At 37.1% G+C, this 57,671-nt stretch carries 61 protein-coding genes and 3 pseudogenes (2 of these 64 only partly in view); 40 read left to right on the top strand and 24 right to left on the bottom strand.

Annotated features, from left to right (window positions below; genetic code table 11):
* The 8 genes and pseudogenes from LZ575_RS08720 to LZ575_RS08695 form a co-directional block, all read right to left on the bottom strand.
* Positions 1–294: the beginning of a hypothetical protein gene (locus LZ575_RS08720; protein WP_409187194.1), read on the bottom strand. It extends 294 nt beyond the left edge of the window; 294 of the gene's 588 nt are visible here — the first part of the coding sequence; its start codon is at positions 292–294; the stop codon falls past the left edge of the window.
* Positions 266–823: a SusE domain-containing protein gene (locus tag LZ575_RS08715; RefSeq protein ID WP_235330305.1), complete on the bottom strand. Its 558-nt coding sequence runs from the start codon at positions 821–823 to the stop codon at positions 266–268. The genes LZ575_RS08720 and LZ575_RS08715 overlap by 29 nt, the downstream gene beginning before the upstream one ends.
* Positions 824–841: 18 nt before the next feature.
* Positions 842–2,467, bottom strand: a pseudogene (locus tag LZ575_RS08710) (RagB/SusD family nutrient uptake outer membrane protein).
* 9 nt (positions 2,468–2,476) lie between these two features.
* Positions 2,477–3,097 (bottom strand): hypothetical protein, encoded by a 621-nt coding sequence (locus LZ575_RS23505; protein WP_311196041.1) that lies wholly within the window; start codon positions 3,095–3,097, stop codon positions 2,477–2,479.
* On the bottom strand, positions 3,081–3,512 hold the full coding sequence (locus LZ575_RS23500; RefSeq protein WP_311196099.1) for a TonB-dependent receptor domain-containing protein: 432 nt from the start codon (positions 3,510–3,512) through the stop codon (positions 3,081–3,083). The genes LZ575_RS23505 and LZ575_RS23500 overlap by 17 nt, the downstream gene beginning before the upstream one ends.
* A 143-nt stretch (positions 3,513–3,655) precedes the next feature.
* Positions 3,656–5,407: a SusC/RagA family TonB-linked outer membrane protein gene (locus tag LZ575_RS23490; RefSeq protein ID WP_311196040.1), complete on the bottom strand. Its 1,752-nt coding sequence runs from the start codon at positions 5,405–5,407 to the stop codon at positions 3,656–3,658.
* Positions 5,408–5,731: 324 nt separating this feature from the next.
* Complete coding sequence (locus LZ575_RS08700; protein WP_235330304.1) at positions 5,732–7,459, bottom strand: DUF6377 domain-containing protein; 1,728 nt, start codon at positions 7,457–7,459, stop codon at positions 5,732–5,734.
* A gap of 1,038 nt (positions 7,460–8,497) precedes the next feature.
* Positions 8,498–10,365, bottom strand: a pseudogene (locus LZ575_RS08695) (ABC-F family ATP-binding cassette domain-containing protein).
* Between the two features lie 934 nt (positions 10,366–11,299).
* Here LZ575_RS08695 and LZ575_RS08690 point away from each other — a divergent pair.
* The 6 genes from LZ575_RS08690 (at position 11,300) to LZ575_RS08665 (ending at position 15,983) form a co-directional block, all read left to right on the top strand.
* Positions 11,300–12,094, top strand: coding sequence for a polysaccharide biosynthesis/export family protein (locus tag LZ575_RS08690; protein WP_235330303.1), 795 nt, complete (start codon positions 11,300–11,302; stop codon positions 12,092–12,094).
* Position 12,095: 1 nt separating this feature from the next.
* Positions 12,096–13,328, top strand: coding sequence for a hypothetical protein (locus tag LZ575_RS08685; RefSeq protein WP_235330302.1), 1,233 nt, complete (start codon positions 12,096–12,098; stop codon positions 13,326–13,328).
* A gap of 17 nt (positions 13,329–13,345) precedes the next feature.
* On the top strand, positions 13,346–13,540 hold the full coding sequence (locus tag LZ575_RS08680) for a hypothetical protein (protein ID WP_235330301.1): 195 nt from the start codon (positions 13,346–13,348) through the stop codon (positions 13,538–13,540).
* A 101-nt stretch (positions 13,541–13,641) separates the two neighbouring features.
* Positions 13,642–14,571, top strand: coding sequence for a CpsD/CapB family tyrosine-protein kinase (locus tag LZ575_RS08675; RefSeq protein ID WP_235330300.1), 930 nt, complete (start codon positions 13,642–13,644; stop codon positions 14,569–14,571).
* A gap of 95 nt (positions 14,572–14,666) precedes the next feature.
* Positions 14,667–14,909: a four helix bundle protein gene (locus LZ575_RS23485; protein WP_311196039.1), complete on the top strand. Its 243-nt coding sequence runs from the start codon at positions 14,667–14,669 to the stop codon at positions 14,907–14,909.
* A gap of 267 nt (positions 14,910–15,176) precedes the next feature.
* On the top strand, positions 15,177–15,983 hold the full coding sequence (locus LZ575_RS08665) for a patatin-like phospholipase family protein (protein ID WP_311196098.1): 807 nt from the start codon (positions 15,177–15,179) through the stop codon (positions 15,981–15,983).
* A 630-nt stretch (positions 15,984–16,613) separates the two neighbouring features.
* Here LZ575_RS08665 and LZ575_RS08660 read toward each other — a convergent pair.
* The 14 genes and pseudogenes from LZ575_RS08660 to LZ575_RS08605 form a co-directional block, all read right to left on the bottom strand.
* A complete protein-coding gene (locus LZ575_RS08660; protein WP_235330299.1) occupies positions 16,614–17,564 on the bottom strand; it encodes an asparagine synthetase B in 951 nt (316 codons plus the stop codon).
* A complete protein-coding gene (locus LZ575_RS08655; protein WP_235330298.1) occupies positions 17,537–18,337 on the bottom strand; it encodes an asparagine synthetase B in 801 nt (266 codons plus the stop codon). The genes LZ575_RS08660 and LZ575_RS08655 overlap by 28 nt, the downstream gene beginning before the upstream one ends.
* A 55-nt stretch (positions 18,338–18,392) precedes the next feature.
* On the bottom strand, positions 18,393–19,115 hold the full coding sequence (locus LZ575_RS08650; RefSeq protein WP_235330297.1) for a cytidylyltransferase domain-containing protein: 723 nt from the start codon (positions 19,113–19,115) through the stop codon (positions 18,393–18,395).
* Between the two features lie 530 nt (positions 19,116–19,645).
* Positions 19,646–20,041 (bottom strand): endonuclease domain-containing protein, encoded by a 396-nt coding sequence (locus LZ575_RS08645; RefSeq protein WP_235330296.1) that lies wholly within the window; start codon positions 20,039–20,041, stop codon positions 19,646–19,648.
* A gap of 251 nt (positions 20,042–20,292) precedes the next feature.
* A pseudogene (gene neuC, locus LZ575_RS08640) lies at positions 20,293–21,453 on the bottom strand (UDP-N-acetylglucosamine 2-epimerase).
* Positions 21,454–21,890: 437 nt separating this feature from the next.
* A complete protein-coding gene (locus LZ575_RS23480; RefSeq protein WP_311196097.1) occupies positions 21,891–22,262 on the bottom strand; it encodes an N-acetylneuraminate synthase family protein in 372 nt (123 codons plus the stop codon).
* A complete protein-coding gene (locus LZ575_RS23475; RefSeq protein ID WP_311196037.1) occupies positions 22,187–22,513 on the bottom strand; it encodes an N-acetylneuraminate synthase family protein in 327 nt (108 codons plus the stop codon). Before LZ575_RS23475 ends, LZ575_RS23480 begins: the two co-directional genes overlap by 76 nt.
* A complete protein-coding gene (locus LZ575_RS23470; protein ID WP_311196036.1) occupies positions 22,497–22,889 on the bottom strand; it encodes an N-acetylneuraminate synthase family protein in 393 nt (130 codons plus the stop codon). The genes LZ575_RS23475 and LZ575_RS23470 overlap by 17 nt, the downstream gene beginning before the upstream one ends.
* Positions 22,890–23,085: 196 nt before the next feature.
* Positions 23,086–23,889, bottom strand: a complete 804-nt coding sequence (locus LZ575_RS08630; protein ID WP_235330295.1) for a formyltransferase family protein — start codon at positions 23,887–23,889, stop codon at positions 23,086–23,088.
* Entirely contained in the window at positions 23,855–24,844 is a 990-nt protein-coding gene (locus LZ575_RS08625; protein ID WP_235330294.1) for a polysaccharide deacetylase family protein, read from the bottom strand. The genes LZ575_RS08630 and LZ575_RS08625 overlap by 35 nt, the downstream gene beginning before the upstream one ends.
* A 155-nt stretch (positions 24,845–24,999) precedes the next feature.
* Positions 25,000–25,461 (bottom strand): glycosyltransferase family 4 protein, encoded by a 462-nt coding sequence (locus tag LZ575_RS08620; protein WP_235330293.1) that lies wholly within the window; start codon positions 25,459–25,461, stop codon positions 25,000–25,002.
* Positions 25,445–26,161 (bottom strand): glycosyltransferase family 4 protein, encoded by a 717-nt coding sequence (locus LZ575_RS08615; protein WP_235330292.1) that lies wholly within the window; start codon positions 26,159–26,161, stop codon positions 25,445–25,447. The genes LZ575_RS08620 and LZ575_RS08615 overlap by 17 nt, the downstream gene beginning before the upstream one ends.
* The gene (locus tag LZ575_RS08610) at positions 26,152–26,838 is read right to left on the bottom strand and encodes a hypothetical protein (protein ID WP_235330291.1); all 687 of its coding nucleotides are present in this window, start codon (positions 26,836–26,838) and stop codon (positions 26,152–26,154) included. The genes LZ575_RS08615 and LZ575_RS08610 overlap by 10 nt, the downstream gene beginning before the upstream one ends.
* Before the next feature lie 41 nt (positions 26,839–26,879).
* On the bottom strand, positions 26,880–27,557 hold the full coding sequence (locus tag LZ575_RS08605; RefSeq protein ID WP_235330290.1) for a hypothetical protein: 678 nt from the start codon (positions 27,555–27,557) through the stop codon (positions 26,880–26,882).
* A gap of 69 nt (positions 27,558–27,626) precedes the next feature.
* Between LZ575_RS08605 and LZ575_RS08600 the strand changes: the two genes are divergently transcribed.
* The 18 genes from LZ575_RS08600 (at position 27,627) to LZ575_RS08515 (ending at position 43,309) form a co-directional block, all read left to right on the top strand.
* Positions 27,627–28,562, top strand: a complete 936-nt coding sequence (locus tag LZ575_RS08600) for a polysaccharide pyruvyl transferase family protein (protein ID WP_235330289.1) — start codon at positions 27,627–27,629, stop codon at positions 28,560–28,562.
* A 252-nt stretch (positions 28,563–28,814) separates the two neighbouring features.
* Positions 28,815–29,549, top strand: a complete 735-nt coding sequence (locus LZ575_RS08595) for a class I SAM-dependent methyltransferase (RefSeq protein ID WP_235330288.1) — start codon at positions 28,815–28,817, stop codon at positions 29,547–29,549.
* A 10-nt stretch (positions 29,550–29,559) separates the two neighbouring features.
* Positions 29,560–30,363 carry an FkbM family methyltransferase gene (locus LZ575_RS08590; protein WP_235330287.1) on the top strand — a complete coding sequence of 268 codons (804 nt, stop codon included), beginning with the start codon at positions 29,560–29,562 and terminating at the stop codon, positions 30,361–30,363.
* A gap of 56 nt (positions 30,364–30,419) precedes the next feature.
* Complete coding sequence (locus LZ575_RS08585) at positions 30,420–31,334, top strand: class I SAM-dependent methyltransferase (RefSeq protein ID WP_235330286.1); 915 nt, start codon at positions 30,420–30,422, stop codon at positions 31,332–31,334.
* A 128-nt stretch (positions 31,335–31,462) separates the two neighbouring features.
* Complete coding sequence (locus tag LZ575_RS08580) at positions 31,463–32,305, top strand: ABC transporter permease (protein WP_235330285.1); 843 nt, start codon at positions 31,463–31,465, stop codon at positions 32,303–32,305.
* Between the two features lies 1 nt (position 32,306).
* Positions 32,307–33,545: an ABC transporter ATP-binding protein gene (locus tag LZ575_RS08575; RefSeq protein WP_235330284.1), complete on the top strand. Its 1,239-nt coding sequence runs from the start codon at positions 32,307–32,309 to the stop codon at positions 33,543–33,545.
* Positions 33,546–33,572: 27 nt separating this feature from the next.
* Complete coding sequence (locus tag LZ575_RS08570) at positions 33,573–34,709, top strand: FkbM family methyltransferase (protein WP_235330283.1); 1,137 nt, start codon at positions 33,573–33,575, stop codon at positions 34,707–34,709.
* Positions 34,706–35,770, top strand: a complete 1,065-nt coding sequence (locus LZ575_RS08565; RefSeq protein ID WP_235330282.1) for a DegT/DnrJ/EryC1/StrS aminotransferase family protein — start codon at positions 34,706–34,708, stop codon at positions 35,768–35,770. The genes LZ575_RS08570 and LZ575_RS08565 overlap by 4 nt, the downstream gene beginning before the upstream one ends.
* A 16-nt stretch (positions 35,771–35,786) precedes the next feature.
* Positions 35,787–36,740, top strand: a complete 954-nt coding sequence (locus LZ575_RS08560; protein ID WP_235330281.1) for a DapH/DapD/GlmU-related protein — start codon at positions 35,787–35,789, stop codon at positions 36,738–36,740.
* The gene (locus LZ575_RS08555) at positions 36,730–37,272 is read left to right on the top strand and encodes a DapH/DapD/GlmU-related protein (RefSeq protein ID WP_235330280.1); all 543 of its coding nucleotides are present in this window, start codon (positions 36,730–36,732) and stop codon (positions 37,270–37,272) included. The genes LZ575_RS08560 and LZ575_RS08555 overlap by 11 nt, the downstream gene beginning before the upstream one ends.
* Positions 37,272–38,279: a glycosyltransferase gene (locus tag LZ575_RS08550; RefSeq protein ID WP_235330279.1), complete on the top strand. Its 1,008-nt coding sequence runs from the start codon at positions 37,272–37,274 to the stop codon at positions 38,277–38,279. Before LZ575_RS08555 ends, LZ575_RS08550 begins: the two co-directional genes overlap by 1 nt.
* 281 nt (positions 38,280–38,560) lie before the next feature.
* Positions 38,561–39,433, top strand: coding sequence for a sulfotransferase (locus LZ575_RS08545; protein ID WP_235330278.1), 873 nt, complete (start codon positions 38,561–38,563; stop codon positions 39,431–39,433).
* Entirely contained in the window at positions 39,423–39,899 is a 477-nt protein-coding gene (locus LZ575_RS08540; RefSeq protein ID WP_235330277.1) for a glycosyltransferase, read from the top strand. Before LZ575_RS08545 ends, LZ575_RS08540 begins: the two co-directional genes overlap by 11 nt.
* On the top strand, positions 39,884–40,345 hold the full coding sequence (locus LZ575_RS08535; RefSeq protein WP_235330276.1) for a hypothetical protein: 462 nt from the start codon (positions 39,884–39,886) through the stop codon (positions 40,343–40,345). The genes LZ575_RS08540 and LZ575_RS08535 overlap by 16 nt, the downstream gene beginning before the upstream one ends.
* Before the next feature lie 411 nt (positions 40,346–40,756).
* Complete coding sequence (locus LZ575_RS08530; RefSeq protein WP_235330275.1) at positions 40,757–41,497, top strand: glycosyltransferase family 4 protein; 741 nt, start codon at positions 40,757–40,759, stop codon at positions 41,495–41,497.
* Complete coding sequence (locus LZ575_RS08525) at positions 41,490–42,374, top strand: glycosyltransferase (RefSeq protein ID WP_235330274.1); 885 nt, start codon at positions 41,490–41,492, stop codon at positions 42,372–42,374. Before LZ575_RS08530 ends, LZ575_RS08525 begins: the two co-directional genes overlap by 8 nt.
* A gap of 24 nt (positions 42,375–42,398) precedes the next feature.
* On the top strand, positions 42,399–42,611 hold the full coding sequence (locus tag LZ575_RS08520; protein ID WP_235330273.1) for a glycosyltransferase family A protein: 213 nt from the start codon (positions 42,399–42,401) through the stop codon (positions 42,609–42,611).
* Positions 42,612–42,694: 83 nt separating this feature from the next.
* Positions 42,695–43,309, top strand: coding sequence for a hypothetical protein (locus LZ575_RS08515; protein ID WP_235330272.1), 615 nt, complete (start codon positions 42,695–42,697; stop codon positions 43,307–43,309).
* Between the two features lie 25 nt (positions 43,310–43,334).
* On the opposite strand, the gene LZ575_RS08510 is transcribed toward LZ575_RS08515, so the two are convergent.
* Positions 43,335–44,285, bottom strand: coding sequence for a beta-1,6-N-acetylglucosaminyltransferase (locus LZ575_RS08510; protein WP_235330271.1), 951 nt, complete (start codon positions 44,283–44,285; stop codon positions 43,335–43,337).
* Between the two features lie 358 nt (positions 44,286–44,643).
* On the opposite strand from LZ575_RS08510, the gene LZ575_RS08505 reads away from it, so the two are divergent.
* The 7 genes from LZ575_RS08505 (at position 44,644) to LZ575_RS08475 (ending at position 51,172) form a co-directional block, all read left to right on the top strand.
* Positions 44,644–45,531 carry a glycosyltransferase gene (locus tag LZ575_RS08505; RefSeq protein ID WP_235330270.1) on the top strand — a complete coding sequence of 296 codons (888 nt, stop codon included), beginning with the start codon at positions 44,644–44,646 and terminating at the stop codon, positions 45,529–45,531.
* Between the two features lie 130 nt (positions 45,532–45,661).
* A complete protein-coding gene (locus tag LZ575_RS08500) occupies positions 45,662–46,609 on the top strand; it encodes a glycosyltransferase family 2 protein (RefSeq protein WP_235330269.1) in 948 nt (315 codons plus the stop codon).
* A gap of 41 nt (positions 46,610–46,650) precedes the next feature.
* Positions 46,651–47,709, top strand: coding sequence for a non-hydrolyzing UDP-N-acetylglucosamine 2-epimerase (wecB, locus tag LZ575_RS08495; protein WP_235330268.1), 1,059 nt, complete (start codon positions 46,651–46,653; stop codon positions 47,707–47,709).
* Positions 47,706–48,938 carry a UDP-glycosyltransferase gene (locus tag LZ575_RS08490; RefSeq protein WP_235330267.1) on the top strand — a complete coding sequence of 411 codons (1,233 nt, stop codon included), beginning with the start codon at positions 47,706–47,708 and terminating at the stop codon, positions 48,936–48,938. Before wecB ends, LZ575_RS08490 begins: the two co-directional genes overlap by 4 nt.
* The gene (locus LZ575_RS08485) at positions 48,935–50,080 is read left to right on the top strand and encodes a glycosyltransferase (RefSeq protein ID WP_235330266.1); all 1,146 of its coding nucleotides are present in this window, start codon (positions 48,935–48,937) and stop codon (positions 50,078–50,080) included. The genes LZ575_RS08490 and LZ575_RS08485 overlap by 4 nt, the downstream gene beginning before the upstream one ends.
* Positions 50,077–50,649 carry a glycosyltransferase family 2 protein gene (locus LZ575_RS08480; RefSeq protein WP_235330265.1) on the top strand — a complete coding sequence of 191 codons (573 nt, stop codon included), beginning with the start codon at positions 50,077–50,079 and terminating at the stop codon, positions 50,647–50,649. The genes LZ575_RS08485 and LZ575_RS08480 overlap by 4 nt, the downstream gene beginning before the upstream one ends.
* Positions 50,642–51,172 carry a hypothetical protein gene (locus tag LZ575_RS08475; protein ID WP_235330264.1) on the top strand — a complete coding sequence of 177 codons (531 nt, stop codon included), beginning with the start codon at positions 50,642–50,644 and terminating at the stop codon, positions 51,170–51,172. The genes LZ575_RS08480 and LZ575_RS08475 overlap by 8 nt, the downstream gene beginning before the upstream one ends.
* 109 nt (positions 51,173–51,281) lie before the next feature.
* Here LZ575_RS08475 and LZ575_RS08470 read toward each other — a convergent pair whose 3' ends face one another.
* Positions 51,282–52,769, bottom strand: coding sequence for a glycosyltransferase family 39 protein (locus LZ575_RS08470; protein WP_235330263.1), 1,488 nt, complete (start codon positions 52,767–52,769; stop codon positions 51,282–51,284).
* 216 nt (positions 52,770–52,985) lie between these two features.
* Between LZ575_RS08470 and LZ575_RS08465 the strand changes: the two genes are divergently transcribed.
* From LZ575_RS08465 to LZ575_RS23465, 9 genes are all read left to right on the top strand, one after another.
* Complete coding sequence (locus LZ575_RS08465; RefSeq protein WP_235330262.1) at positions 52,986–54,002, top strand: glycosyltransferase; 1,017 nt, start codon at positions 52,986–52,988, stop codon at positions 54,000–54,002.
* A complete protein-coding gene (locus tag LZ575_RS08460; RefSeq protein WP_235330261.1) occupies positions 53,999–55,036 on the top strand; it encodes a glycosyltransferase family 2 protein in 1,038 nt (345 codons plus the stop codon). Before LZ575_RS08465 ends, LZ575_RS08460 begins: the two co-directional genes overlap by 4 nt.
* The gene (locus LZ575_RS08455) at positions 54,988–55,332 is read left to right on the top strand and encodes a glycosyltransferase family 2 protein (RefSeq protein ID WP_235330260.1); all 345 of its coding nucleotides are present in this window, start codon (positions 54,988–54,990) and stop codon (positions 55,330–55,332) included. Before LZ575_RS08460 ends, LZ575_RS08455 begins: the two co-directional genes overlap by 49 nt.
* A gap of 239 nt (positions 55,333–55,571) precedes the next feature.
* Positions 55,572–55,982, top strand: a complete 411-nt coding sequence (locus LZ575_RS08450) for a hypothetical protein (RefSeq protein WP_235330259.1) — start codon at positions 55,572–55,574, stop codon at positions 55,980–55,982.
* Positions 55,960–56,139 carry a hypothetical protein gene (locus LZ575_RS08445; protein WP_235330258.1) on the top strand — a complete coding sequence of 60 codons (180 nt, stop codon included), beginning with the start codon at positions 55,960–55,962 and terminating at the stop codon, positions 56,137–56,139. Before LZ575_RS08450 ends, LZ575_RS08445 begins: the two co-directional genes overlap by 23 nt.
* A gap of 13 nt (positions 56,140–56,152) precedes the next feature.
* A complete protein-coding gene (locus tag LZ575_RS08440) occupies positions 56,153–56,581 on the top strand; it encodes a hypothetical protein (RefSeq protein ID WP_235330257.1) in 429 nt (142 codons plus the stop codon).
* A 115-nt stretch (positions 56,582–56,696) separates the two neighbouring features.
* Complete coding sequence (locus LZ575_RS08435) at positions 56,697–57,275, top strand: glycosyltransferase family 49 protein (protein WP_235330256.1); 579 nt, start codon at positions 56,697–56,699, stop codon at positions 57,273–57,275.
* On the top strand, positions 57,247–57,438 hold the full coding sequence (locus LZ575_RS08430; RefSeq protein WP_235330255.1) for a hypothetical protein: 192 nt from the start codon (positions 57,247–57,249) through the stop codon (positions 57,436–57,438). Before LZ575_RS08435 ends, LZ575_RS08430 begins: the two co-directional genes overlap by 29 nt.
* Positions 57,428–57,671, top strand: partial view of a glycosyltransferase family 2 protein gene (locus LZ575_RS23465; protein WP_311196035.1) — the 5' portion only. 236 nt of this gene lie beyond the right edge of the window; 244 of the gene's 480 nt are visible here — the first part of the coding sequence; the start codon lies at positions 57,428–57,430; its stop codon lies beyond the right edge, outside the window. Before LZ575_RS08430 ends, LZ575_RS23465 begins: the two co-directional genes overlap by 11 nt.

Below are 57,671 nucleotides of genomic sequence, written 5' to 3'. Positions count from 1 at the left end.
ACTTGCGTCGATTTCTGTGAAAGTATAGGTCATTTCATCAACATTTACTGTAAGCTTGTAAAAACCTGCTGTAGTTACATTAATTCCATCAGGATCTCCACCAAGAATAGTACTGTTGGTAAAATTCCCATCTTTAATACCCCACTGTGGCTGCCATTCTCCCAGGATCTCAAGAAGTTTAATAGCCCCTACATTAAATTTGCCTTCATAGTAATAAAGGTTTTCATTTTCCGCATCCCTGAATAAAGGAGTATTATTGTTAATATTACTCCAGCTTAAAAGCAGTTGCATCACCTACCAGGTAGAGGTTCATTTTAGGTGCTTCTGCTCCGCCATCATCTTCAGGCAACATTACGTTTATACTCATAACATCAGAAAATTGTTCCACACTGTTAGCAGCGTCGCTACCTGCGTATGCTCTTACTCTAAAATACAGAGTTCCGGTATTGGGAGCTTCGGTTTCGGGATCATTGTCCAGCCCGGCTTCTTCAGCAAGATCCAGCATTTGGTTCACGGTAACGGCGGCATTGGTAGCAGTGCCTTCTGCTAAAACAGACATGTAGCTGAAAGATTCACTTGATGATCCCTGTAGTTCATAAGTCACAGGAGTTTGTACTCCCATATCTACTTCATTCCAAACAAAACGTTCAGCTAAATTATTACCGTTAGAAGCGGTAAGAGTGTAGGCTCCTGTAGCAGCATTGCTAAACATGATGCCATGGGGATCTTCTTTTGCGGTAAAAGTAAATTCATCGTCCTGCGTACAGGCACTAAAATTAATTATGGCCAGTAATGCTATTCCTATTTTCGCTAATTTTTTCATTGCTTTAAGTCGTTTATATTAATAACCGGGATTTTGAGTCAGGTTGGGGTTAATGGAAATTATGTTGGAGGGAAGAGGAAATAATCTTCTAAAAGGATCTACTGCTGTCCCTGTTCTTGAACCTCCTTTGAAAGGCCACAGGTAATCCCCGGTAACAAAGTCTGTAAACCTTATAAGGTCTGTTCTTCTTTGGCCTTCCCAGTACAATTCCCTTGCTCTTTCATCTATAACAAATTGTAGATCCAGATCGGCATTTATTATATTTCCTGAAGTATCTCCAAAAGCTCTTTCCCTTAACTCATTGATATATCCTGTGGCTGTACCTAAATCCCCACCGGAACCACCACGAAGAACAGCTTCAGCGTAAGTAAGGTAAATTTCAGCCATACGAATAAGAGGAAGATCGGCATCTACGAATTCACCACCCTGATCACTTCCCGGTTCTCCGTTAGAATCAATATTTGTAAATTTTGTTACGGCATAACCATCGGTAAATGTATTTGCGATCGTGTTGATCTCAAGATTTTGACCTGCAGTATAAAACATTGCCCTGGCATCTGCCCAGGCTACTGGATCACCATTTTCATCTTCCTCTGTTACCGCATAATCAAATTTATTAACCAGGGCTTTGGTAGTGCGAAGACCTCCCCAGCCCCCTGTTGACTCCAAAATCTGAAGCGGTCATAGAACCCCCAATGGCAGCGTGAACAAGGAAAGAAGTCCCTCCAAAAGTTCTGGATTGGTTCCCGTCAAAGTTCAGTGCAAATATGAATTCCTTCTGCGCCCCGTTCATATCATTATCGGCAAGAAAGAGTTCATCGTAGGCTGATCCATTACCGTTAGCATCTGTAGTGTTAATAGAGTAGGAGGAGTTTATGGCTCGTGACGCATAAGTTACTGCATCTGAATAGCGTGCTTCACTAGATCCAAATTTCAGCATTAAGGTATAATTTGGATAGTAAGGCCCAGGCGGCAACACGATCTACTCTTCCATATTCACTTGCTCCGCTTTCAGCTAATACCTCCTGGATCTCAAGGAGTTCAGATTCTACAAAATTGAAAACTTCTGTTCTACTGCTCTGCTCCGGTAATTCCGTAGAAACCATAGTGACCAGGGGAACATTTCCGTAGAAATCAATTAGATTATAATAAGCAAATGCTCTTAAAAATCTTGCTTCAGCAATATAAGCTGTCACTCGTGGGTCATCATTTAAAGCTTCGGCATTGGAAATAAAGGAATTGGCAAAAGAAACCTCCTGGGCAAGACGGTAATACATAGCTACTGTAAAATCATTACTCGCTCCCCAGCTCATCCCGTGTAAATTAGGTAATCCCGGGTCACCCCAGCCCACCACGGCATTATCTGTAGTAAGTTCATTCAAGCTGAACAACAGCCTGGTATACTGAGAAGTTCCCTCATCTATACCTGGTGATATCTGCATCTCCTGTAGGTCCTGTTTGTCCTGTAAGCGCCAAACTTGCATAAAGCTTAGCCAGGGCTCCTTTAGCTTCATCGGCATTTGCGAAAACATTCGTTTCAGTAAAGCTATCCGGGTCTATAGGAAATTGATCCAAATCATCATGACACGACACCAATATGAGGGCTAGGATGAAAATTAATTTTTTGATACTATTCATTTTCATAATACTTTTTTAAAAGTTGTAATTAACACCAAAAGCAAAGGACCTTGGTCTAGGATAGAAATTGTTATCCAAACCTCCACTTATCTCAGGATCAAGCCCTGTAAAATCTGTAACTGTAAGAACATTTTGAACATTGGTAAATAACCTCAAATTTGATTCTTTGTAGATGTTATTGATGGTATATCCCAGGGTAATGTTATCTATCTTAAAGAAAGAAGCATCCTGGATATAGTAATCACTTAAAAGATTGGTTTCAGTCAAAGCTTCAAAGCCTGTATTGTAAAAATCACCGTGTAAATTTGTAAGAATAGAATTCTCAGAAGCTCTTGCTAAGTAGGTTTTTGCTGAAGCCATATTGTTGTAGGCATAGTTTCCTAAATTTGCCCTGCTCACTACAGAAAAATCCCAGTTTTTATAATTTAGATTGGTGTTTAGCCCCATAATAATATCAGCGTATGGGTCTTTATATAAATACCTGTCACTGTCATTGATCTGGTCATTCCCGTCACGGTCTACATAAGCACCTTCAATCAGTCTTCCTTCTTCATTGTAAACCTGCTTGTATACCCAAAAGCTGAACGGAGAATATCCTTCTCTATGTAACTGAATATTGTTACTTAGTTCCTCCATTAATGCCTCCCACTTCTACCTGGTCAGGTAAATTGGTGATCTCATTTTCATTGAAAGAAACATTATATCCTATGCTCCAGGTAAAATCATCTGTTTGCACGGGTATGACATTTAGTTCAAATTCAATTCCACGGTTTTCCATATCTCCAATATTTTTATCGATACCATTGGAGAAATTGGTGAAAGGATCTACAGTTACAAAACTTATAAGATCTTCGGTTTGCTTAAGATAAGCATTGACAGATCCTGATATCCTGCTGTTAAAGAAGGCATAATCCAGACCTACATTGTAAGTCTTACCAACTTCCCATCTTAAATTCTCATTATATTCCTCAGGACGGTAGGTTTGGTAGAAAGTATTTCCAAACTGGTAGTTGGCGTTAGACTTGGCTTCCGGTGTAGCTGGTAAGGAAATTATAATCTCCCAAACCGTTCACATTTCCAATCTCTCCATACCCTACCCGTAATTTTAACTGATCCAATACATTAGAATCAACCAGAAAAGATTCATTATTAATATTCCATGCGATGGCAAAGGAGGGGAAATAGCCCCAGCGATCACTGGGATTTAATTTTGAAGAAGCATCTGCCCGAAGGGTTGCAGTGGCAAGATACTAGGTCTTTATAATTGTAATTCACCCTTCCAAAGTAGGAGAGGAGAGTACTGCGCCATTTATCTATAAATTCAAAATCATTTCCTTCTTCTTCGGCTTCGCTGTCATAACTAAAATTGTCATTATCAAACATTTGATAGGAGTAACCCAAAACTGCATTTACTGAATGAATTTGAGCATCGTTATCATAAGTTAAGTAAGCATCAAACAATTTATTGTCAGCATTATTTATGAAGTTACTATAAGCCCCATTCCAGTCCAGTTGAGAAGAAGGCATTTGTGCAGAAGTAAAAACCCTTCCATGACTGTTGGCTATGTCATACCCAACATTTACGGTGGCAGTAAGCTCCGGAAAAAAGAAGAGATCGTAATCTACTTTTGCATTCCCTATGAACCTTCTAACTTCGGCGGTATCGTCTCTCAGGTTTATTAAAGCAAGAGGGTTGGTAGGCGCAAGGCTGTTTTGAACATTATCAGAATTCAACCAGGTAAAATAACCTCCAAAAGGAGAGTTGGCATCAAATATTCCCTGGGTAGGGTCAAAATCTACTGCAGATCCAATAGCATCACGGTTTGCAAAGGTGTTTTCAGTATACATTCCTCTCCCGTTAAGTTCCACCCTTAGACTTCCGTCAAGAAAGTTAGGCCTGAGGTTAATAGAAGCTGTGGTTCTGGAGAAATTATCTCCCCGTAGAATCCCGTCCCTGTTGGTGTAACCAATAGAAGCTCTCATTGGCATAAAATCACCTATTCGGCCTGTAGTGCTTAAATTATGTTCATAGCCAACAGCTTCAGTATAAATTTCCTCCTGCCAGTTAGTATTGCTTTCTCCCAAACGGGCGATTGCTTCCGCACTTCCCACTTCGTTAATGAGGGTCCTAAATTGATCAGCACTTAAGACATCCACAAATTCTGTAGGACGGGAAATTATGGTTGAACCCGAATAGTCAAACCTAAAATCATTTCCTTTTCCCTGTTTGGTAGTTATAAGTATTACTCCGTTTGCAGCTCTCGAGCCGTAGATAGCAGTAGAAGAAGCATCTTTTAAAACGGTCATGCTCTCTATATCATTAGGATTGATAAAATCCAGCGCATTACGTGAACCTCCAACCGAATTATTGTCCAGCGGAATACCGTCTACAACTAATAAGGGAGAGCTGTTTAAGGATAAAGATCCCTGCCCCCTTATAACAATATTCTGGCCTTCCCCCGGCGCACCTCCACCTGAAGTAACAGAAACCCCGGCTATTTTACCGTAATAAGTTCGCTTAACTGTGGCCAATGGGCCTTTATTAAACTCTTCCGAAGTAACACTTTCTACCGCACCCGTAGCATCCCTGCTACTCACGGTACCATACCCTATTACCACTACCTCATCAAGAGCGGCAAGATTTTCCTCCATCTCAACATTAATAGTGCTTTGCCCTGTAAAAGGGATTTCCTGGGTGGTAAAACCCACAAAAGAAAAGCTAAGAATATCTCCTTCTTCCAGATTGCCTATGGTATAATTCCCATCAAAATCTGAAGTTGTACCATTCGTTTTTCCCTGTACCAGTATATTCACCCCGGGAATAGGCATTCCATTTGAACTTTCTGTGATCACCCCACTCACGCTCTGGGCAAAAAAGCTCAACGGCAGCATAAAAAACACCAGCCATGTGCTTTTAAATAATCTTCTCATACTTTCTTTGTTCATTAAGTAATTATTGATAATAAAATTTCTATTCTGTCTGCCTGATTCAATCGTTTTCGTTCCCATGCGTATCAGGTTCTCGCAATACGTTTTCAGGAAGATTTTTTCTCTTATTAAAAGGCAAACCCACCTTCAAAAAAGAGAAAATAGTATCTCTTTTCTTTAGTGAATACAAAGATGGGAAGATAAACAGGTCAAAAGTGGGTGAGGAAAATGGTATATAGAAAATATAGCGGTAATAAAAACTATAAATAACAATAAATCAAGTTGTTAAACTTAATTCAGGTGCTACTTTTATATAGAAAAAAAGATGTTTAAATGGAGCTTCTAATGCTTAAGGAGAGTATTTTCGAGAAGCATTTGATCAAAATCCTTCTTATTTAGCAAAGATTTTTTTCTGATTTTGGTCTTATAGGCATAAATAGAATTAACCGAGTATCCCAAAATTTGCGCTATAATTTCGTTGTGAGTTATTCCCAAACGAATTAATGCAAAAATTCTAAGTTCCTTGTTGAGGATTTGTCCTTCTTTTAATTCAATTTGCTCTCCCTCTTTTAGAAGAGAATTAAACTCCTCAATGAAATTTGGAAAGAGTTTAATAAATGCTTCATCAAAACTTTGAAGTAATTTTTCTTTTTCTCCTTTTAAATCATAAGAGTTGACAAAATATTTTAAGCCGTCAATATTATTCTTCTTAAGTTCTTTCTGGATCCGGATTTTAAAATCACGGAATTTTTCAAAGATATCGGCATCCTGTGAGAAGAAAAATCCTATATATTCTTCTTTGATCTTGTTAGCTTCCAGGAGTTTGTTGTTGAGGGAATTCAGCTGTTCATTTTTAGAATTGATTTCCTCATTCACGAGGATGATCTGCTGATTTTTAACCTGAAGATCATTGTGGGCGCTCAGGATCTCCCGGCGTGCCCTTTTTAGTCTTCTAAGCTGCAGGTAAGTAATAATTGCCAGGACCACCACAAACAGGAGAAGAATGGAAAGCAGGATATTTTGCTCATAAAGCCGCTTTCTTTGAGTTTCAACCTGTTCTACGACCTGTTCTTCAATTAAAGGCAAAATGGCACCCACTCTTATCTTACGTTGTTGGGCCCCGTAATCCTCAGCATCCTGTCCTGCTTTTTTAATAAAGGCTGAAGCAAGTTTAACCTCTCCTTCCTTAAAAAGGAGTTCTGCCAAACGAATTATTGCAAGGTTTTCTTTTGCTGAAGATTTTATGTCGGCAATTGAAGCTCTGGAAAGATGGTAAATCGCTTTATCTGAATTTCCCATTTTTGTATATACATCTCCAATAACTGAATGTGTCACGGCTCTAAGTCTTAAATCCTCTGTAGTTTCCATGAGCGGAAGCAAATCTTTCAGTGCCTCATCCAGTTCATTCGCTCTATAATTCATATACCCCTTCAACATAGTATGATCCCAGGAGCCAGGTGGGACCAGGGTAAGAGCTTTTTGATGAAGTTCCTCTACCATCTCTTCGTACCTGCTGGAGAAAAAATAGATACTGCTATACTCTGCCATATCAGTATAACACCTCCCCAGGAGGCTGTAGTAAACAAATTGCAGTTCTGTGGAAATCTCCTGGGGATCAATAATTTCAAAATACTCCATAGCTTCCCGAAACATCCCTGCAGAAACACAAAGATTTGCGAGATCCAGAGTGGTCTCAGCCATGAGAGCAGTACTGCCCATTTCCTCAGCAATCTCCCTGCTTAGTAAGGCATATTTAAATGCAGAATCCTGCTTAAAGATCCTGTACTCATCAAATAACTCGCTGTTAAGAACATAAAGATTCTCCAGGCTTTGATCGGTATTGCTACGAAGAGTCGCTTTCAGGTTTCTGATGCGCTCCGTTTTCAAAGCATCGTATTCTGCACTTTGCTCAATAGCCTCTAACAATTCATGCAAAGCCTCCTTCTCCTGTCCAATGGCAGGAGTGGAAAAGAAAAATATAAGACACAAAGCAACTGCGGAAAGTTCAGTTTTAACAGCTTTCTTCAGGTAAGGGAGTGTTCTAAACAGAACCTTTTTTGTAAAATCCATCTTAAAACGAATTTAGGAAGAATAATTTACCTGTTGTTCGTTTTCTCTCTTTTACCTCCGCGTTATTGATGTGCCTGCTCAGCGACCTTCCATCCGGTTTTTTTTTTCGTTTTACCCCAACCCTAAAGGGAGCCGGAAAAAGTGATCAATAGAAATTTAGTTGAACGGCAATTAAAATGCTCCTCTCCTTTTTTCAAGGAGGGGTGGCCGCCCTGGGCGGACGGGGTGGTTTCTTGGGTTTGAGAAAGTTGTTCTTTACGCAAAAGATTTCGGATTGCAGAGAATTTGTCATCCGCTCTGCAACCCTTCCGTCTTCATTGTCTTTCGCCAATGAAGCCACCTTCCCTTGAAACAAGGGAAGGAGCTTTTTGGTCCTTTCACAAGCTCCCCTCCTTTTTTCAAGGAGGGGTGGCCGCCCTGGGCGGACGGGGTGGTTTCCTGGGAATTGTGAAAGTTGTTCTTACGCAAAAGATTTCAGGTAGCAGAGGATTTGTCATCCGCTCTGCAACCCTTCCGTCTTCATTGTCTTTCGCCAATGAAGCCACCTTCCCTTCAAACAAGGGAAGGAGCTTTTTACGGATCTTATAATTTCAAAAGTTCTGAATCAATTCCTCCCTTTAGGGTCGGGGAAAAGAATTGATTCACGATGAGGAGGCTTAGAACTCTTTTTCCGTTTTACCCCAACCCTAAAGGGTGCCGGAAAAAGTGATCAGTAGAAATTTAGTTGAACGGCAATTAAAATGCTCCCCTCCTTTTTTTAAGGAGGGGTGGCCGCCCTCGGCGGACGGGGTGGTTTCTTGGGTTTGAGAAAGTTGTTCTTTACGCAAAAGATTTATGTAACAGAAAATTTGTCATCCGCTCTGCAACCCTTCCGTCTTCATTGTCTTTCGCCAATGAAGCCACCTTCCCTTAAAACAAGGGAAGGAGCTTTTTTTTTCACATCACAAGCACGCTGTGGCGTATTATACTAATTTTCTAACTTCTAACTTCTAACTTCTAACTTCTACCTTCTACCTTCTAACTTTGTACTTCCATTCCCTACATTTTCTCCCCCAACTCAAAATACCTTTCCGTCTTAGTCTCAATTTCATCCATTACTTTCTGAAGTTCCAGGGAGGTTTTGTCTATTTCCTCGCCACTTAATTCCTCCAGGAATTTTGACTGGATCTTCTCTTTTTGCTTTTCGAGATTGGCAATTTCTTTCTCCAGCTTTCCGAATTCCTTTTTCTCATTGTAGGAAAGTCCGGGAGAGGAAGAAGGTGCGGAATTTTGTTGTTTCTGGACAGGAGCAGATTCTTTTGGCCTGGCTGTTTCTTCCGGTGCCTGACTCGCTTCGTAATCGCGGTAGTCGGTGTAATTTCCGGGGAAATCTTCTATCTCGGCATTTCCTTTAAAGACGAACAGGTGGTCTACAATCTTATCCATAAAATACCTGTCGTGAGAAACCACTACAAGACATCCGGGGAAGTCGAGGAGGAAATCTTCGAGGACATTTAGAGTTACGATATCTAAATCGTTTGTGGGCTCATCCAGGATCAGGAAGTTTGGATTTTGGATGAGGATAGTACACAAATACAAACGTTTTTTCTCACCTCCGCTGAGTTTCTCAACAAAATCGTACTGCTTCTTGCGGTCAAATAAAAACCTTTCCAATAATTGCTGTGCAGAGATCTGCCACCTTTTGCCAGCGGAATAAAATCTCCGAATTCCCGAATCACGTCAATTACTTTCTGCCCCGGTTTTACATTAATTCCTGCCTGGGTATAGTAGCCGAACTTTATAGTGTCACCAATAGTTACTTTACCCGCATCAGGTTTAATTTTTCCGGTGAGGATATTTAGAAAAGTTGATTTTCCGGTTCCGTTTTTTCCAATGATCCCGATGCGTTCACCTTTCTGAAAGTTATATTCGAAGCCATTGAGAAGCTGTTTATCCTCATAGCTTTTGGAAACCTTGTGCAGCTCCACGATCTTGCTGCCCAGGCGCTCCATACTTATTTCCAGCTGCACCTTATGATCATTTCGGCGCTTTGAGGCGCGATCCTTTATTTCGTGAAAATCGTCAATCCGGGATTTAGATTTGGTGGTACGGGCTTTCGGCTGCTTAGCGCATCCATTCCAGTTCTTTTTTGAAAAGCTGTTTGGCCTTGTCGGTATTGGTTTGCTCCTGTGCGATGCGCGCATCCTTTTTATCGAGGTAATAGGAGTAATTTCCTTTGTAGGTATATAATTGCCCATCCTCCAGCTCCACAATCTCATTACACACCCGCTCCAGGAAATACTTAATCGTGGGTAACCATGAAGATGGTGAAGTTTTCCTTTTTAAAATATCCCTCCAGCCATTCGATCATATCCAGATCCAGGTGGTTGGTAGGCTCATCCATAATAATAAAATCCGGCTTGTGAAGCAGCATATTGGCAAGGGCAAGACGCTTTTTCTGCCCTCCGGAAAGTTCGCCGACTTTCTTATCCAGCTGGTCCAGCTTCAGCATAAACAGGATCTGCTTATACTGAGTCTCGAAATCCCAGGCCTGGTGCATCTCCATTTCTTCAAAAGCCTTCTGGTAAGCATCGGCATCATCGGGATTCTCCAAAGCTTTCTCGTACCGGGCAATAACCTTCAGGATTTCATTATCGGCAGCGAAAATTGTCTGCTCAACCGTTAGGTTAGGATCCAGGTCCGGTTCCTGGGCAAGAAAAGCGCTCTGAATATCTTTCCGGTAAACCACTCTTCCCTCATCGGGAGCATCGGTATCTAGCGAGGATGTGCAGGAGGGTAGTTTTTCCGGTGCCATTCTTGGCCACGAAGCCTACCTTCTGGCCCTCATTTATTCCGAAGGAGAGATTAGAGAACAATTCATGCTCCCCGAAAGATTTGCGTATATTTTCAACCGATAAATAGTTCACAGTAAAATTTTTTGCAAAAGTAGCTAATTTAGAGGGGAATTGGGAAGGATGTTTTTGGGAGAGTTAGGAAACGGGCATTAAGAAACAGGAATCAAGAATCAAGAGTCAAGACGTAAGACAAAAGAAAATAGAAAATAGAAAAGAGACAAGAAACAAGAGAGAATAAAATGACGACTTTGAGATTCTTCACTTCGTTCAGAATGACAAAAACACTCGCAAAATAGATCACGGTTATTTGTCATTCTGAAGAAGCCGCTACAAGCGGATTTAGAAAGAATCTCTTCAGGAGAAGGATCATACAAGGGAACTATCCAAGCATTCGTAAGACAGAACACAATTATTTGTCATTCTGAAGAAGCCGCTACAAGCGGATTCAGAAAGAATCTCTTGCGGAGAAGGATCATACAAAGGAACTCTTCCCAGCATTCACAAGACAGAACACGGTTATTTGTCATTTTGAAGAAACCGCTTCAGGCGGATTCAGAAGAATCTCTCGCGGAGGAGCTAACTAAACCCGTCAAGCTGAAATTATTTCAGCTTCTAATGTGAGGCTGTGCAAACCTGAGATCTCCCGCAGATCTCGCAGATTTACGCAGAAACGTAGCTTCAACTGAACACTCCAACAATGGTAAAAAAATCATTAGTGCATTAGTGACTAACCTATTCTTCTGTATGACAACCATAGATATTCACTCTTTTGAGCAGCACAAAAACGAAAAGCAGCACAAGAATAATTTTATAATTAGCTTTCTTCACTTATATTTGTTTCTTAACATTACATTAAGATGGCTATGTGTTTGCGGCTGAAGAAGATAAAAATTTTAACCGCAGAAAAAGAAAAGCACAATAAGCCGACTTATTTGAGGTTAAAATACTTTGGGGAGACTGCTGTAACATTTTCTATCTTCCTGAACAAATTTGATGGAGCCCCCATATGAATAAAAATCTACTGTTGTTCTTACTGGTAATTGCTTTATGTTTTACCTCCTGTATTTCTGCAAAAAAAACCACTTACCTGCAACCAATTGAAACTGCTGTAGACAGTGTTTTGTCGATACAGAGGCTTAAAAAACCGTACAGGATTCAGGTAAACGATCTTTTAAGCATCAGGGTAAAAGCTTTGGACCAGGAACTGGTGGGAATGTTTAATCCTATTGGAGAAACAAACGCAAATGCCACCGGAGAACAGGCAATGTATTATGATGGTTTTACAGTTGACCTGCACGGGAATATTCGGGTACCAACGCTTGGAGAAATAAATGTTTTAGGATATACAGTAGAAGAAGTTCAGGAAAAAATAGAACAGGAACTTCTGGATAATTACTTTAAAGAACAGGCCAACATATTTGTAACCGTTAAGCTGGCAGGAATAAGATATACTACTTTAGGGGAAATAGGAACAGGGAGTCAGGTGGTTTACAAAGAGCAGGTTACTATAATGGAAGCAGTGGCAAATGCAGGTGGAATAACAGAATTTGGAGATATGACAGATGTTAGGATTATAAGGCAGTATCCCGGTGGGGCAGAGAAGATCCACAGTATTGACCTTACGAGCATAACGGCCACGAAAAGTCCTTATTATTACATTCAGCCAAATGATCTTATTCTTGTTAATGCTCTTCCGCAGAAGTCCTGGGGATTGGGAACAACAGGAATTGAAAATTTCAGGACAGCAGCCAGCATTCTAACTGTTTTGTCGTCTATTATTTTATTAAGTACGCGATTGTAGTATGGCACATGAAGATGATCATATTAGTGATGTAGGTTCTACTTTTGACTTTAAAGGATTTGTTTTAAAGGTAATTAGCTACTGGCCCCTTATTTTGGTATCAGTCGGAGTAAGCCTTGCTGTTGCCTATTATAACAATATCCGAAAGTTACTTATTTATCAAATGGGAAATTCCATTTCCATTAAAGATGACCAGAATCCCTTTTTTACTTCTAATACCAGTTTAACGTTTAACTGGGGTGGAACTTCAGATAAAGTTAATACGGCAATTACAATTTTACGTTCCCGCTCCCATAACGAGGAAGTGGTAGAGGAACTTCAGTATTATATTAGCTATCAGCAGGAGGGCGAATATCAAAGAGTGAATGCTTATGGCTTTACTCCTTTTCAGGTTTTTGCAGATACAAGTGCTGCCCAGGCTATAGATCTTCCTATAACTATTACATTTAAAGATGAGGAGACTTTCAATTTAAAAGCCGATGTTCTTTCTGTTATAAATACTCAAAATTATTCTACCAAAGAAAAAGGTAGTATAAGTGTGGAACCACAGGAATTCAGCAGGGATTTCAAAGTTGGACAAAATATTACACTTCCGTTTTTCAGCGGATTTATAGCCCGAACTAATCAGGCCCTGCAGCCAGGGAAACCTTTTTACATCACGTTTCAGAATTTTGACGGCATAGTAAGTCGGTGGAAAGGAGTGTCAGTTAATCCGGAGAATCAGAATTCTTCTGTCCTTAATCTCAGTCTTACCGGGGATAATAAAGCTCAGCTGGTTGACTATTTGAATGGAACAGTGAGAGTGTTAAGTCAAAACATGCTCGAGAGAAAGAATCTTTTTGCTACTAATACTATCAGGTTCATTGACAGTAGCCTTGCTGTGAAGTCCCGGGAATTGCAATTGGTGGAAGATGAGCTTAATTTGTTCCGGAACAAGAATTCCACTCTGGATATTTCTGCGGAAAGTGCTGAAATATCAAATAAACTTTCTACACTGGATTTAAGGAAGGAGGACCTTCGCAGACAGATAGCTTATTATAACACTCTCGAAGATTATCTCACTACAAGGAATGATTACAGTAGTGTTCCTGCACCTTCTGTTGCGGGAATAGCAGAAGGAAGTATTGTAAGCGGAGTAGGTCGCATTCTTTCTTTAGCTGAAGAACGTAGCAAATACCAGTATTCTTTAAAAGAAAATTCTCCGGTCTTTGCTGATATAGACCTAAGCAGATAAATTCTGTTAAAAGCGTGTTGCTTGAGAATATTAATTCTACAAAAAGTCTGCAGCAGTCTGAACTAAATGATATCAACCGACAAATTGCAGTTGCCGAATCTGAAATACGAAAACTTCCCCAGGAAGAACAGGATCTGCTTAAAATTCAGAGGGAGTATAGCATCAGCGAAAAAACTTACAATCTTTTTCTTGAAAAAAGGAGCGAGGCTTAGTTTAATCAAGGCAGCCAATGTAAGTGACGTAATGGTTATAGATACAGCAAAGGATACTTAGCGGCGGACAAATTGGACCCAACACTCAGCTTAATTATGTAATGGCATTAATGGTGGGAGGGGTTATTCCCCTCACGTTTGTTTTTCTTTTGGTGTTTCTTAATACCAACGTTCATAATGCAAATGAAATTAGCAGGTTATCCCCAATTCCAATTCTGGGTCTTATAGGAAAAAGTAAATCTTCCGGTAACCTGGTGGTTTTCGATAAACAGAAATCGGCTATTGCTGAAAGTTTCCGGGGTTTGCGGAGTAGCCTGCAATTTATGTACAGGAAACAGGGGGTTACCGGATCTAAAACCGTGTTAATTACTTCTTCCGTTTCAGGAGAAGGAAAGACTTTTTGTGCGATGAACCTGGCCACTGTTTTCGCCCTGAGTGAAAAGAAAACGGTACTGGTGGGACTCGATTTAAGAAAGCCGAAGATCTTTGATGACTTTGAGCTTAAAAATGAAGCAGGTGTTGTGAACTACCTTATTGGCAATAATTCTGTAGATGAAATTATTCAGGCTTCCAGGATTCCCCATTTGGACGTAATTACTGCCGGGCCCATTCCTCCCAATCCTTCGGAACTCTTAATGACAGATCAAATGGAGGTGCTAATGGAGGAACTGAGGCAAAGATATGACTATATCGTGCTCGATACTCCGCCTATTGGTATTGTTGCCGATGCGATGAACCTCGTTAAATATGCCGATGCTACACTATACCTCATCCGCCAGGATTATACCAAACGCGGAATGCTGGAAAGCATCAACGAAAAGTACAACAAAGGAGAGATAAAAAATATCAGTTTTGTTCTTAACTACTTTGTCCATCGCGCAAAATACGGTTACGGTTATGGCTACGGCTATGGTTATGGCTACGGTTACGGCTATGCCTACAACAGGTACACGAAAGGATATAACGATGAGATAGGTCCTGTGGTTAAGTTTAAGAAGTGGTGGAGGAAGGCGATGAGGAATTTTGAGTAGGATAGTTAGTAGTGGTTAGAGGGTAGTCGTTAGTTAGTGGTCAGTGGTCAGTGGTCGGAGGGCAGGGGGATAAAAATTTAAAAAAGAAAATATCTATGTTTGAAGATGTTCATTTTAGCTTTGAGGATCTAAAGGTGTATCAGAAAGCTCTTGACTTTGTAGATTATGTTTATAGTCTTACTGCAAAATTTCCCAGGGAGGAATTATATGGATTAACTTCTCAGTTCAATCGGGCGGCTGTTTCCATTGCTTTAAATACTGCAGAAGGCTCAGGAGATTCCGATGTACAATTCAACAGATATTTACAGCTAGCAGATGATTCCTTCGGGAGTGTGTAACCTGTTCTACAATTGCTTCAAGACGGTCTTATATAAGTGCGGAAGAAAATCAAAAGGCAAGGATAATGCTTCTTGAGATGTTTAAAATGATCAAGAGCCTACAAAGATATTTGAAATCCAAAAAAGGCAAATAATAAATATCTTCTGCCCACTGTCCACTGTCCTCTGCCCACTGTCCTCTGTCTGTCCTCTGCCCACTCAAAACTTTATACTTTCCTTGCCACCTCTCATCATCCAATCATTTAAATTTGTATAAAATCTTAGTACATCAAACTATTAACCAACCTTTTTAAAAAACAACCTCCCCATAAGATCGGGATTGCTCTTAGTGGAGGTAGTGCCAGAGGCTATGCTCATATTGGAATTTTAAAAGCCCTTTCTGAACATGGAATAGAGCCGGAGATCATTTCCGGGACTAGTATGGGAGCTTTGATAGGGGTGTTGTATGCAGCAGGGCATTCGCCTAAGGATATTGAAAAAATATTTATTGATGAACTAGTAAAGAAGGTGATGACCTTTTCCTGGCAAAGGACCGGACTGCTGAAGATGGAAAAGCTGCCGGGCGTGCTTAAAAAGTATCTTCCTGAAGATGATTACTCCTGCCTTAAAAAACCTTTTTATCTCGGTATCACCAACCTTAATTCCGGTAAAAGTGAATTTCTTAGTAAAGGAAAACTATACAGTTCTTTAATAGCTACTTCCTCTGTTCCCGGAGTATTTACACCTATTGTTATAGATGGTACCAGCTATGTGGACGGTGGATTACTATGCAATCTTCCGGCATCGGCTATTAGGGAAAAATGCAAAATTCTTATAGGAGCACATGTCAATTTTCCGGGTGAGAAGAAAATTCTTTCCGGTACCAGGGAAATTCTGGAGCGGGTAGTAAATCTGGGAATTACTCAGAATACCCAACCTGAAAAAGAATTATGTGATTTCTTAATAGACCCTCCGGAAATGCGGAATTTCTCACTGTTGGATTTTGGTAAGATTGAAGAGATTATAGAAGTGGGATATAGCCATACTAACAGGATGATCGAAGTGGGAGAATTGTCAGGGGTTTTTAGACGGTAGTCTATAGTGGTTAGAGGAGTGGGCAGGGGTTAGGAAAGAGTAGTTAGTCTTTAGTCGTTAGTCGTTAGAGGGGTGGTCAGTGGACAGTGGGCAGAAAAGAGTCGTTAGTCTTTAGTCGTTAGAGGGGTGGTCAGAGGTCAGAAAAGAGTCGTTAGTCTTTAGTCGTTAGAGGGGTGGTGAGTGGGCAGAGGACAGAAAATAGTGATTAGTCTTAGTCGTTAGAGGGGTGGTCAGTGGGCAGAGGACAGAAATAGTAATTAGTCTTTAGTCGTTAGAGGAGTGGTGAGTGGGCAGAGGACAGAAAATAGTGGTTAGTCTTTAGTCGTTAGAGGGGTGGTCAGTGGGCAGAGGACAGAAATAGTAATTAGTCTTTAGTCGTTAGAGGAGTGGTTAGTGGTCAGAGGTCAAAAAAGAGTAGTTAGTCTTTAGTCGGTAGGGGTGAGATAAGCCGTTTTTGCCGGGTCCGGTGGTTTTAATTTTAGCGCAGCAAAGATTGCCAAGCTGGGACTTTTTACTTTCCAGGCACTAACTCCATTTCACTGTCCACTGTCCACTGCCCTCTGTCCACTCTCCACTCTCTTGCTACCTAAAACGAGTAACTATCTATGTTGGATCAAATTGCTGAAAAAATTAATCATTTCCTCCAAAAATTATTGAAGCATTTACCCACTGCCAGATATGGAAACTTGTTTCGTTATCTCCGGCTTTAAAAGCTTTCCATTCCTTCTCCACTTCTGCAAAATCAAACCAATCTGCTATAGGGGATGTTTTTAGTTTCTCCAGTTGAACTTCAGTAAAAGCTGATAACTCATTCCCGAGCCATTCCCGCTGCGGGGTTTGGAGGGGGCGCTTGGGAGCGTAGGAAATGTTTTCAGGAACCAAAGGTTTTAATAGTTCCCTCAGCATATATTTGCCAACACCGTTCCGGATCTTAAATTCAGGCGGCATAGCAAAGGCAAATTCCACCAGCTTGTGGTCCAGAAAAGGTTCCCGCAGTTCCACTCCAAATGCCATGGAAATGCGGTCATTAAATCTCAAAGCCCGGGGAATTTTAGTATAAAAAAGGTCCCGGTACTGCATATTCTGTAACCTGTTATCAAAAGCTTGAGGATATGCCGGTTTTACTGCAAGGGCTGCAAATTTTTTATTCAGAACCTTTATGCGGAATGGATTTTTATTCCCGGATCCCTGGATAGTTTTTTCTGAACCTCCATCCTGAAGATAATAATCGTAACCTGCCCACTGCTCATCCATTCCCTGTCCGTCCAATAGCACCTTTACACCATCTTTGCGTGCCTGTTCAAATATTTGGGAATAGGCGAGGGTCGGAATTCCCCCGAATGGTTCATCCTGTGAATTGCTCAGTTGAAATGCCTTGCTTTGTACCTCTTCCCCGGAAAGTTTTACTTTAACCAAAGGATTTTCGGTGGTAGCGATCATCTGCTCTACCCATGGCAGTTCATCATATCGCTCGTCTCCTGTATAGAAAGTGTAGGCATTGATATTTCTTTTGTCCTCAAAATGATTTACCAGTGCCAGGAGGAGGGAACTGTCTACCCCGCCACTAATATTAAATCCCACCTAAGCACATCTGCCCGGAAACGCAGCAAAATACTTTCCTGCAAAAGTTCATAATATTTTTCTTTTGCTTCCGAAAAACTGTAGTCTGTAGGGATTTTTGCAACTTCCACTTCAAAATTATACCATTTTTCTATAGATAATTTCCCGTTGGAGAAATTCAAAAAATGGCCGCCAGGCAACTGCTGAATATTATTGAAAAAGGTTTCTTCCGGCATTCCATAAGAGCCGTAGCTGAAATAAGAAGCCCAAACTTCTTCCCTGGGTTCTCTTCTGCCGGGAAGGTGCTGAAGTGATTTTATTTCACTGCTGAAATACAGGGAATCTCCCTCCACAGAGTAAAAAAATGGTTTTACTCCAAATCTATCCCTCGCAGCAAAAAGTTCTTTTTTTTCAGAATTCCAGATAGCAAAAGCAAACATTCCCCTAAACTTCTGCAAACAGTCTTTTCCCCAGCGTAAATAAGAGGCGAGAAGGACTTCAGTATCTGAGGAGGTATGAAACTGGTAAAAATTTTTCAGTTCTTCCCTTAACTCTTTGTAGTTGTATATTTCTCCGTTAAAGGTTAAATAGAATTTGCCGGAATTATCTGTAAAAGGTTCATTAGCATCAGCAGAAAGATCTATGATAGAAAGACGGTTATGACCTATGGCCGCAAATCCCGCATCAACGAAAGCATAGGTGTGATCAGGACCCCGATGAGCCTGTTTTTCGAGCATCACCTGGAGCTCCACCTCCTTTGCATTTTTTCCTATAATTCCTGCTATTCCGCACATCTTCTAAAAATCTGTATATTGGATTATGTATAAATTTATATGGTGTTGAAAGCCCCTAATTTTTTCCGCCCAGACTATCCTCTTTCCACTTTCCACTTTCCACTAATTTTTCTGCTTCCTCCCAATCTTCAGGAGTGTCAATATTCACAAATGAACTTCCAGTAGTGTCAATAAACCCGATGTTGTTTCCGTAAAGAGAATTTTGCTCCAGTAGCACTGCGGTTTTGGTAATATATATAGCCCCGTCACGGTGGTAAGCCTTCGGCAGGTCCTGGCGGCGGGAAATAATTTCTGTTTCTCCCGTGGCAATTTTTAGGTTTCCATCTTTTTCTTCAAAGATCCAGTGCGGATTAAATTCCGCAGGAACTTCTCTTACCGAAATCACAGAATCATAATTTCCCTGTATAAATTTTTCAATAGCGGTATCAATAAATCCGGAGGAGCGGAGTGGAGTAGTGGGTTGAAGTAAACAAACAGCATCATATTCCTCCCCCTTTTCTTTCAAAAATTTCACAGCGTGCTGTATCACCTCCAGACTTTTGGTACCATCTCCCGCTAATTCCTGCGGCCTTACAAACGGCACTTCTAAGCCAAATTCTTTTCCTATGGAAATAATTCCGGAATTATCACTGCTCAGGATCACCCGGCTCAGAAACCTTGAAGCCGTAGCCGAATCTGCGGTATAAGCAAGCAAAGGCTTTCCTCCCAGTAATTTTATATTCTTTCCGGGAATACCTTTACTACCGCCCCGGGCGGGAATGATTCCTAGTACTTTCATTTAAATTTTCAGTATCAAATATAATATATGGACTTACTCCAATTCTCTACGCCATTCTTTCCCCGCTTTGCCCCTCCCTAAAGGGTGGCGGGAAAAGTATGTCAATATTAATTTAATTTTTCTGAATCAATTCCCTCCCTTTAGGGCCGGGGTAAGGAATTGATTTACCTTAATTTTCTAAGCGATTTTTTCCCGCTTTGCCCCTCCCTAAAGGGTGGCGGGAAAAGTATGCCAATATTAATTTAATTTTTTCTGAATCATTTCCCTCCCTTTAGGGCCGGGGTAAGGAATTGATTTACCTTAATTCTCTAAGCGATTCTTTTCCTGCTCTGCCCCTCCCTAAAGGGTGGCGGGAAAAGTATGTCAATATTAATTTAATTTTTCTGAAACAATTCCCTCCCTTTAGGGCCGGGGTAAGGAATTGATTTACCTTAATTCTATAAGCGATTCTTTTCCTGCTTTGCCCCTCCCTAAAGGGTGGTGGGAAAAGTATTTTAGTTCTTTATACTACTTAAAAATAATTCCTATAATTACAATGGGAAGGAATTTAATTCTTTTTCTATTTTTTTGAGGACTTGATTGGTTTTGTTAACAACATCATCATTTGTAAATCGAATAATGTTTAAATCTTGAAATTTTAATAACATAGTTCTTTCTTTATCTCTATTGATTTGCTCCTCTGCATTGTGATAAGCACCGTCAATTTCAATTACCAGTTTTTTTTGGTGGCAATAAAAATCGACAATGAAAAGGTGAATAGGATGCTGTCGTCTAAATTTAAAACCCCATTGATTGTCTTTTAATTTACTCCAAAGAATTAATTCAGCTTCAGTCATATTGCTCCTCAACTTTTCTGCCTTTTTAAAATTCTCAGCAGGTGCCCCTTTGAACATACTGTTATCATGATATGGGTCATCTTTTTTCATTTTGGATTAAGAATAAACATTTTTGGATAACTTTCTCTAAGAGCACTACTTTTTAATCGATTATCTGAATCAATTCCCTCCCTTTAGGGCTGGGGTAAGGAATTGATTTACCTTAATTCTCTAAGCGATTCTTTTCCTGCTTTTTCCCTCCCTAAAGGGTGGCGGGAAAAGTATGTCAATATTAATTTAATTTTTCTGAATCAATTCTCTCCCTTTAGGGCCGGGGTAAGGAATTGATTGAGTAGGATAGGTTAATAAGAGATCGTTTTACTATAAGTCAATTCCGATGTAGCCAGAATTTCAGCAATCTTAACTCCTGCATCTCCATTACCATAAATAGTGGATTTTTTAAATTTCTCAGCTTCAATAGCATTTCGTATCGCTTCTTCTATAGCTGATTGTTCGTAACCTACATCTGTAACGTTGTCTGCACGGTTCCTTCTGTGTTGCTTAGTTCCCGATGTTTACCACTTAGTAAACCCAGGTATGCACATTCTCTTAACCCCGCACTGGAATTTCCTATCAATGCTTTGGAGCTTTTTAATAACTTAAGGAAATCCATAGGTTGCATATTCTTAAAAAAGTGAATATTCTGTGGTTGTTCCAATTCCCGGAAAGACCTTATTCCGTTTGAAGTTCCGTCAGAGCTTGCGTCTACATTGGGCCAAAACCAGAAGGTTGGATAATTAATGGCTTTAACAGCTTTCAGGGTTTCAAGGATGTGTTTTTTAGATTCCTTATATTCTGTCGTGACAGGGTGTTGCATCACTACAATATATCCTTTCTCCCAATCAAGGGCAGCACCAACACCACCATATTTCTCCAGCGGATTAAAATCCAGGTAAGGATATTCGTCGATTTGTTTTGCAAGGTCAATGGAAGGGCAACCGGTATTAATCACCTGTTTGGGATTTTCTCCCAATTTGATCACCCGTTCCCTTGCATCTTCACTGCATACGAAATGAAGGTCGGCAAGTTTGGTATTTGCATGTCGGACTTTCTCATCTATACTCCCCGTAACTTCCCCGCCCTGGATATGTACCAGCGGAATATTTTGATAAGCAGCAGCGATGGAAGTGGCTATTGTTTCATACCTGTCGGCAATGGTAATTACTGCATCGGGTTTCAGGTTGTAAAATACATTGGTAAGTTCCATGACTCCAAGTCCTGTAGTTTTGGCCATAGTAGTGGGATTCTCACCCTCTAGTACCATGAATACTTTTGCCGAAATTGGGAAGCCATCTTTTTCAATGAAGTCCACCGCGTTTCCATATCTGTCAAGTAAAGCAGAGCTAAGCAATTACTAATTGCAATTCCAGGTCCGGGTGTTCTTGTATGGCTGTTAAAGCAGATTTTATTCGGCTGTAGGAAGGGCGGGCGGTAACGACTACGCAAATTTTACGCTTCGGCATTTATTGGTTTTAAGGTCGGACTAAAATAGGAAAAAATGTTAACCTGCTATTGTCAATCTCCTCTATTCCTTGCCGTCAGATCGAGTATTTTTATGGGAGCGGGAACGACCAAAAAAATGTATCGAGATCCATTAGAAGTTGAAAATATAATCACTTCTCATTATACTTTTTAATTCTCTGTTGTTGTGGAAAATACTAGAAGTGAAAGCATTACGGTGAATTAACTACTTTATATAAATCCCCTCCTTTAAAGTTTTACATTCTCAGCTTCTCTTTCGTCAGATCGAGTGTTTTATATGGGAGCGGTAGCTTCCAGAAAAAATGTATCGAGATCCTTTGGAAGCTGGAACTCCACAGCACTTCTCGATACATTTTTCCTTCTCTATCGTTCAGGAAAAACACTCGAAGTGACGGTAATACTGGTAATACACTATTTTTTAATTTAAATCCCCCTCCTTCAAAAAATCCCACTGATTAAGATCTTTATTCAGCTTTTTTCCAATTACTTCCTGAAATTCCGAAGCTGCAATTCCATATCCTTTGGGCTTTTTCGCTTCCAGATCTTTGAAAGTGAAAATATGTCCTGCAGGCAAGGATTTATTAACCGCCAGAGATTTTTCAAATATGTTTTTTAAATCTGAAAAATGGGAAGTATTATTTTTGTCAACAGGATGTTTCTGTGCGTTTTGAATATTTTTTACCGCTGCAACCAATAGTTTTATCTCTGCCATTTCTAAAGAAGAACTTGCATCAGGTCCAAACATTTTCCTGCTGAACACCGCGTGAAATTCAAGGATCTCTGCTCCCAGGGCAGTGGCAGCAATACAGGTTTCGATTCTGGCGGAATGATCAGAATAACCTCACCAAGCACTCCATAGCGCTCTTTTAATTCCTGAATCACGTTCAGCCCGTAATTTTCCGACTGGGTGGGATAGGCGGTAGTACATTGTAAAACAGAATATTTTATGTTTTTTTTCTGAAGAAATTCTACCGTGCGATCCAGCTCTTCAAAAGAACTCATTCCGGAAGAGAGGATAATGGGTTTACCAGATATTGGCAATTTTTTCCAGCATCAGGAAATTATTTACTTCCCCCGATCCGATCTTGTATCGTTTGACTTCCAATTTTTCCAGTAGATCCACCGCCGCATTACTGAATGGAGATGCCATAAATTCCACTCCGGCTTCATCACAATGAGTTCTTAGTTCCTGCCATTGTTCTACAGAAAACTCCATTCGTTTCCAGTAGTCAAAACGTGATTTATCCTGTGTAGAGAATTTTACTCTAAAAGGTTCGTGAATACTGCTTTCCGCTTCGGCAATATGAACCTGGAATTTGACGGCATCAACACCTGTTTTAGATAAGGCATCGATGTAAGAATGGGCAATTCCCAAAAACCCATCGTGGGCCTGGGCTATTTCGGCAATAATGAACATATGTCGTCTTCTGTTTTCGTTCGCAGTTCTCGTTTTCCGCTTTCTTTTGAAAAATTTCTCTAAAACCGAAAATTGAAAAAGTATGCTAAGCTAAAGTACGAACTCGTGCTGACTTTCTCTACTCCTCTTTTCACTTTCCACCCTTTTTTGACCACACCAAATAATTACCAGAAAATTTAACCATACAACTGAAAGCCTATAACTGAAAACTTAATTCAATAATCGGCTTCTGCTTATCCCGGCTTTCCTTCTCTTTCAAATATTCCCTGATCATTCCATCCTCAAATTTTGAATAGATCTTCCTAAGCAAGTCAGGAGTGACATCTTTGTTCCTGCAAATCCTGCCTACGCTTGTTTGTTTCTGCGCAACGATCTTCTTCTCCGATAAAGCTTTTATGACCTTCGGTAGTATTTTTCCGGTTTGTAAAATTGTTTTATTTCCAATATTGTGTAAATCATCTCCAAGTTCAATTTCCGGCTTTAGCTGATGCAGCACAGGCCCGTCATCTACATTTGATGTTGCTAAATGAATAGTAGCACCAACACATTCAGGTTCGTTGTAGTTATAGGGAAAAATATTTGTAGCGGAACCTTTATAGTAAGGAGATAGTCCAAGATGCAAATTGATAATGCGCCCGGAATATTTTTTCAGTATTGGGTCCTTAATAATGGAGGTGCCGAAAAGAACCAGATAATCAGGCTCCAGGCTATCTACAACAGATTTAACTATTTGGCTGTTAATGCTCTCGTGAGGCATTTTTAGCTGCGGAACCTCCTTTGGGAAATCCTGGAAATCTTTAAAAAAATAGGATTCGCTCCTGTTCCTGGCTTTGAAATGTGTAGAAACAAAGCTGGCGTCTTCCTTTTTTAACTTAGTGGTATCCTGAATGGCAGCAGACTTTTTTTCAGTAATGACCAATGCCAGCTGAAGTTCTTCAGCAAGCTGAGCAGCTATATATTTATGCCTAAGGCTTTCGCTTGTGAGAAGGACTATTTTCATTCTTGTACCAGTTTCTTAATAAATTATTCTGAAATAAATTTTCCGCCGCGAAAAGTTCATTTTTTCCTAGAGGCATATCGTTACAGTCGAATCGGGAAAGTAACAAAGAATCTTCTTTTAGAGATAGATTTTTTGCCCGCTCCATCGTAAAACCTAATTTAAAGTCATGGCTTTCTATTAATTCTGAAATTCCGGTACAGGCTTCAAAAGAACCATAGGGATAACTGATGGAAGCAGCCGGGCGGCCAAACTTTTCCTGAAAAAACTGTTGTGTGTGAGATAACTCCTGCTCAAGTTCCTTCTGCGATAAATTTCCTAAAGGAAGGTGGTTATGGGAATGAGACCCAAGGTAACCTTCGCGGGACAACTCCTGTAACATGTTATCATCAAAATATAATTCTGAAGCCACTTTCCCTTCATCAAAAAGGTAATTAAACAAAGGATCAATTAACTCCTGCTGCTTCTTTACGCTCAGCTTAAAATTCAGCAGGTATTTAAGATGAGCTGTTTGATCCTTATCATAATTGTAATGGGCAATAGCTAATGCCTTTTCTTCCGTATTTAAATTTAAGGAAGAATTCTTTTTTAGTTCATCCAGTATGTCTTCTGAAGATAAATGGGAGCGAACCAGGTGGATCTTATGTACAAGAGAGACGTTCCTTTCCAGGAAATTGGAAGTGTTTATAAAGAAGATAAATGGAATTCCCATCTCATCAAGAATTGGTTTAGCTAGTTCAGACTGCTCCTTAAGACCATCATCAAATGTAATGAGGATGTAATTCTTATCAAACTCCCGGTTCTTGAATTGCAGTAATTCCTCCTGAGAAATAAAAGTTCCCGCCTTTCCCAATTCCTCCAACTGCGCCTTGAATTGTTTGGGAGTTACTCCAAAAATGCTGGGGAATTCTGCACTGAAATTCTCTCTTATGTAATGGTAATTCGAAACTATTAGCATCTTCTCTTGGCCTTCGCCCGTTTGTTTTTTATTGTTGAGCGTTCATTGTTCACCGTAAGGTTTCCCATTCTTTCCAACCTTCAAACTTTCCACTTGATATAATATACTGCAATGTACATTATACAATATACAAACCTTAAGCACAAATTAACCGTCTACCGCCTGCCCTCCGACCTCCGTCCACTGACCACTCCTTCGTAAAAATCAATATTCTTCTTCACAACCACCTCTGTTGAAAATTTCCTCACCACCTGCTGTCTTGCCGCTTTTCCCATTTGTAAAGCAAGGGCGGGATCATTTAATAGCTGAAGAATTTTTTCTGAATAGAGGCGATGATCTTTTGGAGCTACAGTAAACCCCGTCTTCCCGTCTATCATTACTTCCTTCGCCCATCCTATATCTGAAGTTACCAAGGCTTTCTCCATTGCCATAGCCTCAATCCAGGTCATTGGCAGAGCTTCGGCGAAGCTGGGAAGTACTACTACATTAGCCACAGCTATTTGGTCAAGTACTTTTTCATAGGGTAAAACTCCCGTCCATACCACATTACTTCTTGCTGCCGGGGAAAGCTTATTTTCTATCAGTTTTTGAGTAGGTTTACTAGGTAAGTTTGTCATTTACATCTCTCCCGGCGAAAATTAGCCGGGCCTCAGGTTTTATTTCTACTATTAGATTAAAAATTTCCGCAAGTTCCAGTACCCCCTTTTTTCTAATTATACTACCGAAGTATAAGATGGTGTGAGGTGAAATGGCAGTAATACGGGGACTAAAAAAGGCTGCGTCTACTGAATTGGGAATGACTTTTATTTCCTTTTTTAAATGGAAAATAGAAGCAGTTTTGTCTGCTGTGAATTGACTCACTGAGAGAAGATAATCTGCTCCTTTTAGTGCAATTTTTTCGAACCAGAAATTTTTTTTCTTTTGTGGCCGCTTTTCCAGCTTGCAGAAATAGGCGTCGCTACCATTCATTCTTATCACCAACGGACACTGGAGCTTCATAAAAGCAGTAATTCCCGTCCAATCGGGTGCTTCTACGAAGTCTATTTCATTTTCTGTGATAGCTTTATTTAGATAATTTTGAAGAAATTTGCGATGAAAATACCAGCCGAGGGCTTTATACTTCCGTTGTCTTATGAAATGAAAATGGACTCCTTTCTCTGTAAAGATTTTATCCTGTTGTTGCCCATAAACAAAGACAGTAACAATTACCCCCTTATCCACCAGAGTTTCTACAATGTGTTTAATACTGGTTCCCAACCCGCCTGAGAAAGTAGATAGAAGATGGGGGTATTCCGGAGTGAGAAAACCTAAGTGCATTTGTTTCCTATTTCTTCTATTTCCTTCCAAATTCTTTCGGATGCGTTTTGTGCGGGAAAAAGATTAATTTTTTCAAACCAGTTTTTTGCTCCATTTACTGTTTCCCGTGAATCTTCTAAAGCCAATTCCAATTTAAAGGCAATTTTTTCTTTGGATCTTAGCCAGATCACCTCATCTCCAGAGGGCATTGATCTAAAATGCACAAAATTATATACCTTCTGTGGGTTCCAGTTTTCATCTTCTTTATTTGAGACATTGTAATTTAAATAGAGGCAGGGCTTGTCAAAAACAGCATAATCAAAAACCATTGAAGATGCCAGGTTTACAACAGCTTCCGTATAAAGGATCGTATTAATTTGTAATTTTAAATCCTCCTTAGTAGGTAATGTCGCATTCCAGCTACTCCCTAATTGTTTCCATTCAGGTGCTAATGAGACTATTAGATTTCTATGTTTTTCCAGTACTTTGTCATAACGGTCAGAAAAATCGACGGGACACCTGCGAAAGATTATTCCAAGATTATACTTTCCTGTTCTATTTAATTCCTCGACTGCCTCGGCGACATCATTTAAATAATGTTGATCATCAGGACAGGTGGTGATGTCATCTCCGCTAAAACATATATATTTTTTGCTAATATCCAGGTTATAATCCTTAAAAAAATCTTCTTTGCTCATTCTCAAAAGAGGATCAAAATGCGGTTCAAATTGCGGACTGCTTAAGTGACATGAATTTTCTCGGAACCAATAAAAGGATAATAGTTCAATAACTCCTGTTTCATATGATCGCTCCAAACGAAATAATGATCTGGCTGCACAACAATGGTTGCTTTGGGAAGATTGTCCCAGGAAAATATAAAACTACCTGAAGGAATCTTAAGATCCTGAGCTGCTGTTAATGGAGCAATGGCAGTTACTGGACGCTGATTGGTACAAAAAATAAAATCAGGTTGTTCTCTCTCCAAAACTTGTTTACAATGCAGATAGAATGCTCCTTTTCGTTCAGAAGCTTGCATTTTATTCCTTAAGAGTTGCAGCCCTTTTTCTCCCGAATTGTATTTCGAGTATACCGAAACCAGAATATTCTTTACCCTCGTCTTCAAACCTTTTTTGGAGTTATTGAATTTATAAGTCTGAAAAACCTGGTCATCAAACTTCCTGGTAAAATAATTTAGTTCGACTTCTATTTTAGCTCGCTTTAGCAGATCTGTCTTTGCACGGGGCTTTCCTTCTAATTTGATTTCTTTATATCCTAATTCCTGAAGATCAAAGGGTGTATGATTCCAAAAAATAACTTCCCAGTCCATTTGCTTTCCAAGTTCTACAAAGGAAGTAAAGGCGAAATTTCTTAAGCCGATACCATCAGGGAGGAGGATAAAAATTTTTTTGTTCTTCATGAAGATCCAAATATATAAAAACCGCCATTGCTCTTTACAACTTTGTTTTTGTGGTTCTTTGTCAAAAACTTGCAACAAAAAAAGAAAGAAGTTACTATTGCAATAGAGATGATCGTCATCTCCAACAGAATTGGCAGACGCAATAAAATGTTTTTGATGCCCTTGAGCAATAAAATTAAATTATTAAAAGACGAGCCTCTTCCTCTTTTTTACTGGAGCGAAAGAAAGTTTATTTTTAAAGATAAAGAGAATTACGGGGATCTACTTTCGGAATATCTGGTGGAGAAAATTTCAGGTACGCCTGTACGATGGGTTCATCCCAAGAAGCAGCCCTGGTATAAGTGGAACAAAATGAATTATTTAGCAATAGGCAGCATCATTCACCATGCAACTAAAGATAGCGTAATTTGGGGTAGTGGTATAATAGATCAAAAACAGAAAACTGCCGATGCCGATTTTAGAGCTGTACGTGGGCCAAGAACAAGGAATTATTTATTGAATTTGGGATATAAGTGTCCTCCTGTATATGGAGATCCTGCTTTGCTTCTACCATTGTATTTTAAACCTGAAGAAGAAAAGAAATATAAGCTGGGTATAATTCCACATTACCATGATTATAAAAATGTAGCAAAGACATACCAAGACCAGACTGAAATTTTAGTTATTGATCTCATGACTTTAAATGTGGAGGAAGTTACCCACGAGATCCTGCAATGCGAGAAAACTATTTCCTCTTCCCTCCATGGATTAATTGTTTCTCATGCCTATAGAACCCCTTGCGTATGGGTGGAATTTTCTGATAAACTTTTTGGTGATGGAATAAAATTCACCGATTATATGGAATCAGTAGAATTACAGGTTTATCAACCGCAGTTCCTACGAGAAAGATTAAGCCTTGAAGAACTTGAAGAGTTACTGAATAAATTTCCCGCTCAGCCGGAATGGGAAGTATTGGAGCGACTGCAGAAAGATTTATTAATTGCTTGCCCCTTTAGAAGTGAATGAATTCTATTTTTGGGGAATAAAAATTATTTCATCCCGGAAAAAACACAATTGGGACTGAAAAGGCGAAGCTATAATTTTCTTTAGTTGAATTACATTCAGAAATGCGGATTTTTTTAAAGTTTTTTAGTGATATATAAAAATTATGACATCAGACGAGCAAAATCAGCAAAAGAATATAGATCACTATGAAAAGCTTTATGCCAATTATAACATAAAGAATATTCTGTACTGGATTAATCATTTGGATGCTTTTTGGAAAATGCTACGACTACAGAAACCAGCTGGTTTGGTCTTTACAAGCATGATTTTCGAAATAGGATCAAAGGGAAAAAAATATTAGAAATGGGTTGCGGGGATTGTACCAATGCTGCTGTTATGGCTGCTCTTGGAGCCAACGTTTATGCTAATGACATAGCTGCTTCCAGTGGTGATATTGTAAAACGGGTGAACGAAAACTTTGAATTTAATTACCCAATCAAATTTGTGGAGGGGGATTTCCTGAAGAATGAGTTGCCTGCAGGGTCTTTTGACTTTGTGGTAGGAAAAGCTTTTTTACATCACCTTACACTCCCTGTGGAAGAGCTTTTCGTTAAGGAAACGGCTCGGCTTCTTAAAGACGACGGAGAAGCCCGTTTTTTCGAACCTGCTGTGAATTCAAAATTGCTTGATGATTTAAGGTGGTACATTCCTGTAAAAGGTCGCCCCTCCAAATTTAATAAACGAGATTTTGCGAAATGGAAGGAGGAAGATCCACATCCTGATCGAAGTTTTAGTTCCCGGCACTGGGAAAAATTGGGGCACAAATTTTTTAGTGAGGTGAGCACTCATCCTGTGGGAACTTTAGAACGATTTAGCCGCTTAATGAAGTGGGGAAAGAAAAGGGAAGAATTCAGGCGAAAGGCTTTGAGAGCTGAAGTTTGGTTACCAGCGGTTCTAAACCGTTCATTTTCCCGAAGCCAATTAATCGTTTATAGCAAACCACTGTAGAATTCTGGCAATGTCATATAAGAAAATTAAAAAAATTTATCGTATTTTATTTCCAGCTAAATATTCTGAGAAGGATGTGCTTGAAAACCTACTGCGGACATCGAAAGAAGTTCTGGAATTTGAAGAGATGGGAAGCCACTACAAAGTAATCCTTTCAGGTGACATAGAGTTGAAAGTCCGCAATTCTCTCCATAGTGATATAAAGGTCTTTCACCAGATCTTTAATAAGAGAGATTACGACCTTGTTCTAAAGATGTTATTACTAAATTCGACCGGGTCGGAAAATGTCATTATTGATGCGGGGGCGAACGTCGGCTACACCACTCTCTTTCTTTATAACAAATTGAAAAATTCAAAATTTTTTTTAATTGAGCCGGAAGATGAAAATTTTCAAATGATAGTAAAAAATACAAGCAATATACCCTCGGACAAATTAAAGTTATATAATTGTGCTTTGGGTGCTGAAGGTGGTGGAACTTTTATCTTAAAGAGGGATTTTAGGGACGGCAAAGACTGGTCATTCTCGACTGAACCTGATTCTTCAGGTGACATTATGGGTAAATCTTTAAATGAAATAATTCGCGAGAATAAGCTTAAATATATTTCCTTGTTAAAAATAGACATAGAAGGAGCTGAAAGATTTATTTTTAGTGAAAAAAGTGATTTATCGTTTTTGGATATTACTCAAGTGCTGGCAATAGAAATACATGATGAGTTTCAAATCAGACAGGTTATTTATCAAAAATTAAAAGACCATGATTTTTACCTTCTTGAAAATGGGGATTTAACTATTGGGATCAACAGAAAACTCTAGCAATAATAATAGAAACAAATTTTTAAGCATTTCCAATAACCTTTTCATTTTTAGATTTGATAAACAAAAAGCAGATCAAAAAAGCATTTAAGGACTATCTTAATAAGCTTCCTTACGTGAGAACATTGTATAAACTTAGTATACAATCAAAGTTTCCTGCGGGACATTTTTATTCACCAATTGTAGATTGGAATGAGGTAAAGGAAAATGAAAATTTATGGACCAATAAAGATCCAACAGAATTAAAAGGTATAGATTTTAATAATCAGGAGCAAATTGAACTGGTTAGGGAATTTCAAAAATGTTATTTTGACATACCATGGTCTGATGAAGCAAGTGAAGGGCTAAGCTATTACTTTAAAAATATCTACTATTCATACACCGATGGAATATTCTTATATTCCATGATCAGGCATTTTAAGCCGAAACGAATAATTGAAATTGGCTCTGGGTTTTCATCAGCCTTAATGGCTGATACAAATAAACTATTTTTTGATAGTTCCATTAACCTGACTTTTATTGAACCTTTCCCCACAAGATTAAAATCTCTATTAAAAAAGAAAGATTTGAACAATATCCTCATCCTGGAACAAAAAGTTCAAAATGTACCACATGAGATATTTGAAGATCTCCAGGCGGGAGATTTTTTATTCATTGACAGTTCACATGTATCTAAAACCGGAAGTGATGTAAACCATATATTATTTAATATCTTGCCACGTATAAGAAAAGGTGTATTTATCCACTTTCACGATATTTTTTACCCGTTTGAATATCCTAGGCCATGGGTTAATGAAGGGAGAAATTGGAATGAAATTTATTTGCTAAGAGCATTTTTAATGAATAATTCAGATTTTAAAATCAAGCTTTTTTCTTCTTATCTACATGCTTTACACAAAACAACATTTAAAAATTTGCCACTATGTTATCAGAATACTGGTGGCAACTTATGGTTGGAAAAGTTAGAATAAAAAAATAGAAATGGAGTGGTATTTTGTGCCATTATAACCACACAGGTTGAACCAATTACCAGCAGATAAGTATTATAAACTTGTTAAGATTAATTAGAAACTCAAATCTAGAAGAACTGTAATAGAAAATGCCTTTAGAGTCCCGGATATATCAGAAAGAGAATAATATTTCTTTTATTAAGCTTCTAACCCAAAGCCTTACAGATATTTGGGATTCCAGATTTCTTTCCAGACAGTTGGCGGAGCGTGATATTAAAGCACAATACAGGCAGTCTTACCTGGGGATTATTTGGGCTTTTATTACACCTTTGGCTACCGCGGCAGTTTGGATATTTTTGAATTTGTCGGGAACCGTACAGGTAACCGATACAGGAATCCCTTATCCTGTCTACGCATTTTCGGGAACACTTTTATGGTCTATTGTTACTGAAGCAATTAATTCCCCTACAACCAGCACTAACAGTGCTCGTGGACTGTTGAGTAAAATAAATTTCCCCAAGGAGGCACTAATAATTTCGGGGATATACAAATTACTGTTTAATGCCTCAGTCAAAATCCTTTTGCTTATCGTTTTTGTATTTCTCTTTGGGCTGGGTTTTCACTGGAGCCTTTTTTTGTTGCCTTTGGTGATCTTTAGTGCGGTGCTTTTTGGAATAACAATTGGTTTATTTCTTACGCCAATAAGTATGCTTTATAATGATGTGGGAAAGGTGGTGGGAATGGGGTTTAGTCTTTTGATGTATATTACGCCTGTTGTATATGCCATTCCTGAAAGTGGATTAATGAGGACGATAATGATGGCCAATCCTTTTACTCCTGTTATATTAACAGGGCGGGATTTGCTGGTGGGAGCAAATCCCGAATTCCTCACCTATTATTTAATTGTCATGGCTTTTTGTATACCATTATTTTTTATAGCACTTATGGCTTATCGGATATCTATTCCTATTATTGTTGAACGAAGTGCATAGTATGGAAGAAAAGGAGGTACTGGTAAAAGTTGAGGGCCTTTCAAAAAAATTCTGTAAGGACCTGAAAATCAGCCTGTGGTATGGAGTAAAAGATCTATACAGTAATTTAAGTGGCAACAAAGAGGAAAGGCAACTGCGGGATAAGGAATTCTGGGCGGTAAAGGATATTTCTTTTGAACTTCGCCGCGGAGAGTGTCTTGGGCTAATCGGGCATAATGGTGCAGGAAAATCAACCCTACTAAAAATTTTGAATGGGTTAATAAAACCAGATGCAGGAAAAGTTACTATAAAAGGGAAAGTTGGTGCACTTATTGAATTGGGAGCTGGTTTTAATCCTATTCTCACTGGAAGAGAAAATATTTATAACAACGGCGCAATTTTAGGATTTTCCAGAAAGGAAATTAATGAAAAACTTGAGACAATAATAGACTTTGCCGAGATTCGGGAATTTATTGATATGCCCGTACAAAATTACAGCAGCGGAATGAAGGTGCGCCTGGGGTTTGCAGTGGCAGCACAAATGGAACCTGATGTATTAATCATTGATGAAGTATTGGCGGTTGGTGATTTAGGTTTTGTTTTAAAATGTTTTAAAACAATTGATAGGATACTACCCCATACAGCAATAGTATTTGTTTCGCATAATATGCCGATGGTTTCTCGTATATGCGGCCTAATAATATTAATGGAAAAGGGAGAGTCTAAATTTCAAGGAGAAGATGTTTCAAAAGGGATCGATTCCTATTACAGTAAATTTCTTAATAATGAGGAATCAGATGTTGTATTTACAGATAATTCTCTCCGATTAAAAAGTGCTGTCATTGAACATGCTGCCAGTTCTGATGGAATTTTTCATCTTCCTTGGGGCAGTAGTATCGTTCTGACTATTACAATTTCAAACATTTCCCTAAAAAAAATGCCTTTTATCACTTTAGCAGTATATGATAAGGAGCAAAGAGCAGTGGCTGAAATTATACCCGAAGGGCAAAATTCTAATCCTCTATTGACAAATTCTGATGTTGTTTTTTCCTTTGAGGTGAAAAATCTTTATTTGTCTAAAGGGATATATAATATAACCTTCACTGCTTCGGAAGGATTAGGATTTAATATGTACTATAAAATCCACAAATCAATAACCTTAATGATTGAACACCCTAAACAAATCTGGACTCCCTTCTTATTAGAATCTAATTTGCTTGAAATAAAATGCACTAAGGGATCAGAAATAATTACTGACTAACTAAACACCTCCAAAAATTTTGAGCAAATGAGTATAACTAGAAAAGCTCTGCATAGGGAAATCCGAAGGTCCCTTAGAAATAATTATGGTGCAGAAAACTTTGATGAATATAGATTTGGGAAATATCCCTTTTCAAAAACAGAGAGAAAACAAAATTTTTTCATTAGTAAAAATGGTTTGAAAAGAACAATTAAAAACCTTTTTGGCCTTAACAATAAAAAGTATAAAGTGAAACTGGATAGGCTGATTAAGGGGTATTTACCTCAAATTGATCAAAATTTAAAGAACCTTTCCACAAGAGATCAAATTTTATATAAAAGCCTGGTAATTTATAGACTCTTAGGTTTTAAAAAAGTGAAATTACCTCGCAATAATTCTGACTATTGGAGTGCTATAGAAACTGCGAAATCCCTGGTAGATAATAATGACACTATTGATCCTGAGTTTCTACACTTTGTTTTAAAAAAATGTGATTTGAAGCCAATAGGTTACAATGTGCAATTTTATTTTACTGAAAAAGGAATTGCTGTAGATTATATTTTAGAACAATATGCCTATAAAGTTGGAAAGGAGGTCATTGTTGGAGCTCAAGAAGGGGATACTGTTTTAGATCTTGGTGCCTGTTGGGGAGATACAGCTTTGTACTTTGCTGACAAGGTTGGGAAGAAAGGTAAAGTATATTCGTTTGAATTTATTCCTTCAAGTATTCAAATATTCCGTCAAAATTTAGAACATAACCCTCAATTTAGAGGTATTGTAGAATTGATTGAGCATCCCGCAGCTGATAAATCAGATGAAAAATATTTTTATGTTGAAAATGGTCCAGGAAGTAGAGTGTCTTCACAACCGCTACCAGGACATACAGGAAGTTTAACTTCTATTTCTATTGACGACCTGGTAGAACAAAGAAAAATTCCAAAAGTGGATTTTATCAAGATGGATATTGAAGGTGCAGAATTGTTAGCATTAGAAGGAGCTATTGTTACGATTAAAAAGTTTCGCCCGAAGCTCGCAATTGCGATATACCATAGTTTGGAAGATTTTGTAAATATTCCTCAGTGGATATTAAATCTTGATTTAGGATATAAAATATACATTGATCATTACTCAATACATGCAGAAGAAACAGTTTGTTTTGCACTACCCCGAAATGATATAAAATGATCCCCGTAACAAAAACCTTTTTACCACCCCAGGAAGAATACCAGGCAATTTTAAGTCGGGCATGGGATGCGGGTTGGATTACCAACCGAGGAGTGTTGGTTAAGGAACTGGAAGAAAAATTAAAGAGCTATTTAGGTGTTCCAAACATTATTGCGACAACAAACGGCACATTGCCATTGCAAATAGCAATTAAAGCCCTTAAATTAACCGGGGAAATCATTACAACCCCTTTTTCTTATGTCGCCACAACTTCCAGTATCGTTTGGGAAAATTGTACGCTTGTTTTTGTAGATATAGATCCCGAATATTTGTCTATAGATGATACAAAAATTGAAGCCGCAATTACTTCTAAAACTACCGGAATTCTTGCCACCCATGTTTTTGGGAATCCCTGTAATGTGGGAGCAATTGATTTAATAGCAAAAAAGTACGAACTAAAAGTCATTTATGATGCCGCCCATTGCTTTGGAGTTACCTACAAGGGAGAATCAATATTTAATTATGGAAACGTAAGCACCTGTAGTTTCCATGCCACCAAAATTTTTCACACCGGGGAAGGAGGTGCTCTTTTTACCAGGGATGAGGATTTGTTACATAAATTATTTTATCATCATAATTTTGGTCATAGGGGACAGGAAGATTTTTATGGCTTGGGTTTAAATGCCAAAATGAGTGAATTACAGGCGGCCCTGGGTTTATCTGTCCTTCCTTATTATGAATTTTTAAAGGCAGAAAGGAAAAAGATTATTACCTTTTACAATATTCATTTGGAAGAAATGCAGCGATTGAGGTTAAGGGATGAAACATCTTGGAATTACTCTTATTTTCCTGTTGTCTTTCCTTCTGAAATAAAATTGGTAGAGGCGAAAAGCGCTCTAAATGCTGTAGGTATATTTCCCAGGAGATATTTTTACCCAAGCTTAAATAGCTTACCCTATGTGGAATATAAGGAGATCCCTATTGCTGAATCTGTTTCCTCGAGAATCCTTTGCTTGCCTGTTTATACAGGTTTGGAAACTGTCAATCTTGAGAAAATTTGTAACATATTAAAGGAAATTTAAAATAAAAACTTAGATCATGAGAATTTTATTTGAAAATATTATTTCCTTTCTAAAAGAAAATCAAGTTAAATATGAACTCCATGGAGAACTGCACAGCGATTATAAAATTTCTTCTATTTTCTTTCCCGAAAAAAATGGTTTTTATTTTATGGAGAATGAAGTGAAAATTGAACAATTTAACAACTCTCTTTTCCTTGCAAATCATAAAGAAATAATTAAAAATTTTAATGGCAATGGAGTTATAAAAATTGGTGAAAGACCTCAGGTGATTTTTTATAAACTTTTAAACTATTATTTTAAGGAAAAGTCGAATGGAAAAATATCTAATCTTTCAAGTATCCACCCGGAAGCTGTTATAGGAAAAAACGTGCAAATTGATGCATTTGTGGTGGTTGGTAAATGTAAGATTGAGGATGAGGTTATTATTAAAAGCAATTCTGTCATCGAAGATAAATCCACCTTACAGGTTAATGTAATTATAGAATCAAATTGCACTATAGGAGCTACAGGAATAGCTTGGGTATGGGATAAGAATGGAGAAAGAATAACGCAACCACAATTAGGAGGAGTTTTAATTAAAAAAGATTGCATTATAGGAGCAAATAGTGTGATTGTAAGAGGTTCTCTAAATGAAAATACAATGCTCGGCAATAATGCAGTAATTGCCCCTGGGGCGAAAATTGGTCATGGTTGTGTTCTAGAAGATAATGTTCACTTGGCTAATAATGTCTCTTTGGCAGGGAATGTTAAAGTAGGTCAGAACACTTTTGTTGGTAGTGGAGCAGTTATTTCCCCTAAAATTGAAATACCAAGAAATACGATTATAGGTGCTGGGGCAATGGTCAACAAAAATTTTGTAAAGGAAAATTGTACTTTAGTAGGTGTACCTGCAAAGGTATTGTATGAAGACAATTCTTTAAATGCAGGGAAGGGAGTACCTGTGCAAAAAAATAAGAAAAATGAAAAATAGTGTTATTTCAGAAAAAGCAGTTATTGGAAGGAATGTTCAAATTGGATTCTTTTGTATAATAGAGGAAGGTGCCGAAATTGGAGATGATGTGGTAATAGAGAATTACTGTATTATTAGATCCGGAGTCAAAATAGGAAGTGGGACAAAATTAAAAAGTTATATTGAGTTGAGGGAACGGACTATAATTGGAGAAAATTGCTTCGTTGATTCTAAAGTTTCCAGTTCAGGAGATTGTCAGGTTGGTAATAACGTCACCTTAAGATACGAAACCATTTTAGCAAGGGGACTTAAGATTTCTGATAACTGTTATTTAAGTCCAAGAGTAATGACCAATAATCTTGATGATGAAATGAAATCTATTGGAGGAGCACACATTGGTAAGAACTGCTTTATAGGTACCAATGCAGTTTTACAACATGGTATTGTGATTGGTGAAAATGTTACTATTGGTTCAATGGCTTTTGTGAATAAAGATTGTGAAGATAATTTAGTTTATGTAGGTATTCCGGCAAAATCTCTTAAAGGCAGATAGTGGAGTTTCAGGAATTTTCAATGGAGTATGAGGAGAAAAAAGTTTTTCAATACCACAATAATGTAATAGAAAAACCTTTAATTTCTGTTTCTGTGGTAACTTATCAGCACGTAAATTACATCAGAGAATGCCTTAATGGAATTTTAATGCAACAAACATTGTTTTCTTTTGAAATTCTTTTGGGAGATGATGAAAGCACAGATGGTACACGTGAAATTTGCATTGAATATGCGAAAAGATATCCTGATAAAATAAGGTTGTTTTTACATCATCGTGAAAATAATATTGAAATTAATGGAGAACCTTCTGGCAGGTTTAATTTTATGTATAACCTTTTTAGTGCCAGGGGGAAATATATTGCTTTATGTGATGGTGACGATTATTGGTTCGATCCTTTAAAGTTACAAAAACAGGTTGAATATTTACAATCACAACCAGAAACGGTTTTTACATTTACTTCAAATAAATACCTTTATCAGGATGGCAGGTTAAACTCAAGGGCCATAGAAGATATTCCGGAAATTGGAAATTTTAAGACATTACTTGATCAGAATAGTATAATAAGTTCTACGGTGGTTTTTAAAAACAGTATACCCATAGAAGGGCTTCCTGCTCTTCTTGCCAAAACATACGTAGGGGACTGGCCATTATTTTTATGGCTTTTGAGAACCAAGGGAGTATATAATTTTTTGAAGTTTGAAAGTACAGTATATCGTAAACATGTTGGTATTTTAGTAAAGTATAAAACTAAGCCACTTCTAAGTCTTGAAAGTCAAATTCAGTTAAAAGGCCTACTGCTAAAGGAACCAGAATTTGTTAATTATCAAACAGAGATTTTAAAAAGCCAAAAAAGAAATTGGTTGCAGATTATGGCACATTATAATAAAAGAAAGAAATATATAAAAGGATTGAGGTATTTTTCTAAAGCATTTGAGGTCGCTGGTTTTCCTCAACAGCTTCGTATATATTTATATTCAATTAGTCTGGGATTGCAGAAAAATTATTGATAATGTATTTCTATATTTTGTTTTTAAAAAATACTGCACCCAATAACTATTATTTTCCAATTGTTTTTTCTGATGAAGCTGTTACATTAAGGGTTAAAATTGAATTGGAAAACGAAAATCAATGTCCCCGAAGGTATTTCTATCCTTCTTTAAATAAAATATGTAAACTTCAGTTATTGTTCCGTTTCGGAGAGTTATACTGAAAGGACTATGTTTGCCCCTTTTCCACGATCTTTTTGAAATCCATCAGGAAAAGATAATTTGAATTATTTGAAAAAACAATGATGCATTCAGCTAAGCCTTTTTTTATTCTTTCCAATCCAAGAAGTGGTTCTTCTCTTTTACGGGTCATTTGTGAATCAAATCAAAATATTTCCGTACCTCCTGAATGTGGATATATAGAATGGTGGTTTGAGAAATACAAAGACTGGAACAAAGAAGATAATTATAGTAAACGATTAGAAAGGTTCTGCATTGATCTCGGGTCTTCTCGAAAATTCGAAACGTGGAATTTTGATATTCTTTACTTTAAGAAAATTGTTCATAAGTACAACCCGGAAGATTATGCTGATTTGGCTGCATTAATCCACATTACATATGGGCTCTTAAAAGAGAAAGAAGTAATGGCTTGGGGAGATAAAAACAATTACTATATTCATAAAACATCACTACTTCAACAGCTCTATCCTCACGCAAAATATATATTTCTTATAAGAGATGGCCGGGATGTAGCAACTTCTTATATTTCATTAAAAAATATTCAAAGTAATAGCCCCTATTTTCCCAAACTTTCCAATGACATCAAAGAAATAGCCGAGGAATGGAATAATAACAACTCAAAAGTTTTTCATTTTCTCAACGCCGTGGCAAAAGATCAAGTTCTAATTTTACGTTATGAAGATATTATCTGCTCTTTGGAAAAAAGCTGTAGATCAATTTGTGAATTTTTAAATGTGTCTTTTGATCCAGGGATGCTAAAATATTATTATAATCATCTCGAGCCAAAACAAACTTTAGACTGGAAAAGAAAAACCTTGAGAAGTCCAGATAAATTGGCAATAGGAAAATACAAGCTAATGCTCACGGAAAAAGAGATTGAAATATTTAATTCGGTTGCAGGAAGTATTTTAAGCCAGTTTGATTATGATGTGTGATGAAGTAAAAGAATTTTTTTTAAGCGTACGATTGATGACTTATAATCATTCAGGTTATATTGAAGAAGCATTAAGAAGTATTGATATTCAAAGAACGAAATTTGATTTTGAGGTGGTAGTTGGTGATGATTTTTCGACGGATGATACGCTGCTGAAAATCCGGAATTTTAAATTTAATAATAAAAAGCTCCACCTGAAAATTTTAAACAGACAGATTGGAGACGAATATCATCAAGAGAGACGGGAAAAAGGTAGGTTGTTTAATTTTGTAAACATAATACAAAATTGTTCTGGAAGTTATGTCGCTCTTCTTGATGGGGATGATTATTGGACTGATCCTTTAAAGCTTCAAAGGCAGGTAGATTTTTTAGAGGCGAATAATGATTTTTCTATCTGTTTTCATAATGTCAATATTGAGGATACACGAGGAAAAGAAAAAAAACATACACCATGCATCCTTTCTTAGAAAAAGACGTTTTTGAAACAAAAGATATTTTAAAACAGTGGTTTATTCCAACAGCTTCAATTCTTTTTAAAAAGAATGATAATTTAGTTTTCCCTGACTGGTTTACTCGTTGTGCCAGTGGAGATATTCCACTGTTACTCTTACTTTCTTTACAAGGGAAATTAAAGTTTTTACCAGATAATATGGGAGTTTATCGTCATCACGACGCTGGCATCTCTACAAAACATACGGGTTACTTCAAGGTTTTTTCAATGGTTTACATCTATCAAAATTTTAATGACTATACCAATAAAAAATTTGAAGGGGAAATTTTTGAGGCTATGAAATATGAAGTTCGAATGCATTTGCCAGAAATGGTTGAACTTAGGAAGTTAAAGCAGAAAAGGAAGAAGAGGATTTTATCGTCCTTGTATGAAAAGATATGTAAAAAATTAACTTTTAAGTAATTTTGAGAAAGATCCTCTTCGTTACTCATGAAACCACCCGCACTTAGTGCTCCATTCGTGCTGTTGTATTTCCTGCAATGGCTCAAAAAGCACCATCCGGAGATTGTCTTTTCTGTCCTTGCATTGAGAGGAGGAAGTTTAAAAGCACAATTTGAGGAATTAGCCAATGAATTTGTAGATATATCTTCTCTCAAAGCAACAGAATATACGTTTAAACAAAAATTTCTGAACAAACTAAGGAGGAAATTCATAAAAAAGCCGAAACGCATAAATATTCACGAGCAGATATTAATTGAACTGGCAGCACAAGATTTTGACATTATTTACGCCAATACAATTGTTTCTATTCCGGTTTCAGCAAGATTAAAATCCTGGAGTGGGAAGTCCAGGTTGGTGGCGCACGTACATGAAATGAAGACCATTATTTCTTTAAGTCTGCCTAATTTCATAGATTTTATTCCCGAGATAGATTTAATCATTGCCGCATCGGAAACAGTAAAGCAGAATTTAGTCCGGAATTATAATTTGGCGGATAAACAGGTAATAAAAATAAATGATTTCAGTGTGAAAAAGCAACCTGAGGTGTTACAACAGAGAAACTCGGATTTTATTGTTGGGGGATCTGGAACGGTACACTGGCGGAAGGGAAGTGACTTATTCCTACAGCTGGCGCAAATCACCAAAAGTAAATATCCTGACCTAGAGATAAAGTTTCAATGGATTGGCGCTATCTCCAATACCGATAAAATTATTTATCAAGCGGATATTGAAAAGGCCGAGCTTTCAGAAGTTATTTCCTTTGATGGGGAGAAAGAAAATCCAGGACATTTTATTTCACAATTCTCTGTGTTTGTGTTGCCTTCCCGCGAAGATCCTTTTCCTTTGGTGGCAATTGAAGCTGGAATGCAAGCCAAGCCTATAATTTGTTTCGAGCAAGGGTCGGGTACAGCCGAAATCGTCAAAAATGGCGGCGGTTTTGTTGTCCCTTATTTAGATATTGAATCAATGGCAGAGAAAATTGTTTTTTACTATAAAAATCCAGAAAAGTTAATAGAAGATGGACAAAAAGCGAAGCAACTCTTTAAAGAATTCACACCTGAAAATATTTGTCCGAAAATATTTGCTGCCATAAAGAACATTGGAGGTGAATAAACCGTTAGTTTCCATCTGCATCCCGACATTTAATGGAGGGAAATATTTAAAAGAAGCACTGGATTCTGTATTAAAACAGGAATATAAAAATTGTGAAATTATTTTTAGTGATGATAGTTCACAAGACGATACATTGAAAATAATTAAGGACTTTAAAAATAAGAACAACATATCTGTACAACTACTTCATCATAAACCACGTGGAATTGGTGCTAATTGGAATAATTGTATAAAATATGCTAACGGCGAATATATTAAGTTTTTATTTCAGGATGATGTACTTTTTCCAGATTGTATTTCAAAACTTGTAAAAACTATTCAAGAAAATAACTCAATAGGTTTAGTAGCGTGTAAACGCCAATTAATACTAGAGCAGCCGCGCAGCCGGGAAATAAAAGATTGGATAGATAATTATTTTGATTTACAGCAGGATTTAAAAGAAATTTCGGGAAAATTTCTTCTTACGAGATCATTATTCAAAGAGAATATTTTTTTTAAGGATCCTGTAAATAAAATTGGAGAACCGAGTACAGTTCTCTTCAAAAAGAAACTTATAAAAAAAGTTGGATTATTTAGGGAGGACCTTGAACAAGTTCTTGATTATGAGTTCTATTTCAGGATACTCAAATATGAGAATATTGTTATCTTAAATGAAGAACTTGTAGGATTTCGATTACATAAACATCAAACGACTAATGTGAATAGAGAGAGGGAAATTGCAGATTATGCAGCTTTTGACAGAATTTTATATGACGATTTCTTTTGGCATCTAAGCTATGTGGAGCAAAAACGATTACTGTTCAAATTTAATGCTCCTTACCGAAAATATAGAAGGTTATTATATTTTATTAAGAATCACTTTAACTCAATTATATAGATTTTTGAATTGGAAGTAAAACCGATGCTTGCCATAGTAATTCCGTACTACAAGATTAATTTCTTTGAAGAATGCCTTCAGTCACTGGCAAATCAAACAAGTAAAAACTTTAGAGTATATATAGGTGATGATGCTTCTCCTGATGATCCCTCGGGGATAGTTAGCGAGTACAATAAGCAATTAACTTTAAAGATTAAAAGATTTAAAGAAAATTTAGGAGGAAAGTCTTTAACTTAAGTCAATGGGATAGGTGTATCAATTTATGTGAAGGAGAAGAATGGATAATGATCCTCGGGGATGATGATGTATTAGGAGAGAATGTGGTAGAAGAATTCTACAGTAGTTTTTCAAAATTTGAGGGAAAGACAAATGTGGTAAGATTTGCTTCCCAAGTTATAAATTCAGCAGGTATTCCTACGTCAAAAGTTTACAAACATCCAAAATGGGAAAAAGCAGCTGATTCTTATTTCAGGTGGTTGAATGGAAAGACAAGAAGTTCTTTGTCTGAACATATCTTCAGTAAAGAAGCATACGGGAAGCATAAATTTAAAGATTATCCTCTCGGATGGCATAGTGATGATATTGCGTGGTTGGATTTTTCAGGTGATAAAGAAATATACAGCATCAATAAGAGCCTAATACTAGTAAGACATTCTGATTATAATATTACAACATCCAACAATAATCTTGAATTAAAGAGTAAGGCGTCAAGTAGATTCCAGAGTGATTTAATTTTCGAAAAATTAAAACTGTTTAGAAAAAGTCAGAAGAGAAAGTTGCTATTAAATTTCGAAATTTTTCAAAAAGAAAAGCAGCAAATGGAGATAAAATATTGGAATTTTCTTTTTATATATTATTTCAGGCAAGGCAATGTATTAGACATCCTAAAGCTCTGTAGAAGATTTGCCCTTTACCAGGTAAAAAAAGATAAATAATAGTGAATTTAATTTGTAAAGTGGATTACTCCAGATGGAGTAACTCTTTATCACAACGTTCGAAAATCGCATCATCCTTTGTTAAATCAAATTTTCTTGCAAAAAGAAAATTATGAGAGGCAACTTTAAGTTCTTCAAAATCTGCTACATCAAAAGTTACGGGTAGAGGGCCTGAACTTCTTTCCCAGTTAACATAAGTTAAAGAGGGTGATATTTCCAGATTATATAATAGCTTCAAATGCATAATAATGCTGTGAAAAAAAATCTCATCAGCACATAAGGTATATTTATGGTATTTCAGATATTCTGGATTATCCTTCACGTAATTCAATATTTTTTTTAATGTGTTTACAGGAAATGCCCAATAAACGCTTCCTCCAAAAGGTTTTAAATCTTGCGGAAATTGTCTCTTTCTGAAAATTACTGTTGATTCCCTTAATCTTTTTGATTTTCGAAGATAATTGAGTTTACCTAGTGTTGACCTTTGATAAAAATCTTTGTCATAAATAGAAGGAAGAAGTAAAAAGTGCCCTCTTTTAGTGGTCTTATTTATTTTGTACTTATAAATTCTATCCAAACCTTGTCTGTTCCAAAGTTTTGGAACAGGTGATAAATCAATAAAATTAGTATTTGGATTTTTAGTAAGATAATCGCTTATAGAAGAGGTGGGTTGAAGAGGATAATCTTGGCCACTCAGGAGATAACAAAAACCTTCAGTATGGTTTTTTACTATTGTTTCCATTGCATTTAAAGTTGCTTTCACTATACCAATGTCTCCCCATGTCCCTTTTTCTCTATTTTCATCTTTTATAAAAACTACATTTTCACAATTTTTCAGTTGTTGATAAAAAGGCTCTATTTTGACTCTTCGGTCAATATGGATATAAAAGTAGGTCTCTGGAGTTCTTATTATATTTATCAGCCTTCTTAACTGAAGGGGATATTGATGAGCTAAAATGATATAATGTATGTCCAACTTAATAAATTTATGATTTCAAAATTATAATTGTTAAAGTTTTGACTGAAATATTTTAATCCGATGTATAATCTTAATGTCCTCAATTCATTATTTCATTCTAGTAATATAGAATTGTAAATGACCTTCTACAAGTAAATCGGTAAAGGCTGAAAGCTTTGGTTAAATATAAAAGTATTGAGTCTAATTATGTTTTATTTATTTAAAATTGAAGATTTTTATTCTTTCCCATAAAAGGAAGTAAAGAAGATTTTATAAGTATCAACTTAACATTATTTCATCTTATAACTTAAAAAAGTTAGTTTTCATTTAGGTTTGCATCTAAAACGATAAATTAAAATGATTTATTTCCTTCACAATGGATAAGGCTATATCAACTCCTTTACTTACCGTTCTAATGCCCGTATTTAACGCGGAGAAATATATTGCTGCATCAGTGGAAAGTGTTCTTAACCAAAGTTATGAAGATTTTGAATTTCTAATTATAGATGATGCATCGACTGATCAAACGGTTTCTATTATAAAATCTTACAGTGATGCAAGAATTAAGTTAATTGAAAAACGTAAAAACACTGGTTATACAAATAGTTTAAATACAGGGCTAAAAATTGCCCAAGGTAAATACGTGGGCAGGATGGATAGTGACGATATAAGCCTACCAAACAGATTTGCTAAACAAATATCTTTTTTGGAGAGTAATCCGGAGGTTATAGTATGTGGAACGCAACATGAAATAATGGGAAAGAACAATGCGGTCTCCCTTCCCACCAAAAATGCGGAAATAAGGTTAGCTTTACTCTGGGGAAATTGTTTGGTCCATTCTTCTGTTATGATAAGAAAAGATGCTCTTATTCAATCTTCTGTTTATTACGATGCCTTAAAAGAACCTTCAGAAGATTATGATTTGTGGGTTCGATTGTTGCCCATAGGACATCTCTATAACATTCCTGAAGTTTTGGTGAGCTACCGTATTCATTATGCTTCCGTTTCCAGAACCCGATATGAACAACAAGAAGAAGAATCTATTAAAGTTAAACTTCGATTATTAGGTTATTTAAACGTTCACTTGGAGCCTAGTGAGCAACAAGTATTAATGAAGGTTTTTAGAAAAAATTTTTTACTTACGGTTAATGAGATTCAAACTTTTCAGAATGTGAAACAAAAATTTTGCAATTCAAACAACGAAGGATTTTTCGAAAAAAAGGTTTTAAAAAGTACTTGCTGGACCTGGAAGAAAGGGTGCTAAAAAAATTCGTTAACAGGTATGAAAGATATACACCACAAGTATTTTTTGATTATCTAAAGATAAAAAATAAGTGGGATATGAAGCTATCATCATTTGGAGAAATCAATTTATTCATTAAATCATTTTCTTTTTGGAAAATTTAAAAATTAGATCTCCCTTTATCAGTATAATAATGGCGACTTATAATCGGGCTCATTTTTTAGAAGAAAGCCTTCAATATATTATTGAGCAGAGTTTTCATGATTTTGAGTGTTTGATTATAGATGATGGCAGCACCGACAGTACTTCTCAAATAATAGATGAATTGTGTTTGAGAGACAGCCGCTTTAAATATTTCCAAAGAAAAGATAACTATAAAAAAGGGCTACCCGGTTGCCGTAATTTTGGTCTTGATAACGCAAAGGGAGAATACGTTATCTTTTTTGATGACGACGATATTCCTCATCCTAAATTACTTGAATGGACAGTAAGAAAAATAGAAGCACATAATGTTGATTATTGCCGATACCTTCGAACTGTTTTTCAAGGTAAGTTTGAGCGTGAATTTAATAATGATGAGGAGTATGGAGTTAAAGTTTTAGATAGCTGTGTTGTCGAGAAAATGATATGTGGTGAAATTCCATTTAATTCCTGTCAGGTACTTTGGAAAAAATCATGTTTTAAAGATTTAAGATTTGATGAAAATTTGATGTTTGCGGAAGAATGGGAGTGCTATACCCGAATTTTATTAAGAGGAAGTAAGGGAATTTCTTTAGAAAAAGTTCTTTACTTTGGACGGAAACATCCAAATTCCAATACGGGAGAATTTTGGAATGCAGATCCAATTAGAATGAATTCAAATATACAAGCCATTAAAATGGTAATTAATAATTTAAAGAAACATCAATTATTAACAGAAAAATTAATCCATTATTTTATACGTTGGGGTTTTCAGTTCAACAAGCCTGAAATAATTAATTATACTTTAAAAAAATCAAATTCAGGGATTATAAAATCTCTTAAATACAAAATAGGGTATGTTTTTTACCCCTTTTTAAAACCTCTTTTCCTATTGAAAAAAAAATTCAGAGAAGCTTGAAAATTCTAGTATGTTTCGGAACCCGACCGGAAGCAATAAAAATGGCCCCGGTAATCCATGAACTTCAAAAACAGAAAATTCCTTTTGAAGTTTGTATAACGGCACAGCACCGTGAAATGCTTGATCAGGTGCTGGACTTTTTTGAGGTAAAGCCTGATTTTGATCTTAACCTAATGAAACAGGGGCAAAGTTTAAATGGTCTCAGTGCAGAAATTTTTAAAAATATTGATGAAGTTTTCTCCTCATCACAACCTGACCTGGTCCTGGTTCACGGCGACACCACCACTTCTGTTATTGTTGCCATGGCTGCTTTTCATAAAGGGATTAAAGTAGGTCATGTGGAGGCTGGTCTTCGAACCTTTAATCGAAACTCTCCTTTTCCAGAAGAAATAAACAGGCAACTTACCGCCCGTCTTGCCTCTATCCACTTTGCACCAACTTTGCGAGCAAAGGAAAATTTGTTAAGAGAAAACATTTCAGAAGGTGAAATATTTATAACAGGAAATACTGTAGTTGATGCGCTGGAATGGAGTGAAAAAAAGATAGAAGATTTAACCTTCACGGCGGTCTCAGATGTTACTGGTATTAATTTTACAGGAATTGAAAAATTCGTGTTGGTAACAGGCCATCGCAGGGAAAATTTCGGGGAGGGTTTAAATCAAATTTGCCTGGCATTAAAAAAGCTTTCTGACCATGTCCAGATTATTTTCCCAGTACATTTAAATCCCAACGTACAACAGGAAGTTTATGGGGAATTGAATGAAAATAAAAATGTTCATTTAATAAATCCTGTTTCTTATCAAATTATGCTCTGGCTAATTAGAAATTGCGAGTTTATTATTTCAGATTCAGGAGGAATACAGGAAGAAGCACCGAGTTTTGGAAAAAAGGTCCTGGTAACCAGGGAGAACTCCGAAAGATCCGAGGGTATTGAATCAGAATTTGCCATTCTCGTTGGTTCAAACTCACACTGTATTTTAAAAGAGGGCCTCCAATTGCTGAATTCTCCTTTTAAGACAGAAGCAGGAAATCCTTACGGAGATGGTAAAGCTTCTAAAAAGATCATATATTCCCTGAAAATGCATTTTGGCCTTATATGAAAATCCTCGTTGTTGCAGAATCCATTGATCTTGATTCCGGGAGCGGTGGGAAAGTCAATAGAGCTCTTATCCTGAACTTGATTCAATGTGGCTTTCGGGTAAAAGTATATCATTATACAAGAAAAGAAATATCTCTTAAAGGCGCTGCGACAATTGCCATAAAGGAAAACCGGAGTAGTGAACTATTCCTGTTGAGCCGAATGGAAAGATATATTCGCAACATTTTCGGGATAAGCCTAAATCACAGAATCGAAAAAAGGGTAGGATTCTCATTTACATTAAAAAATGATAGAAATAGTATTATTTCAGCTTTAAGAAAGGAAAAAGATTTTGAGCCGGATTGGGTGCTAACTTTAAGTCAGGGTGGAAGTTTCCGTCCACATCATGCATTGCTGAGACTTCCAAAATGGCATAGTAGGTGGATTGCCTATATTCATGATCCATACCCCATGCACTGGTATCCTAAGCCTTATACTTGGCAGGAGCAGGGTTACAAAGCTAAACAACGGTTTATGCAGGAAATTGCGGACAATTGTAAATACGCAGCTTTTCCTTCAAAGTTGCTTAAGGAATGGATGGGTACTCATTATACTTCGTATTTTGAAAAGGGAATTGTAATCCCACATCAGTTAAATAAAGATACTGAAGAAGGAAAATCTTCACCCATAAAAATTAATGCTGCTGAATTTACCATTTTACATGCTGGTAATTTGTTGCAGGCGCGAAATCCAAAAGGTTTAATAGAGGGTTTTAAATTGTTCCTTAACAAAAATCCGAAAGCTCCTGTCAAATTTTTACACGTTGGCCCGGCTGAACATTACCAAACCTATCTTGAAAAAGAAGCAGCCGAAAATCCCCAAATATCCGCTTATTGTGAAAACTTACCTTTCCACCAGGTACTTAAATTACAGGAAAACGTCTCTGTAAATGTAATAATAGAAGCAAAAGCTGGTTTCAGCCCCTTCCTACCCGGTAAATTCCCTCATTGTATTGCTACAGAAAAACCTATTCTCTTATTAGGTCCACTTAAAAGTGAAGCAAAAAGGCTGTTAGGAGATACTTATCCTTATTGGGCAGAAATAGATGATACAGAACAAATAGAAATATTGATCGGGGAATTATATCAAAGATGGAAGGCAGGACTAGAAAAGTGGAATTACAAGGAAGTAATACAATATTTATCTGCCGACAATTTAAAAGTTATTATTGAAAACTTGAACAAGCTATGAAAATTTTGATGGTATCAATTTTCGCCCCGCATTTCTTTAACTGGACAGAGCAATTAAAGAATTCAGGGCATAAAGTATATTGGCTGGATGTTTTTGATTCCAATACACATGTTGAGCAAATTGATTTTGTCCATCAGATTAAGGGTTGGAGGTATAAATATGATTTTCCCGGAAGGTATTTTTTAAAAGAAAATGCACCCAGACTAACAAAATTAATAAACAGGTTTAATGAACGAAAATTATCTTCAATATTTAAAAAAATATTATTGGAAATTGAACCGGATGTTGTACACAGTTTTGTTATGTATGCCTCCTGTGTACCTATTCTAGAAGAAATGCAAAAACATCCTAATATTAAATGGATCTATTCTGCTTGGGGAAACGATCTGTTCTTTTATCAAAATGAAGAAAAATATTTAATAGGTATTAAAGAGGTTCTACCGAGAATAAATTTTATGTTTGCAGATTGCCAAAGAGATTTCCAAATCGCCAAAATATACGGTTTTGAAGGTAAATTTCTAGGAGTCTTCCCTACAGGAGGAGGATATAATAGTAAGTTTTTTGAGAAGTGGAAATTACCAATACAGCAACGAAAAAAAATTTTAATAAAAGGATATCAACATAAATTTGGTAGAAGCATAAAAATTTTAGAAGCTGTAAACCTTCTTAAGAGCCACCTTTCTAAATATGAAATTGTGGTATTTGCAGCCAATCAAAAGGTTATAGATTTTGCGGTAAATCACCATATGGACATTTGGGAAAATTTCAAAATTTATGAAAAGTTGCCACACGAGCAGATTTTGAAACTAATGGGTTCATCCAGAATCTACTTGGGAAGCAGTATTTCTGACGGCATGCCTAATACTCTACTTGAGGCAATTATAATGGAAACCTTTCCTATCCAGTCTAATCCGGGCGGAGCAACAGCTGAAATTATCTCTCATAATTTTAATGGGCTATTAATTTCTGATCCTGAAGATTCCAAAGAAATAGCAAACCTAATCCTTTGTGGGATCAATAATGAACCTTTTTTAAGAAAAGCCATTGACTGGAATAGCAAAAATATTACACCTTTATTGGAACGAGAAAAGGTAAAAAATAAAGTTCTTGAGGCTTATGCAATTGTTGAGAGAGAATTATGAGTAACGTGCAATTCATATCAATTATTTATGCGAATCGTAATCGCGATGTGAAGCGGATAAAAGCTTCCATTAATTCCCTGTCCTCACAACAGGCACAGAATTTTGAGGTTATTTTCGTGGATTACGGCAGTGAGCCTACTTTAGTATCTCAATATCAGAATCTTTTTACCTCTTACGACTTTGCCCAATTTTTTCATCTAGAAGTTTCCCATTTGCTATGGAACAAAAGCAAGGCCCTGAACTATGCTATCAAAAAAGCTACTTTTCCCAATATTTTTATAGCAGATGTAGACCTAATTTTTCACCCCAATAGTCTGTCTCTATTGAATAACCTTTCTCCTTCAGAAAAGTTTTTCTTATTCCGATTGGGTTATTTAAGTGCGGAAGAGTCTAAGAAATTGAGCGAAAATCACCGTTTTGAAGATTTAAAGCCACAACGTGTAGGAAGTGTAAATGGTATGTTACTTGCATCAAAAGAAGCTCTATCAAAGGTAAAAGGGCTTGATGAATTCTTTCACTTTTATGGAGCCGAAGACGAAGACTTGTTTGCCCGCCTGGAAAGTGCTTAGCTACAGAAAAGAACCTATTGAGGGAGTTTATTTCTACCATAATTGGCATAGAAGTTTTTCGGGTTCAGAGGACAAATTGCTGACTGGGACCCCAAGGATAAGGAATATTATGAGGATTAATGAGCGACATTTTCATAGGAACAGGAAAAGAGGTTTAATTCAACCTATGGGACAGCATGGGATGGGGGTAATAGTTCATGAGGGACAGGGTCATCTCCTAAATACAGCTGAAAGAAAATTTCATATTAATAATGTACTCTCCCATGTGGAACATTTCTTAGGGGAAGAACTTCCTTCTTTCAAAGGGGAGACAATAAAAGCTGAATTCGTAGAAGATGAATATTTCAATACATGGAAATATAAGATCAAGAAGAAACTAGGAAGGCAGACACAACCGTATCTTTCTATGAAAGAAGTTAATGATCTTGTTCTTAAAGAAATTCTTTTTCGCTACAGGAATCATAACTATTCTTTCAATGTCGCTACAGACCTGAAAAGTATTACATTTTGTATACAGTTGTAAAAGATGAAAGAAAATACCAGAACCAAGGGTGAAGGAGAAATATAGCTACTGCTATTGTTTATAAGAAGTCTTCCTAAAAAAAAATTACTGAAGAGATTTCTTAAACTCTCTATTTCTTTTTTATAATGAATCCATCTTCAAGACAGGAAATTTCGAAAGAATCAAATTCTTCCAGTAGCTCCTGTTTGGGAATTAAGTAATTCCTCCAGTTTACAGCATCCAGGAAAACTAATATTGCCTTGCCCTCATATATTTCCTGTTTAATACTGTTTAAATTTTCTCTATTTGATTTACCAGGAATTATTCTTGCAGAATGACTAGTATGTAAGGTGATTATCTCAATTGCATTAGAATAAACCGGAAGGTCATCGTCAACAGAATTGAGACTTAATATAGCATCAGATTGTTTCCATGTTATTTTTGTATATCCTGATCCATTCTTATAATGATGAAACCAGAGAGGAAGTACAGAACCTGAGAAATTTAGCAACAGGAAAAGTAGTATTGAGAAAGAGAATATCTTTAAATGAGGCTGTCCTTTAAAATAGTTGAGAAATATTCCCAATAAGATCAGCATAAATGGAAAAATGGGTGCAAGAATCCTTCTATCAAGTGGGGTCACCTGGTCAAAAAAGTTGACGGTTACAAATAAAAAACCAACATAGCAAATTATGAGGGTTAATGCGGCAAGAATAATTTTCCTGTAATTACTGAAGACACTGGAAACTAACTCTCTTATTTCTATGTCATATTTCTTATACATTATTAAAAAAAATACAAGAAGGAAAGGAAAAAATAATCTCGCTATGTCACCGCCGATAAACCAGTAGGCTATTGACAGAAAAAAAGATTCCAATTTTGCCCAGGGCATTATATGAACTGAAAATTTTCGTATTGGCTGGGTCTCATCAAAAGAAGCAATGTAGAGGAACCATGGTATAATTACCAGTGCCTGAGGAATAATAAAAATTAGAAGTTTCTTCAGGTTATAAAAAAAAGATCTTTTAATTAGGAGGAGGAAGATGAAATAAGCCCCAATAAAACCAATTCCTGCGTACCTGGTTAAAAACATAAATCCACAGAAAATTCCACTTGCTAGTAAAAATTTGGTTTTTTTAAAATTTAAATACTTTATGTAGTACAAAAAACTGCTTAATAATAGAAAAAGGAAAAGCCCTTCTGATAAGTAATAATTAAAAAGAGAAATAGGATGTGATAGCAGGAATAATAATGTTATCGAGAGTGCAAATAGATTAGCTATTTTAAGCTTCTTTAGTATTTTATAAAATAAAATTGTAGTAGCGAACAGTAAAATTGAGTTTAAGTATAGCCCGGCTTCTAGTGTAGACATACCAGAAATTAAGGATGCTATGGCAAGAAGAATTGGAAACAAGGGAGGCCAAATAGAAACCAAACTTCCTTTGTCATTCACTATCCCTTCACCATCTGCGATATTCTGAGATACCTCCAGGTAAGCCATAGAATCAGGAAAAAATCCCAAATCGTTTTCAAAGTTGGTTAAAATTAGAATTAATGATGCAGCGAGTGCAACAACATAAATTAAGAGACCTGAGCTTATAAGGTTTTTTGTAGCCAATACTAAAGACTAAGAAGCGACTAAGATATAATTCTTTTTTTATAGTTGCTTTTATTCAACAAATTCTGAGGAGATGCATTTTTTTATGTTCTGAGGTCAAAAGTTTTAGATGTAGAAAATTGTTATAGAAAGTTAGAAAATTAATTGTCTGGATAGCAATAACAAACTTAAGCATTAGGTTAAAATAGCTACATTTGAGTCATCCAAACGATCGAAGTGCTGAAAGTCACCGTACATTTTAATTCGACATTACCTCATTTTAGCCAGGTCTTTGCCGGGCTGGAATTCCTTGGCACCAGAAAAAATATAAGTCTGGCATACCATCTGGATCCGGGGAAATATCCTGTTAACATTTTGAAACTGGAAATTAATGGAAAGACTGTCTTTTTTGATCTTGCAGATAACAATAGGATAGATTTGTCTCTTTACAATGAATGCGACTTCTATGTAAAAAGGATGCTATTAAAGAAAGATCGTGAGCAATTGGAAAGGCTAATTCCTTACGGTCTTTACTACCCTGTTTTTTTTAGTAATCGGAACCTCAAATTCCTTTTTCTTGAAGATCCTTCTTACTGGAGATATTCCTTAAAATATTTTCCTTTTCTTTCCCGGTCTTTAAATTTAAAGGATTCTATCGCCACAAATCATTTAAGGCGGATGCATTCGGAACCAGCGGACAGGAAAAAAGTAATTTTCCGATCCCGACTCTGGGATGCGGGGGAACGTCATCCTGAATGGAAAAGAGATAAAAGAAAACTCCTGAATGAGGAGCGTGTGAAAATGAACAAGATATTAGCCAAACAACTGGGTTCTGATTTTATAGGTGGTATTAGAAGAGATAGTTTTTCTGAGAAAATTTGCTCGGACCTGTTGCTTGATGAAAATGAATTTCATCGGAAGAATTATCTGGAGGTGTTGAGAGGGTGTTCTATAGGAATAACGAGCCCGGGCCTTGAAGAAAGTGTAGGAGCCAAATTTGGGGAGTATATGGCTTTTGGCCTGGCTGTTGTCACAAATCCGGTGGACGTGTATGAATTTCTTGGTCCTTTGGAAAATGAAAGACATTATCTGGATTACGAAACACCGGAAGAATGCCTTGAAAAAACTTTACTTCTGTACTCCAATGACAGCCTCAGGGCGAAAATGCAACAAGAAAATACGGCTTATTATAAAGAGTGGTTACACCCAGGTTTAAAGCTGCAGAAAATTATTGAACTAATACAAACAAAATGATTTTACTAGTTCACAAAAGAGCCGCAAACATAACTGAGGTATGGAAAGGAACTGAGAGAATTAATTTTTCAAAAGATCTATGTCAATGCTTTTGGCAGCTGGCCGAAGAGTTTCCTGATGAAGTAATAGTTTGGGTGGAAGAAGATATATTTCCTTTCTTTCGACCTGAGGGATTGCAGGATATACTTGCACATAATCGGGTGATGCTATCGTACGCTGTAAAAACAAAGTTTCTTTCCGGAGAAATTGGGTTTGTCGATCAGCTACCATTTATTAATATAAAATCAGGAGTGAAATATCCTACCTGGAGAATGAGCAGTGACGTTGGAGGTATAAAAGCAGCTACTCTTCTAAAATTTAAGAAGCACTTCCTGAATATAATAGATTTTAATTATTTGCTTAATTCTATTGCCAAGGTGGGGCAGCAAAATGGTTTGTTCTGCTACTCACATCCCGGCCTTGTAAAATCTACAGTGGAGAGTAAACCCGTAGCAACAGCAGGCACTAAACATTTATTTTCATTTGTTTATCAACATTACAATACTATATGGCTCTTTGTCTTATTTTTCTGTATGTTGAAATATGAAAAAAAGTTTCCTCTGTGGTCTCTTTTCGGATCTTTCTTTAACACCAAATTTTTCGGTAAGGAAGTAGATCTTTTAAAAACGGAAAAAAGACCTGACAACTTAACAGAAGATATTTTGAAAAAAATAGATGTAATTATTCCCACTATAGGTCGGCCGGAGTATTTAAAGCAGGTAGTGGGAGATCTAAGCCAGCAAACCCTTCTTCCTGAAAGAGTAATTATAGTAGAACAACAACCGGAAGCCAATGTTGGATCAGAATTGGATGATTTTTTAAAAAAGGAATGGCCTTTTCAGGTGGTACATATTTTTACCCATAGAACTTATAGCATGATGGCCAGAAATAAAGCATTGAAAAAGGTTAAATCAGAGTGGATTTTTTTGCCGATGATGATATTCGGGTGGCAAAGGATATTCTCGCTAAAACTCTTGATGAAGCTTTTCGTTTAAATATTAACTGCATAAATCTTAACTGTAAACAACCCGGAGAAAAGACCATTTTTCATAAGGTAAAACAATGGGGCAGTTTTGGTTCGGGAACCAGTATGGTTCGTAGCAGGTTCGTAAAGGGTCTAAGGTTTTCGGAAGTTTTTGAACATGGATATGGAGAGGATGCCGACTTTGGAATGAAATTACGCAAAGCGGGATGTGATATTATTTACCACCCCCTTCTGGAGATAAAACATTTAAAAGCCCCTGTTGGAGGTTTTCGAAAAAAGCTAGGTTCTGGAGTGGGAAAAGGATGACCCACAGCCAAAACCTTCTCCCACAGTAATGATCCTGGCAAACAGATATTTTACCTATAGACAGATGAAAGGTTTTAAAATTTCGCTTTATTTGAAGTTTTACAAGAATCAGAAAGAAAAAAATCCCTTCGTCTATTTAAGAAATATGGAAAAAAGCTGGAAAAAAAGTGAGGAATGGGCAAAAAGACTGGAAGGAAAAAATGCAATTTCAAAAATAAACGGAGCGATTTAAAAATTGAATGAAGTATTTAGTTACCAATAAGAGTTATCTAACAGCACCTTTAAGTTGGCCAATTGTCCTGCAGGTACAAAAATTTGCGGGGATGCAGGTTTTACTTGAGAAAGCAGGAGAACCTGATATAACAGAAAATAATCTACTTATAGCAGATGGTTATCTGCGGGATCTAAAAAAAGAAGTTAAAGATATCGAGGGTCAAAAAAAGAGCGTTGTAGAGTCACTACAAAAAGAATGGCCCTTGATCTCAAATATAACCAGTTTCTTTTTCAGCCACTCTTATAAATTTTGTAAACCAGGAGATCATCCTGTGCACCGACCAGGTGGGGTTGTATCCTCTTTATTATTTAAAAAAAGAGGAGAATTTTTATATCTCGAACAGCATTATATTAATGGGTGCCGTCACGGGTTGTGAGTTTGATGAGGCAGGTATTGTACAAAGAAGTTTAGGTCCCGAATATTCAACATTGGGGAGCAGGACGATTTTAAAAGGATGCAAACGCCTGCTGCCGGGTGAGTATTTAAGATATAGCTTCAAAGGAGAACGGCTTCAACAGAAATTTGACAACTAAGCTGTTTCAGAATATGACGGGGCCCTCTCCGGATTCTTTAGAAGTAGGGAAATACTGGGAAGCTTACAAAAAGGAAGTACAATATTGCGTAAACTATTCAGAAAAAGTTAACATTGCACTAAGTGGAGGGATAGATAGCAGGATTGTGCTTGGTGCAATACCTGCAGAAAAAGAATTGAATTGCTATACATATGGAGAGTCAGGAAATTATGAAACGAAAATAGCTGCGAAATTATGTAGTTTAAAAAAGGGTAGTTTTCATGTGTGTTCCAATCCCGAACTCTATTTCCCAGATCCTAAAACCTTCAGAAGAAAAGTTGTTGAGACAGAGGGGGTGGAACTCTGTTCCTGGCTGGAGATTACTGAATCGGTAGATAGCAAAAGAGAAGAACCACTGCTGCTCGGGGAACTTTGTGAAGCCTTCTTAAGCGCGGAACATTAGAAGTTTCTCCAGTAAAGAATTTAGAAAAAAGAATTTTTTAAAATATTTCATAAAAAAAGAAAACTACTCTTTTACCAAAGCTAATGATTCCGGATTTGAAGCATGGAAGAGAAAAGTGGTTCATCAGTTTGAAATTTATTATCACGAGCGGAATCTTCAGAAATTTGACCTTAAAATAGACAGGGAGAAACTGATTGAAGCATTGCTGGTAAATCTTGAAGAATTATTTGCAAGAATAGAAGCGCATCATCTGCCTTATGCTGAATTATATAATGAACTTTTCTCCTGGTACACTTTTACCCGGATGCACCTGGCAAAACATCTTTTAGTGGCTGGTTCCAAATTTCACGCCTATTCCCCCGCAATGTCCCTGCAAATGCTTACTCTTACCAGCAGGATCCATCCTAACCAACGTCTTAATTACAGGTTTGCAAAACAATTATTCAGAATGAATAAAGATCTGAAGAGACTAAGCACTGTACCTACAGCTCAGGCTCCACTGGTACCTCAAAATTTTCCTGACCTGCTGAAATTTGCGATGTGGGGAATTCGCTCCACGGCAGATCAATTTTTGATTCGCCGGATGATGAAAAGTAAAAATTTCCATGGCTTGGTATCGGTTATTTCAGTCTATCAACTGGGCTCGCGTTTATCAGCATCCAAAAATGGAACAGCACATAAAAGCCTATTTTGAACCGAATGAAATTGGCAATCTTTTTTATGAAGATTTGCACAAGCAGGCGATAGAGCGTAAAAAGCTGGTACAATGGCCTTTTGCTAATCTTAATATTATTAATGCCGCCAGTCTTAATGTGGAGTTGAACAGCATAAAGAAATTTAGAAAAGATGCGTTTTAGCCTGATCATATGTACCTATAAGCGTCCTGCACCACTCCTGAGGCTCCTGGATTCTGTGGGGAAACAGGAAGCAAAACCTGATGAGATCCTGATAATTGATGGTTCTCCCGATAGCAATACCTTGAAAGCGTTAGAAAAGGAAAATTATCCTTTAGTTAAGTATTTCCAGGTAAAGGAGAAAGATCGGGGTCTTACCCGCCAACGGAATTTCGGGATCAGGCAGCTCAATATTA

This window comes from Antarcticibacterium sp. 1MA-6-2, assembly GCF_021535135.1.
Lineage (GTDB): Bacteria > Bacteroidota > Bacteroidia > Flavobacteriales > Flavobacteriaceae > Gillisia.
This window is presented reverse-complemented; position numbering and strand designations above follow the sequence as displayed.

Excerpts from the sequence above, each read along its gene's own strand:
- LZ575_RS08570 (WP_235330283.1), top strand. The coding sequence starts at position 33,573 with ATGAGTATAACTAGAAAAGCTCTGCATAGGGAAATCCGAAGGTCCCTT.
- LZ575_RS08445 (WP_235330258.1), top strand. The coding sequence starts at position 55,960 with ATGGGTGCCGTCACGGGTTGTGAGTTTGATGAGGCAGGTATTGTACAA.
- LZ575_RS08625 (WP_235330294.1), bottom strand. The coding sequence starts at position 24,844 with ATGCTAATAGTTTCGAATTACCATTACATAAGAGAGAATTTCAGTGCA.
- wecB (WP_235330268.1), top strand. The coding sequence starts at position 46,651 with ATGGCCCCGGTAATCCATGAACTTCAAAAACAGAAAATTCCTTTTGAA.
- LZ575_RS08690 (WP_235330303.1), top strand. The coding sequence starts at position 11,300 with ATGAATAAAAATCTACTGTTGTTCTTACTGGTAATTGCTTTATGTTTT.
- LZ575_RS08615 (WP_235330292.1), bottom strand. The coding sequence starts at position 26,161 with ATGCACTTAGGTTTTCTCACTCCGGAATACCCCCATCTTCTATCTACT.
- LZ575_RS08485 (WP_235330266.1), top strand. The coding sequence starts at position 48,935 with ATGAAAATTTTGATGGTATCAATTTTCGCCCCGCATTTCTTTAACTGG.
- LZ575_RS08610 (WP_235330291.1), bottom strand. The coding sequence starts at position 26,838 with ATGAGCAAAGAAGATTTTTTTAAGGATTATAACCTGGATATTAGCAAA.
- LZ575_RS08575 (WP_235330284.1), top strand. The coding sequence starts at position 32,307 with ATGGAAGAAAAGGAGGTACTGGTAAAAGTTGAGGGCCTTTCAAAAAAA.
- LZ575_RS08460 (WP_235330261.1), top strand. The coding sequence starts at position 53,999 with ATGATTTTACTAGTTCACAAAAGAGCCGCAAACATAACTGAGGTATGG.
- LZ575_RS08655 (WP_235330298.1), bottom strand. The coding sequence starts at position 18,337 with ATGTGCGGAATAGCAGGAATTATAGGAAAAAATGCAAAGGAGGTGGAG.
- LZ575_RS08535 (WP_235330276.1), top strand. The coding sequence starts at position 39,884 with ATGCATCCTTTCTTAGAAAAAGACGTTTTTGAAACAAAAGATATTTTA.
- LZ575_RS08700 (WP_235330304.1), bottom strand. The coding sequence starts at position 7,459 with ATGGATTTTACAAAAAAGGTTCTGTTTAGAACACTCCCTTACCTGAAG.
- LZ575_RS08645 (WP_235330296.1), bottom strand. The coding sequence starts at position 20,041 with ATGAAAAAAGATGACCCATATCATGATAACAGTATGTTCAAAGGGGCA.
- LZ575_RS23505 (WP_311196041.1), bottom strand. The coding sequence starts at position 3,097 with ATGGAGGAACTAAGTAACAATATTCAGTTACATAGAGAAGGATATTCT.
- LZ575_RS08530 (WP_235330275.1), top strand. The coding sequence starts at position 40,757 with ATGAAGACCATTATTTCTTTAAGTCTGCCTAATTTCATAGATTTTATT.
- LZ575_RS08480 (WP_235330265.1), top strand. The coding sequence starts at position 50,077 with ATGAGTAACGTGCAATTCATATCAATTATTTATGCGAATCGTAATCGC.
- LZ575_RS08560 (WP_235330281.1), top strand. The coding sequence starts at position 35,787 with ATGAGAATTTTATTTGAAAATATTATTTCCTTTCTAAAAGAAAATCAA.
- LZ575_RS23490 (WP_311196040.1), bottom strand. The coding sequence starts at position 5,407 with ATGAACAAAGAAAGTATGAGAAGATTATTTAAAAGCACATGGCTGGTG.
- LZ575_RS08605 (WP_235330290.1), bottom strand. The coding sequence starts at position 27,557 with ATGAAGAACAAAAAAATTTTTATCCTCCTCCCTGATGGTATCGGCTTA.
- LZ575_RS08545 (WP_235330278.1), top strand. The coding sequence starts at position 38,561 with ATGATGCATTCAGCTAAGCCTTTTTTTATTCTTTCCAATCCAAGAAGT.
- LZ575_RS08440 (WP_235330257.1), top strand. The coding sequence starts at position 56,153 with ATGACGGGGCCCTCTCCGGATTCTTTAGAAGTAGGGAAATACTGGGAA.
- LZ575_RS08630 (WP_235330295.1), bottom strand. The coding sequence starts at position 23,889 with ATGAAAATAGTCCTTCTCACAAGCGAAAGCCTTAGGCATAAATATATA.
- LZ575_RS08540 (WP_235330277.1), top strand. The coding sequence starts at position 39,423 with ATGATGTGTGATGAAGTAAAAGAATTTTTTTTAAGCGTACGATTGATG.
- LZ575_RS23485 (WP_311196039.1), top strand. The coding sequence starts at position 14,667 with ATGTTTGAAGATGTTCATTTTAGCTTTGAGGATCTAAAGGTGTATCAG.
- LZ575_RS23470 (WP_311196036.1), bottom strand. The coding sequence starts at position 22,889 with ATGTTCATTATTGCCGAAATAGCCCAGGCCCACGATGGGTTTTTGGGA.
- LZ575_RS08430 (WP_235330255.1), top strand. The coding sequence starts at position 57,247 with ATGGAACAGCACATAAAAGCCTATTTTGAACCGAATGAAATTGGCAAT.
- LZ575_RS08715 (WP_235330305.1), bottom strand. The coding sequence starts at position 823 with ATGAAAAAATTAGCGAAAATAGGAATAGCATTACTGGCCATAATTAAT.
- LZ575_RS08565 (WP_235330282.1), top strand. The coding sequence starts at position 34,706 with ATGATCCCCGTAACAAAAACCTTTTTACCACCCCAGGAAGAATACCAG.
- LZ575_RS08620 (WP_235330293.1), bottom strand. The coding sequence starts at position 25,461 with ATGACAAACTTACCTAGTAAACCTACTCAAAAACTGATAGAAAATAAG.
- LZ575_RS08685 (WP_235330302.1), top strand. The coding sequence starts at position 12,096 with ATGGCACATGAAGATGATCATATTAGTGATGTAGGTTCTACTTTTGAC.
- LZ575_RS08490 (WP_235330267.1), top strand. The coding sequence starts at position 47,706 with ATGAAAATCCTCGTTGTTGCAGAATCCATTGATCTTGATTCCGGGAGC.
- LZ575_RS08555 (WP_235330280.1), top strand. The coding sequence starts at position 36,730 with ATGAAAAATAGTGTTATTTCAGAAAAAGCAGTTATTGGAAGGAATGTT.
- LZ575_RS08450 (WP_235330259.1), top strand. The coding sequence starts at position 55,572 with ATGAAGTATTTAGTTACCAATAAGAGTTATCTAACAGCACCTTTAAGT.
- LZ575_RS08505 (WP_235330270.1), top strand. The coding sequence starts at position 44,644 with ATGGATAAGGCTATATCAACTCCTTTACTTACCGTTCTAATGCCCGTA.
- LZ575_RS08520 (WP_235330273.1), top strand. The coding sequence starts at position 42,399 with ATGCTTGCCATAGTAATTCCGTACTACAAGATTAATTTCTTTGAAGAA.
- LZ575_RS08590 (WP_235330287.1), top strand. The coding sequence starts at position 29,560 with ATGTCATATAAGAAAATTAAAAAAATTTATCGTATTTTATTTCCAGCT.
- LZ575_RS08580 (WP_235330285.1), top strand. The coding sequence starts at position 31,463 with ATGCCTTTAGAGTCCCGGATATATCAGAAAGAGAATAATATTTCTTTT.
- LZ575_RS08675 (WP_235330300.1), top strand. The coding sequence starts at position 13,642 with ATGGCATTAATGGTGGGAGGGGTTATTCCCCTCACGTTTGTTTTTCTT.
- LZ575_RS08650 (WP_235330297.1), bottom strand. The coding sequence starts at position 19,115 with ATGAAAGTACTAGGAATCATTCCCGCCCGGGGCGGTAGTAAAGGTATT.